General features: G+C 62.1%; 58 protein-coding genes, 1 tRNA gene and 1 riboswitch (1 of these 60 only partly in view). Of the genes, 30 read left to right on the top strand and 29 right to left on the bottom strand.

Features of this window, described 5'->3' with window-relative positions:
- Window positions 1–118, top strand: the 3' portion of a protein-coding gene (locus ACX82Z_RS21770; RefSeq protein WP_459591170.1) for a YqaA family protein. Its footprint begins 464 nt before the window's first position; 118 of the gene's 582 nt are visible here — the last part of the coding sequence; its start codon lies beyond the left edge, outside the window; its stop codon occupies window positions 116–118.
- 12 nt (window positions 119–130) lie between these two features.
- Entirely contained in the window at window positions 131–637 is a 507-nt protein-coding gene (locus ACX82Z_RS21765; protein WP_459591169.1) for a disulfide bond formation protein B, read from the top strand.
- Window positions 638–699: 62 nt separating this feature from the next.
- Here ACX82Z_RS21765 and ACX82Z_RS21760 read toward each other — a convergent pair whose 3' ends face one another.
- A complete protein-coding gene (locus ACX82Z_RS21760) occupies window positions 700–1257 on the bottom strand; it encodes an HNH endonuclease (protein ID WP_459591168.1) in 558 nt (185 codons plus the stop codon).
- Between the two features lie 90 nt (window positions 1258–1347).
- A complete protein-coding gene (locus ACX82Z_RS21755; RefSeq protein ID WP_459591167.1) occupies window positions 1348–2028 on the bottom strand; it encodes a DNA-3-methyladenine glycosylase family protein in 681 nt (226 codons plus the stop codon).
- Between the two features lie 72 nt (window positions 2029–2100).
- Here ACX82Z_RS21755 and gluQRS point away from each other — a divergent pair, with 72 nt between their 5' ends.
- Window positions 2101–2976 (top strand): tRNA glutamyl-Q(34) synthetase GluQRS, encoded by an 876-nt coding sequence (gluQRS, locus tag ACX82Z_RS21750; RefSeq protein WP_459591166.1) that lies wholly within the window; start codon window positions 2101–2103, stop codon window positions 2974–2976.
- Here the strand turns inward: gluQRS and ACX82Z_RS21745 are convergent.
- The gene (locus ACX82Z_RS21745) at window positions 2973–3263 is read right to left on the bottom strand and encodes a hypothetical protein (protein WP_459591165.1); all 291 of its coding nucleotides are present in this window, start codon (window positions 3261–3263) and stop codon (window positions 2973–2975) included. The two genes, gluQRS and ACX82Z_RS21745, sit on opposite strands and share 4 nt — an antisense overlap.
- 143 nt (window positions 3264–3406) lie before the next feature.
- Here ACX82Z_RS21745 and ACX82Z_RS21740 point away from each other — a divergent pair, with 143 nt between their 5' ends.
- Complete coding sequence (locus ACX82Z_RS21740; RefSeq protein ID WP_459591164.1) at window positions 3407–4300, top strand: DMT family transporter; 894 nt, start codon at window positions 3407–3409, stop codon at window positions 4298–4300.
- On the opposite strand, the gene ACX82Z_RS21735 is transcribed toward ACX82Z_RS21740, so the two are convergent.
- Window positions 4267–5121, bottom strand: coding sequence for a YihY/virulence factor BrkB family protein (locus tag ACX82Z_RS21735; protein WP_459591163.1), 855 nt, complete (start codon window positions 5119–5121; stop codon window positions 4267–4269). The genes ACX82Z_RS21740 and ACX82Z_RS21735 overlap by 34 nt on opposite strands.
- A gap of 254 nt (window positions 5122–5375) precedes the next feature.
- Here ACX82Z_RS21735 and ACX82Z_RS21730 point away from each other — a divergent pair, with 254 nt between their 5' ends.
- The 12 genes from ACX82Z_RS21730 to ACX82Z_RS21675 all read left to right on the top strand — a co-directional run bounded on the left by ACX82Z_RS21730 (window position 5376) and on the right by ACX82Z_RS21675 (window position 16399).
- Window positions 5376–5576, top strand: a complete 201-nt coding sequence (locus ACX82Z_RS21730) for a twin transmembrane helix small protein (protein ID WP_459591162.1) — start codon at window positions 5376–5378, stop codon at window positions 5574–5576.
- Window positions 5577–5578: 2 nt separating this feature from the next.
- Window positions 5579–6160: a cob(I)yrinic acid a,c-diamide adenosyltransferase gene (locus ACX82Z_RS21725; protein WP_459591161.1), complete on the top strand. Its 582-nt coding sequence runs from the start codon at window positions 5579–5581 to the stop codon at window positions 6158–6160.
- Window positions 6160–6930 carry a rhomboid family intramembrane serine protease gene (locus ACX82Z_RS21720; protein WP_459591160.1) on the top strand — a complete coding sequence of 257 codons (771 nt, stop codon included), beginning with the start codon at window positions 6160–6162 and terminating at the stop codon, window positions 6928–6930. The genes ACX82Z_RS21725 and ACX82Z_RS21720 overlap by 1 nt, the downstream gene beginning before the upstream one ends.
- A gap of 184 nt (window positions 6931–7114) precedes the next feature.
- Window positions 7115–7861, top strand: coding sequence for an electron transfer flavoprotein subunit beta/FixA family protein (locus ACX82Z_RS21715; RefSeq protein ID WP_459591159.1), 747 nt, complete (start codon window positions 7115–7117; stop codon window positions 7859–7861).
- Between the two features lie 24 nt (window positions 7862–7885).
- Entirely contained in the window at window positions 7886–8815 is a 930-nt protein-coding gene (locus tag ACX82Z_RS21710) for an electron transfer flavoprotein subunit alpha/FixB family protein (protein WP_459591158.1), read from the top strand.
- Window positions 8816–8943: 128 nt separating this feature from the next.
- Complete coding sequence (locus tag ACX82Z_RS21705) at window positions 8944–9825, top strand: 3-hydroxybutyryl-CoA dehydrogenase (protein ID WP_459591157.1); 882 nt, start codon at window positions 8944–8946, stop codon at window positions 9823–9825.
- Between the two features lie 138 nt (window positions 9826–9963).
- Window positions 9964–10776 (top strand): outer membrane protein, encoded by an 813-nt coding sequence (locus ACX82Z_RS21700; RefSeq protein ID WP_459591156.1) that lies wholly within the window; start codon window positions 9964–9966, stop codon window positions 10774–10776.
- 305 nt (window positions 10777–11081) lie between these two features.
- Window positions 11082–12284 (top strand): ABC transporter substrate-binding protein, encoded by a 1203-nt coding sequence (locus tag ACX82Z_RS21695; RefSeq protein WP_459591155.1) that lies wholly within the window; start codon window positions 11082–11084, stop codon window positions 12282–12284.
- 296 nt (window positions 12285–12580) lie between these two features.
- A complete protein-coding gene (locus ACX82Z_RS21690; RefSeq protein WP_459591154.1) occupies window positions 12581–13378 on the top strand; it encodes an ABC transporter ATP-binding protein in 798 nt (265 codons plus the stop codon).
- Entirely contained in the window at window positions 13375–14079 is a 705-nt protein-coding gene (locus ACX82Z_RS21685) for an ABC transporter ATP-binding protein (RefSeq protein ID WP_459591153.1), read from the top strand. Before ACX82Z_RS21690 ends, ACX82Z_RS21685 begins: the two co-directional genes overlap by 4 nt.
- 2 nt (window positions 14080–14081) lie before the next feature.
- Entirely contained in the window at window positions 14082–15083 is a 1002-nt protein-coding gene (locus tag ACX82Z_RS21680; RefSeq protein ID WP_459591152.1) for a branched-chain amino acid ABC transporter permease, read from the top strand.
- Window positions 15080–16399 carry a branched-chain amino acid ABC transporter permease gene (locus tag ACX82Z_RS21675; protein ID WP_459591151.1) on the top strand — a complete coding sequence of 440 codons (1320 nt, stop codon included), beginning with the start codon at window positions 15080–15082 and terminating at the stop codon, window positions 16397–16399. The genes ACX82Z_RS21680 and ACX82Z_RS21675 overlap by 4 nt, the downstream gene beginning before the upstream one ends.
- Before the next feature lie 95 nt (window positions 16400–16494).
- Here the strand turns inward: ACX82Z_RS21675 and tlpA are convergent, their stop codons facing one another.
- Entirely contained in the window at window positions 16495–17169 is a 675-nt protein-coding gene (gene tlpA, locus ACX82Z_RS21670; RefSeq protein ID WP_459591150.1) for a thiol:disulfide interchange protein TlpA, read from the bottom strand.
- Window positions 17170–17199: 30 nt separating this feature from the next.
- Here tlpA and argH point away from each other — a divergent pair, with 30 nt between their 5' ends.
- The 4 genes from argH to ACX82Z_RS21650 all read left to right on the top strand — a co-directional run bounded on the left by argH (window position 17200) and on the right by ACX82Z_RS21650 (window position 22765).
- Window positions 17200–18621, top strand: coding sequence for an argininosuccinate lyase (gene argH, locus ACX82Z_RS21665; protein WP_459591149.1), 1422 nt, complete (start codon window positions 17200–17202; stop codon window positions 18619–18621).
- 37 nt (window positions 18622–18658) lie between these two features.
- Complete coding sequence (locus tag ACX82Z_RS21660; protein WP_459591148.1) at window positions 18659–18871, top strand: hypothetical protein; 213 nt, start codon at window positions 18659–18661, stop codon at window positions 18869–18871.
- A gap of 12 nt (window positions 18872–18883) precedes the next feature.
- Entirely contained in the window at window positions 18884–20152 is a 1269-nt protein-coding gene (gene lysA / locus ACX82Z_RS21655; protein WP_459591147.1) for a diaminopimelate decarboxylase, read from the top strand.
- An 87-nt stretch (window positions 20153–20239) separates the two neighbouring features.
- The gene (locus ACX82Z_RS21650) at window positions 20240–22765 is read left to right on the top strand and encodes a TIGR02302 family protein (protein ID WP_459591146.1); all 2526 of its coding nucleotides are present in this window, start codon (window positions 20240–20242) and stop codon (window positions 22763–22765) included.
- A gap of 4 nt (window positions 22766–22769) precedes the next feature.
- Here the strand turns inward: ACX82Z_RS21650 and ACX82Z_RS21645 are convergent, their stop codons facing one another.
- The 3 genes from ACX82Z_RS21645 to ACX82Z_RS21635 are packed head-to-tail and all read right to left on the bottom strand — an operon-like array spanning window position 22770 to window position 24237.
- A complete protein-coding gene (locus ACX82Z_RS21645) occupies window positions 22770–23135 on the bottom strand; it encodes a response regulator (RefSeq protein ID WP_459591145.1) in 366 nt (121 codons plus the stop codon).
- Complete coding sequence (gene hpt, locus ACX82Z_RS21640; protein WP_459591144.1) at window positions 23132–23677, bottom strand: hypoxanthine phosphoribosyltransferase; 546 nt, start codon at window positions 23675–23677, stop codon at window positions 23132–23134. The genes ACX82Z_RS21645 and hpt overlap by 4 nt, the downstream gene beginning before the upstream one ends.
- Window positions 23677–24237: a hypothetical protein gene (locus ACX82Z_RS21635; RefSeq protein ID WP_459591143.1), complete on the bottom strand. Its 561-nt coding sequence runs from the start codon at window positions 24235–24237 to the stop codon at window positions 23677–23679. Before ACX82Z_RS21635 ends, hpt begins: the two co-directional genes overlap by 1 nt.
- Before the next feature lie 160 nt (window positions 24238–24397).
- Between ACX82Z_RS21635 and ftsE the strand changes: the two genes are divergently transcribed.
- The 4 genes from ftsE (at window position 24398) to ACX82Z_RS21615 (ending at window position 27700) form a co-directional block, all read left to right on the top strand.
- On the top strand, window positions 24398–25057 hold the full coding sequence (gene ftsE, locus ACX82Z_RS21630) for a cell division ATP-binding protein FtsE (RefSeq protein WP_459911940.1): 660 nt from the start codon (window positions 24398–24400) through the stop codon (window positions 25055–25057).
- Window positions 25050–26012, top strand: coding sequence for a cell division protein FtsX (locus ACX82Z_RS21625; protein WP_459591142.1), 963 nt, complete (start codon window positions 25050–25052; stop codon window positions 26010–26012). The genes ftsE and ACX82Z_RS21625 overlap by 8 nt, the downstream gene beginning before the upstream one ends.
- Before the next feature lie 111 nt (window positions 26013–26123).
- A complete protein-coding gene (locus tag ACX82Z_RS21620) occupies window positions 26124–26825 on the top strand; it encodes a YdcF family protein (RefSeq protein WP_459591141.1) in 702 nt (233 codons plus the stop codon).
- A 74-nt stretch (window positions 26826–26899) separates the two neighbouring features.
- Window positions 26900–27700, top strand: coding sequence for a lysophospholipid acyltransferase family protein (locus ACX82Z_RS21615; protein ID WP_459591140.1), 801 nt, complete (start codon window positions 26900–26902; stop codon window positions 27698–27700).
- On the opposite strand, the gene ACX82Z_RS21610 is transcribed toward ACX82Z_RS21615, so the two are convergent.
- Entirely contained in the window at window positions 27693–28208 is a 516-nt protein-coding gene (locus ACX82Z_RS21610) for a gamma-glutamylcyclotransferase (RefSeq protein WP_459591139.1), read from the bottom strand. The genes ACX82Z_RS21615 and ACX82Z_RS21610 overlap by 8 nt on opposite strands.
- A 62-nt stretch (window positions 28209–28270) precedes the next feature.
- Here ACX82Z_RS21610 and ACX82Z_RS21605 point away from each other — a divergent pair, with 62 nt between their 5' ends.
- Complete coding sequence (locus tag ACX82Z_RS21605; RefSeq protein WP_459591138.1) at window positions 28271–29266, top strand: DUF2125 domain-containing protein; 996 nt, start codon at window positions 28271–28273, stop codon at window positions 29264–29266.
- Here ACX82Z_RS21605 and ACX82Z_RS21600 read toward each other — a convergent pair.
- Both ACX82Z_RS21600 and hisC read right to left on the bottom strand, forming a co-directional pair.
- Window positions 29263–30195, bottom strand: a complete 933-nt coding sequence (locus ACX82Z_RS21600; RefSeq protein ID WP_459591137.1) for a prephenate/arogenate dehydrogenase family protein — start codon at window positions 30193–30195, stop codon at window positions 29263–29265. The two genes, ACX82Z_RS21605 and ACX82Z_RS21600, sit on opposite strands and share 4 nt — an antisense overlap.
- Window position 30196: 1 nt before the next feature.
- Window positions 30197–31294, bottom strand: a complete 1098-nt coding sequence (gene hisC, locus ACX82Z_RS21595) for a histidinol-phosphate transaminase (protein WP_459591136.1) — start codon at window positions 31292–31294, stop codon at window positions 30197–30199.
- An 85-nt stretch (window positions 31295–31379) separates the two neighbouring features.
- Window positions 31380–31457, top strand: a riboswitch (SAM riboswitch).
- Between the two features lie 52 nt (window positions 31458–31509).
- On the opposite strand from hisC, the gene ACX82Z_RS21590 reads away from it, so the two are divergent.
- Window positions 31510–32442 (top strand): homoserine O-succinyltransferase, encoded by a 933-nt coding sequence (locus ACX82Z_RS21590; RefSeq protein WP_459591135.1) that lies wholly within the window; start codon window positions 31510–31512, stop codon window positions 32440–32442.
- A 43-nt stretch (window positions 32443–32485) separates the two neighbouring features.
- Here the strand turns inward: ACX82Z_RS21590 and ACX82Z_RS21585 are convergent, their stop codons facing one another.
- The 4 genes from ACX82Z_RS21585 to ACX82Z_RS21570 form a co-directional block, all read right to left on the bottom strand.
- Window positions 32486–32722, bottom strand: coding sequence for a sulfurtransferase TusA family protein (locus tag ACX82Z_RS21585; RefSeq protein ID WP_459591134.1), 237 nt, complete (start codon window positions 32720–32722; stop codon window positions 32486–32488).
- 7 nt (window positions 32723–32729) lie between these two features.
- Complete coding sequence (locus ACX82Z_RS21580) at window positions 32730–33917, bottom strand: L,D-transpeptidase family protein (protein ID WP_459591133.1); 1188 nt, start codon at window positions 33915–33917, stop codon at window positions 32730–32732.
- A 139-nt stretch (window positions 33918–34056) separates the two neighbouring features.
- On the bottom strand, window positions 34057–35010 hold the full coding sequence (locus ACX82Z_RS21575; RefSeq protein ID WP_459591132.1) for an acetyl-CoA carboxylase carboxyltransferase subunit alpha: 954 nt from the start codon (window positions 35008–35010) through the stop codon (window positions 34057–34059).
- Window positions 35011–35096: 86 nt separating this feature from the next.
- Window positions 35097–36020, bottom strand: a complete 924-nt coding sequence (locus ACX82Z_RS21570) for a site-specific tyrosine recombinase XerD (RefSeq protein WP_459591131.1) — start codon at window positions 36018–36020, stop codon at window positions 35097–35099.
- Between the two features lie 96 nt (window positions 36021–36116).
- Here ACX82Z_RS21570 and ACX82Z_RS21565 point away from each other — a divergent pair, with 96 nt between their 5' ends.
- Together ACX82Z_RS21565 and ACX82Z_RS21560 are read left to right on the top strand one after the other, a co-directional pair.
- Window positions 36117–36443: a hypothetical protein gene (locus ACX82Z_RS21565; RefSeq protein ID WP_459591130.1), complete on the top strand. Its 327-nt coding sequence runs from the start codon at window positions 36117–36119 to the stop codon at window positions 36441–36443.
- Window positions 36444–36516: 73 nt separating this feature from the next.
- Entirely contained in the window at window positions 36517–36774 is a 258-nt protein-coding gene (locus tag ACX82Z_RS21560; RefSeq protein ID WP_459591129.1) for a glycine zipper domain-containing protein, read from the top strand.
- Between the two features lie 54 nt (window positions 36775–36828).
- Here ACX82Z_RS21560 and ACX82Z_RS21555 read toward each other — a convergent pair whose 3' ends face one another.
- From ACX82Z_RS21555 to xylF, 3 genes are all read right to left on the bottom strand, one after another.
- Window positions 36829–37614 (bottom strand): ATP-binding cassette domain-containing protein, encoded by a 786-nt coding sequence (locus ACX82Z_RS21555; protein WP_459591128.1) that lies wholly within the window; start codon window positions 37612–37614, stop codon window positions 36829–36831.
- An 11-nt stretch (window positions 37615–37625) separates the two neighbouring features.
- On the bottom strand, window positions 37626–38939 hold the full coding sequence (locus ACX82Z_RS21550) for a sugar ABC transporter permease (protein WP_459591127.1): 1314 nt from the start codon (window positions 38937–38939) through the stop codon (window positions 37626–37628).
- Window positions 38940–39040: 101 nt separating this feature from the next.
- The gene (gene xylF / locus ACX82Z_RS21545) at window positions 39041–40084 is read right to left on the bottom strand and encodes a D-xylose ABC transporter substrate-binding protein (RefSeq protein ID WP_459591126.1); all 1044 of its coding nucleotides are present in this window, start codon (window positions 40082–40084) and stop codon (window positions 39041–39043) included.
- A gap of 147 nt (window positions 40085–40231) precedes the next feature.
- Between xylF and ACX82Z_RS21540 the strand changes: the two genes are divergently transcribed.
- Window positions 40232–41470 (top strand): ROK family transcriptional regulator, encoded by a 1239-nt coding sequence (locus ACX82Z_RS21540; protein ID WP_459591125.1) that lies wholly within the window; start codon window positions 40232–40234, stop codon window positions 41468–41470.
- 23 nt (window positions 41471–41493) lie between these two features.
- Here the strand turns inward: ACX82Z_RS21540 and phoB are convergent, their stop codons facing one another.
- From phoB to ACX82Z_RS21485, 11 genes are all read right to left on the bottom strand, one after another.
- Entirely contained in the window at window positions 41494–42180 is a 687-nt protein-coding gene (gene phoB / locus ACX82Z_RS21535) for a phosphate regulon transcriptional regulator PhoB (protein WP_459911938.1), read from the bottom strand.
- Window positions 42180–42887, bottom strand: coding sequence for a phosphate signaling complex protein PhoU (gene phoU / locus ACX82Z_RS21530; protein WP_459591124.1), 708 nt, complete (start codon window positions 42885–42887; stop codon window positions 42180–42182). Before phoU ends, phoB begins: the two co-directional genes overlap by 1 nt.
- A gap of 23 nt (window positions 42888–42910) precedes the next feature.
- Window positions 42911–43723: a phosphate ABC transporter ATP-binding protein PstB gene (gene pstB / locus ACX82Z_RS21525; protein WP_459911937.1), complete on the bottom strand. Its 813-nt coding sequence runs from the start codon at window positions 43721–43723 to the stop codon at window positions 42911–42913.
- Between the two features lie 35 nt (window positions 43724–43758).
- Window positions 43759–45126 (bottom strand): phosphate ABC transporter permease PstA, encoded by a 1368-nt coding sequence (pstA, locus tag ACX82Z_RS21520; RefSeq protein ID WP_459591123.1) that lies wholly within the window; start codon window positions 45124–45126, stop codon window positions 43759–43761.
- 2 nt (window positions 45127–45128) lie between these two features.
- Window positions 45129–46499 (bottom strand): phosphate ABC transporter permease subunit PstC, encoded by a 1371-nt coding sequence (gene pstC / locus ACX82Z_RS21515; RefSeq protein ID WP_459591122.1) that lies wholly within the window; start codon window positions 46497–46499, stop codon window positions 45129–45131.
- Window positions 46500–46691: 192 nt separating this feature from the next.
- The gene (locus ACX82Z_RS21510; protein ID WP_459591121.1) at window positions 46692–47729 is read right to left on the bottom strand and encodes a substrate-binding domain-containing protein; all 1038 of its coding nucleotides are present in this window, start codon (window positions 47727–47729) and stop codon (window positions 46692–46694) included.
- 158 nt (window positions 47730–47887) lie between these two features.
- Window positions 47888–50395: a response regulator gene (locus ACX82Z_RS21505; RefSeq protein WP_459911935.1), complete on the bottom strand. Its 2508-nt coding sequence runs from the start codon at window positions 50393–50395 to the stop codon at window positions 47888–47890.
- 159 nt (window positions 50396–50554) lie between these two features.
- Window positions 50555–52765, bottom strand: a complete 2211-nt coding sequence (locus ACX82Z_RS21500; protein WP_459591120.1) for a TonB-dependent hemoglobin/transferrin/lactoferrin family receptor — start codon at window positions 52763–52765, stop codon at window positions 50555–50557.
- A gap of 232 nt (window positions 52766–52997) precedes the next feature.
- A complete protein-coding gene (locus ACX82Z_RS21495; protein ID WP_459591119.1) occupies window positions 52998–53372 on the bottom strand; it encodes a SecDF P1 head subdomain-containing protein in 375 nt (124 codons plus the stop codon).
- 146 nt (window positions 53373–53518) lie between these two features.
- Window positions 53519–53593, bottom strand: a tRNA-Glu gene (locus ACX82Z_RS21490).
- Between the two features lie 77 nt (window positions 53594–53670).
- Window positions 53671–54060, bottom strand: a complete 390-nt coding sequence (locus tag ACX82Z_RS21485; protein WP_459591118.1) for a fimbrial protein — start codon at window positions 54058–54060, stop codon at window positions 53671–53673.
- A 27-nt stretch (window positions 54061–54087) separates the two neighbouring features.
- On the opposite strand from ACX82Z_RS21485, the gene ACX82Z_RS21480 reads away from it, so the two are divergent.
- A complete protein-coding gene (locus tag ACX82Z_RS21480) occupies window positions 54088–55128 on the top strand; it encodes an RluA family pseudouridine synthase (protein ID WP_459591117.1) in 1041 nt (346 codons plus the stop codon).
- The last annotated feature ends 39 nt before the right edge of the window (window positions 55129–55167 follow it).

The following is a 55167-nucleotide window of genomic DNA, read 5'->3' as shown; positions in this document are numbered from 1 at the left end:
TCTCTACCGGATCGGCGAGCCCATCCGCCTGTTCATAGAAAAACATCTCGGCCTTCTTTTCACGGCATTCATGGTATTGCTGATCGGTGGCTTCGTCGCCATCCGCTACATGTTCTAGGGCATCACTCCCATGTCTCTCACCGCTCCCGTCGGCCGGCTTCAACATCTCGCGCTGGCCTTTCTGGCCGTGGCCATGATTGTCACGGTCGGCACCGCGCTCGGCTTCCAGCATCTGGCCGGCTACATTCCGTGCAAATTATGCATCGAACAGCGCACACCGTATTATATCGGTGTCCCGGTGATGCTCACCGGCCTTGCCATATCCTTTACGAAAGCACCCGCTGTTCTGGTGCGCCTGATCATCCTCGCTGGCGCGCTTTTGATGACGTGGAGCCTTTATCTGGCAATCTTTCATGCGGGCGTCGAATGGAGCTGGTGGCCGGGGCCGACCGATTGCGGCGTCGCCGTCATGCCCTCGACGGGCGGGAACCTGCTCGATGCGCTCGACAGCGTCGTCCCGCCCTCATGCGATCAGGCGGCCGGTCGGTTCCTTGGCTTGTCATTCGCCGGCTGGAACGCAATTGCGAGCTTCGTTCTCGCGATCGTCGGCTATGTAGCGGCGTTCAGAAAAGTCTGACAGCGACACCCGAAAATTCGTTTGAGCGAGTCGAAAATGGCGGCCACTCCGGCGGATTTCTCTCAAGGTTCGAGTTCGACATCCCAGTAGAGATAATCCATCCAGCTTTCATGCAGATAGTTGGGCGGAAAGAGCCGGCCGTTATTGTGAAGGTCGTGGACGGTCGGCTGATAGGGCTTTTGCTGCGGCCACATCTTCGCTTCGCGCGGCAGCATACCGCCCTTTTTGAGATTGCAGGGGGAACATGCAGCGACCACGTTTTCCCATGTCGTCGCTCCGCCGCAGCGGCGCGGCGTGACGTGGTCGAAGGTCAGGTCTTCATGCGTTCCGCAATACTGGCACTGGAAACGATCGCGCAGGAACACGTTGAAGCGCGTGAAGGCAGGATGGCGCGAGGGCTTCACATAGCTTTTCAGGCAGACCACGCTCGGCAGCTTCATGGAGAAGGTTGGCGAGGAAACGGCGTGTTCGTATTCGGCGACGATATTGACGCGTTCGAGGAAAACCGCCTTGATCGCATCCTGCCAGGACCAGAGCGACAAAGGGTAATAGCTGAGCGGGCGATAGTCCGCATTCAGCACGAGAGCAGGCAAGCCATCCGGCGAGACGGCAACCGTCAAGACTTCACCTCCATGAGTCGGCAGCGATCACGGACACAATCTACGCCTGTCGTGACAGCGATGTGAAGCGGCTTGTTGACGCGGCGTCAATTATCCCGTCTTCGTTTCATTTTCAGCATCTTGCGGCGTCAGTACCGCCTCCGCGCTGCGGCCCATCGTGGCGTGGTGATAAGCCCAGAAGAGGCGCGCGGCGACGCCCCGCCAAGGCGACCACAATTCGGCGATCTCGTGCAGATCCTTTTCGCCCGGGCGCTTGTCCATGGCAAACGCACGGCCGACCGCGTTCTGCAACGCCACGTCCTTGACCGGAAAGATGTCCGGATGGCCGGCGGAAAACAGAAGGTAGATCTGCGCCGTCCAGGGACCGATGCCGTGAAGCTGCGTCATCTGCGCGATCGCCTCGTCGGCCTCGAGCAGGCAAAGCGCGTCGAGATCGACCGTGCGTCTTTCGAGCGCCGCCGCCAGCGACAGGATCGTCTTTTGCTTGGGACGCGATATACCGGCCGCCCGCAGCATATCCTCGCCGCCGGTCAAAATGGCCGCCGGTGCGATCGGATCGGCGAGCGCGGTGAGTTTGCGCATCATCGACTGTGCCGAGGCACGCGAAACCTGCTGTGAGACGACGATGGAAACGAGGCTTGCAAAACCTGGTTCGCTTCGGCGCAGCGGCACCTCGACGGCCGTTTCGATCACGGTGGCCAACCGTGGATCGGCAACGGCGAGGGCCGCCAGCCCTTCGGAAATGTCTTCCAGCGTTTCGATCCGGCGCATCCGCTTTGTCCTTGTTCATGACGCTCGTCCAGCGTAGCAATCGGGCGAGCCCTCCCGCAACGACGATCGCCAATGTCCCGTCCCGTCTTTCGCTTTGCGCCGAGCCCGAACGGGCCGCTTCATCTCGGTCACGCCTATTCGGCGCTTTTGAACCACGACCTAGCGCGCGAGGCTGGCGGGCGCTTCCTGTTGCGCATCGAGGACATCGACCGCGACCGTTGCCGCCCCGAATTCGAGCGCGCGATCCGCGACGATCTCGAATGGCTCGGGCTGGAATGGGAAGAACCGGTGCGTCGGCAATCCGACCATTTCGCCGATTACCGAGCCGCGCTCGAGCGGCTGATCGACGACGACCTCGTCTATCCCGCTTTCCTGTCGCGCGGCGACGTGCGCGACTTCATCGCCGACGAGGCGGCACGCGACGTTTCATGGCCACGCGATCCGGACGGCGCACCTCTTTATCCGGTTATCGAGCGAAAACTTTCAAAGCGGGAACGCGTGGCCCGAATGAACGCCGGCGCGCCCTTCGCATGGCGGATCGACGTGGACGCCGCGCTGGAGCGCGTCGGCTTTCAGCTTGACTGGATAGAGGACGGAGCCGGGCCGGATGGCGAAACCGGCACCATCGTGGCCGATCCGAAAGCGTGGGGCGACTTCGTCGTTGCGCGGCGCGACATCCCGACAAGCTACCAACTGTCGGTGGTCGTCGACGACGCGCTTCAGGGCATCACGCATGTGGTGCGCGGGCGAGACCTCTTTCATGCGACGGCGGGACAGCGCCTGTTGCAGGAACTTCTCGGCCTTCCCGTTCCGGTCTATCTCCATCACGAGCTGATTTTGGGCGACGACGGACGCAAACTCTCGAAGAGCCGGGGCGATACGGGCTTGTCGGAACTGCGCCATGCGGGGCTGAAGCCCCATGATATTCGCCGGATGGTCGGTCTCTAAAGAAGCCGCGTGGCGATGGCCTTCAGCCCCGCAAGAGCTATGATCGCGGCGCATGCCCCGGCCGTCCCATAGACGATGCCAAGCCTGAGGTCATGGAAGATTTGGCCGAAATGGTTGAAGACCGCGATGGTGAGGAAAAAGCCCGCAGTCAGCACGATCGCATTGCCGACCGCGCCGAACCCATCTTCGCCGACCACTGCGTCGAGCAGAAGTCCAAGCGCAAATGACAAGATGACGACGGACGCGACCGCCAGCGCCATCCAGATAAAACTCAGGTTCATAAGCATGCGATACCCCGTCCTTGTCAGGTCAAGGATGCGCTCCGTCTGCATTCACCCGCATCTGAAACGAAATCTGCACTTCAATTCTTTCGATTTGCTTGCGCAGGCGTCTCCAATTAGATCGCCTGCATTCGTTGGGAAAGACATCAATGCCCGCCTTGAGCCGTTTCGTCCCGTTTGCGTTCGTATTGTTATGGTCGACCGGCTTCATCGGCGCACGCTATGCGATGCCGTGGGCGGAGCCATTCGCCTTCCTGTCGGCGCGCTTCATCTTGACGATCCTTTGCCTCGGACTGCTTCTGGCAGCCATTTCGTGGCGGCCGATGGGGCCAGTCCAGGCAGCGCATGCCGTCATGGCGGGCGCGCTGATCCATGGTGTCTATCTCGGCGGCGTCTTCTGGGCGATCTCGCATGGGATGCCGGCCGGCTTAGCCGCGCTCGTCGTCGGGCTTCAGCCGCTCGCAACATCAGTGCTCGCGATGATGTTTCTTGGCGAAAGGCCCACAGTGAGGCTTTGGGTGGGCATGGCGCTCGGTCTTGCCGGCGTCGCGGTCGTGCTTGCGCCCAGGCTCGGATCGCTGGGCGGCGTGACGGCTGCGACGCTCGCATCCTGCACCGTTTCCATGCTTGCCATCAGCGCCGGAACGGTATGGCAAAAGCGCTTCGTTGCGAGCGGTGATCTCGTCGTCGGCACGATCTGGCAATATGTCGGAGGAACGGTACTCGTGCTGGCCGCGACATTCGCTTTCGAGACGCAGACCTACGAACTGACCGGCGAACTCGTCTTCGCCATGGCCTGGCTGGTACTCGTCCTGTCGCTGGGCGCGATTTTTCTGCTGATGTATCTGATACGCGAAGGCGAGGTCGCCCGCGTATCGTCGCTCTTTTTCCTGGTGCCATCCTTCACTGCGGTGATCGCCTGGGCGCTGTTCGGTGAGGAGATGAACCTCGTTCAGATGAGCGGCATGGCCGTGACCATGATCGGCGTGGCGATCGCCACGCGCAAAAGTCAGCCCGGCACGCGGGCGCGCGCCTCGAAATAGCGCTTCATCGCCGCGTTCAATTCACCGCCCATGATGAAGATCACCGAGACGATATAAAGGAAGACCAGCGCGATCATGATCGAGGCAAGACCGGCATAGGTCGATGCATAGGACGAAAATTGCGACAGATAGCTCGCAAAGAGCGTCGAGCCGACGATCCAGCCGATCAGCGTGAAGATCATGCCCGGAACGATGTCGCGAAACCGGCGGCGTCCGTCCGGCAGCCAGAAATGGACGGCGGCCAGACCTATGACGATGACGAGCGAAGCGACGATGAAACGCCAAAGCGTAATCGTTCCCGTATAGGGCTCGAGCCAAGGTGCGTTGCGCTGGGCGATACCGGCGATGAGCGGCGCGACGACCAGCAAGGCCGAGACGACGACGAAGCCCACCGTCGCGATGAAGACGAAGGCGAGGCTTTGGATGCGCAGCGTGACGATCGATCGCGTTTCGGTCACGCGATAGGCGCGGTTGAGCGAAACGCGCAGCGCCTCGATCCCGTTCGAAGCGAAGAACGCGGCGATGACGACACCGATGGTCAGGAAATCGCCGCGCGGCACGGTCAGGACGTTCGTCACCTCATGCGCGATGGGCCCGGCGATCTCGTCGGGCCAGGTATCGAAAACGAGGTGGACCGCTGTGTCCGCAAAGGCCTGGGCCCCGAGGAAACTCGCAAGCGACGTCGCGAAAATAAGAAACGGAAACAGCGCGAGCAGGGACGACAGGGCCAGGTGGCTCGCCATCGCCCAGCCATCGTCATTGTTGAAATGTCCGAGCGCATCGTAGAGCACCCGTTTGGTCGCGACTATTTGTCGGATCATCGGTGGTCCTGCAGATATATCGGCCAATTCTGCCTCGGAGCGCTTATGCCACATAGGGTCAAGCTACGTTTCCCGCCAGCTTTCGGTTTCAATTTACAGCTTTGTCCTTTCCCGAAACTCAACGGGTGAGGCAATCGGCCGCCGCCACTGGAAGATTGCGTGGGTGCGGTCCATAATACATCAAGGCACCTCGTCCAATCCTTATCGGCTGCTTCCCGGCCACGGCGGCGGCAATCCTCGTATCGGAAATATCGATGTCCACCGCTTTCAACGTCATCGCCGTTCTCTTCATGGTCGCGGTCGCCTTCGTGCTCATACGCGGGCTGATCAACATGATGCGGGGCGGTTCCGGCAACACGTCGAACAAGCTGATGCAGGCGCGCGTCGTCCTCCAGTTTTTCGCTTTGGTTTTCGTGCTTCTGGCGCTTTATTTCTCCCGCCAGGGGGGCGGCTGACATTGGTCATTCTAAATCGTATCTACACGCGCACCGGCGATGACGGCACGACGGCGCTGGGCAGCGGCGAGCGCCGCCCCAAATACGATCTGCGCGTTTCGGCCTATGGCACCGTCGACGAGGCGAATGCCTGTATCGGAATGGCGCGGCTTCACACAGCTTCCACCCACGGCGATATCGACGCGATGCTGGGGCGCATCCAGAACGACCTGTTCGATCTCGGCGCCGATCTGGCGACCCCGGACACGGGCGAGGAACTGTCTTACGAACCCTTGCGCATCGTCGCCTCGCAGGTCGCCCGCATCGAGGCCGACATCGATATCCTGAACAAGCGGCTGACGCCGCTTCGCACCTTCGTCCTGCCGGGCGGCTCGCCTGCCGCCGCCGCGCTGCATCTCGCCCGCACCGTCGCGCGCCGCGCCGAACGGCTGATGGTGGAACTGTCGCGCATCGAAGGTGAAATCGTCAGCGCAGAGGCGATCCGCTACATCAACCGCGCGTCCGATCTTCTGTTCGTGGCTGCACGCGCCGTCAACGACGAAGGGCGCGCCGACCTGCTTTGGGTGCCCGGTCAAAATCGCTGATGTTCATCCCTCTTCACGACGCCAATCATCTTAGACATATCAAGAAGCAATACGTCACGATCGGGCTGATCGCGGCCAATGTGATCGTCTATCTCATGACGGCGGCGGGCGGATGGCAGGCGGCGCAGGCAGCCGCTTTTTCCTATGGCTACATTCCGTCCGTGGCATTCGATTACGCCGAACTGCCGGCGGAGCTGGAAGCGGTTCCGGGCATCGCCACCTACCTCACCTACGCGTTTCTTCACGGCGACATCTTCCATCTGGGCGGCAACATGCTGTTCCTGTGGGTCTTCGGCGACAATGTCGAAGACGCGATGGGGCATGTGAAGTTTCTACTGTTTTATCTCGCTTGCGCGGTCGCGGGTGCATTGCTGCACGGCCTTGCCGCACCAATGTCCGAGGTACCGCTGATCGGCGCGTCGGGTGCGGTTGCCGGCATCGTCGCCGCCTATCTGCTGCTTCATCCGCGCGTGAAAATCTGGATACTGGCCTTCGCCCGCATTCCGTTGCGCATCCCGGCGTGGATCGCGCTCGTTCTGTGGATCGGCTTTCAGTTCGTGATGTTCGCGATAGCCGGCGAGAACCAGATCTCATGGGCGGCGCATATCGGCGGCATCGTCGCCGGCGCGGTATTGATTACGATCATGAAGCGTCCGGACGTCCCTCTTTTCGACCGGAACATCGTTACGCCCGCTGCCGTCGTGACGGACAGTTCGGCGCAGCATATCGCCAACGCATCGAATCGACGACGCGGCCCCTGGGAACGGTGAAATTTCAACCGTTTCGACGCACATCACCCGTATTGACGCCTATTCTGGCAGCAACTAGGGTCCGCCGCGATTGGTCCGGGACCGCGCCTGACGGCTCACCGCCCCGGAATGTCGATTTCAGACATGCAACGCGGAAAAGCTTTGCTAGCTTGACCGCTCGCAGCAAGGGAAAGGTTTCGCACGCATGAAGGTTCTGGTCCCCGTCAAGCGGGTTGTGGATTACAACGTCAAGATCCGCGTCAAGGCGGACGGTTCTGGCGTCGACCTCGCCAACGTCAAGATGTCGATGAACCCGTTCGACGAGATTGCCGTCGAGGAGGCGATCCGCCTCAAGGAAGCCGGCAAGGTCGAGGAGATCGTGGTGGTCTCGATCGGACCTCAGCAGGCGCAGGAGACGATCCGCACGGCGCTCGCGATGGGCGCAGACCGCGGCATCCTCGTCAAGGTCGACGAGACGACCGAACCGCTGACCGTCGCCAAGATCCTTAAGGGTGTGGTCGATGAGGAAAAGCCGGAACTCGTGATCCTCGGCAAGCAGGCGATCGACGACGACGCCAACCAGACCGGCCAGATGCTGGCGGCGCTGCTCGGCTGGAGCCAGGGCACCTTCGCCTCGAAGGTCGAGCTTGCCGACGGCTCGGCCAAGGTCACGCGCGAGGTCGATGGCGGCCTCCAGACCATCGACCTGAAGCTGCCCGCGATCGTGACGACCGACCTTCGTTTGAACCAGCCGCGCTACGCTTCGCTGCCGAACATCATGAAGGCCAAGAAGAAGCCACTTGACGAAAAGTCCGCCGGCGATTTCGGCGTCGAGGTGTCGCAGCGTCTCAAGGTGCTGAAGACCGAGGAGCCAGCCGGCCGCAAGGCGGGCGTCAAGGTCAAGGACGTGGCGGAGCTCGTCTCCAGCCTGAAGTCCGCAGGCGTCATCTGAAGCTAGAGGGATAGGAGAAACGACATGGCTATTCTTCTGATTGCCGAACACGACAATGCAACGCTTTCCGACCAGACCGCCAAGGCGCTGTCGGCCGCAACGAAAATCGGCTCCGATGTCGATGTTCTGGTCGCCGGCAAGGGCGCGCAGGCCGCCGCCGACGCTGCGGCCAAGCTCGCCGGCGTCCGCAAGGTGCTGCTGGCCGAGGCCGACGAACTGGCTGAGCGCCTCGCAGAGCCGCTGGCGGCATTGATCGTCAAGCTGGCCGACGGCTACGACACGATCATCGCGCCCGCCACGACCATGGCCAAGAATGTCCTTCCGCGCGTCGCGGCCCTCCTCGACGTGATGCAGATTTCCGACATCGTCGAAGTCGTCTCGGCCGACACGTTCAAGCGTCCGATCTATGCCGGCAACGCGATCCAGACGGTGCAATCGTCCGACCCGAAGCGGGTCATCACCGTTCGCACGGCCTCGTTCCAGGGCGCCGGCGAGGGCGGGGCGGCCTCGGTCGAAAGCGTCTCGGCCGCCGACAATCCGGGCCTGTCGACCTTCGTCGAGAACCGGATCGCCGAATCCGACCGTCCCGAATTGACTTCGGCGAAGATCATCGTTTCGGGCGGACGCGCGCTCGGCTCGAAGGAGAAGTTCGAGGAAGTCATGCTGCCGATCGCCGACAAGCTCGGTGCGGCCGTCGGCGCTTCGCGTGCGGCCGTCGATGCCGGCTACGCGCCGAACGACTGGCAGGTCGGCCAGACCGGCAAGGTCGTCGCGCCCGATCTCTACATCGCGGCAGGCATTTCCGGCGCGATCCAGCATCTGGCCGGCATGAAGGATTCCAAGGTCATCGTTGCCATCAACAAGGATGAGGAAGCCCCGATCTTCCAGGTCGCGGATTACGGCCTGGTCGGTGACCTTTTCACCGTCCTGCCGGAACTCGAAAAAGCGCTTTGAGCCGCTGATCGCGAATTGTTGCAAATGAAGAAGGGCGGGGCTGGACGAACCAGTCCCGCCCTTCTACTTTGCATCGCAACATAAAAAGACGCCCGGCAGCGGGCGCACTCGACGGGATCGCGAGAACGATGGCAGCAACGATCAAGACGATCGGCGTGATCGGCGCCGGACAGATGGGCGGCGGCATTGCGCATGTTGCCGCCATGGCGGGCTACAACGTCAAACTTTACGACGTTTCGTCCGATCGGATCGAATCCGGCATCGCCACGATCAGCGGCAACCTCGCCCGGCAGGTCTCGTCCGGCAAGCTGGAAGATGGGGTCCGTCAAAAAGCGCTCGCGGCGATTTCACCGGCGACCGAGATGCAAGACCTCGCCGACGCGGACCTCGTCATCGAGGCTGCCAGTGAAGACGAGACGATCAAGCGCAAGATCTATGCGCAGCTTTGCCCGCTTCTGAACCCGGAAGCGATCTTGGCGAGCAATACCTCGTCGATCTCGATCACGCGCCTTGCCGCACAGACCGACCGGCCCGAGCGCTTCATCGGCATCCATTTCATGAACCCGGTCCCGGTCATGAAGCTGGTCGAGTTGGTTCGCGGCATCGCGACCGAGGACTCCACCTTCGAGAGCGCGCGCGACTTCATCAGCAGCCTCGACAAGACGATCACGGTGGCGGAGGATTTTCCCGCCTTCATCGTCAACCGCATTCTTCTGCCGATGATCAACGAAGCGATCTATACGCTCTATGAAGGGGTCGGCTCGGTCGAGGCGATCGATACGGCCATGAAGCTCGGCGCCAACCATCCGATGGGACCGCTTCAGCTTGCCGACTTCATTGGTCTCGATACCTGCCTGTCGATCATGCAGGTTCTGTATGACGGGCTGGCGGATTCGAAATACCGCCCCTGCCCGCTCCTGGTAAAATATGTCGAAGCCGGCTGGCTCGGACGCAAGTCCGGGAGAGGTTTTTACGACTATCGCGGCGAGCATCCGGTCCCGACACGCTAGAATTAGACAACTCTAAATTGTGACATTTGGGCAACCTCGCCCATTTTCAGTCACGATCACGTCTTAGTTTACTCTTGTTTGCGCAACTTTCTGACATGCTCTCCGTTGCTGCGTCGTCTCATCTGGAGGGAGTATTCAATGAAGCGCATTATTATCCTGGCGGGCATTGCCTCGCTAGCTGCAAGCACTGCGATGGCGGCTGACGTCGTCTATCAGGAACCGGCTCCGATAGCGATGGACGTCGTCTCGGGCGTTAGCTGGGAAGGTTTCTACGCCGGTATTCAGGCCGGTTACGGGTTTGGATCGGCTGGCGATGTTTCGATCTCGCCATTTACGTTTGGCCCGCTCATCACTGCCTTCACGCCGGCTGGCGCGGTGCCGGGATCGAGCGTCGCACGCGGAAACAGCTTCTCCGACGGGTTCGTCGGCGGTGCACATATCGGTTACGATTGGCAGCGCGGCAATATCGTCTTCGGCGGTGTGCTCGACGTCAACTACACCGATGTCGACAGCGTCGAGAGCGTCTTCTCGCGTAGCCCGGCGGAGTACACTTTCGCTCGCGACTTGAACTACCTCGCCACGTTGCGTGCCCGCGTCGGCTATGCATTCGCCGACAATCGCTGGCTCGCTTATGCGACCGGCGGCCTAGCCTATGGTGATTTCGATATCGACTATATCCAGGGCGCGGCATCGCCCGCCTCGTTCACCACGAGCGGAGATACGGACGGCTTCGGCTATACGGTCGGCGGCGGCGTGGAAACGATGCTCACCGACAATCTGTCGTTCGGCATCGAATACCTCTACACGCGCCTGAACAACGACTTTCAGGCCAATCTGACGGGCGGCCCCTTCGGCGGTCCGGGAAGCGCGAACCCGGCTGCGGGTACGACGCTTGAACCTTCCGACTTCGACTATCACACGGTCACGGCCAAGATTTCGTATCGGTTCTGATCGTCAAAAACGCCAAGAGAAAAGCCGGCTTCCAGCCGGCTTTTTTTTCGCCGCGATCCCGGATCGGCCATTGCCGGGACACTACGAAAGCTGCTTTTCCGACCGCCGCAAATAAAGATTGCGTTCAACGCACCGGCAATTTTGTCCAGAGCGGTCCATCTTCTTGTTAAGCCAGTCGTGAAATGCCGATTTGCGAGGCTTTACAAACGCAAGGCGAGGTTGGAATATCGCGCCCAATCCGGGCTCGATACAGATCCGGGCGAACTTCAGACTCAGGAACACTCTCCAAAGGGAGGCATTTGAATATGTCCAATTTCCGCAACCTCTTCGCCGCCTCGGTGGCCGGCGCTGCGCTGCTCGCCGCAGGTGCCGCATCCGCGCAGGAAGAGATCAATGTCGGCATCATCCTCGGCTTCACCGGCCCGCTCGAAAGCATCACGCCCGCAATGGCGGCCGGTGCCGAACTGGCATTTTCGGAAGTCAATGAAAGCGGCCTCTTGCTCGACGGCTCGACGCTAAACCCGATCCGCGCCGACTCCACCTGCATCGACAACGCCGCCGCGACAGCCGCCGGCGAGCGTCTCGTGACCACCGACAACGTCGCCGCGATCATGGGTGCCGATTGCTCGGGCGTCACGATCGGTCTCGTCAACGCCGTCGCCGTACCGAACGGCCTCGTGATGATCTCGCCTTCGGCGACATCGCCGGCGCTCTCCACCATCGAGGACAACGACTACTTCTTCCGCACCGCGCCGTCCGACGCGCGTCAGGGCGAAGTCCTCACGGAAGTGCTGGGCGACAACGACATCACGTCGGTTGCCGTGTCCTATACGAACAACGACTACGGCAAGGGCTTCTCGGATTCGTTCGTCGCAGCCTTCGAGGCTGCCGGCGGCACGGTGACGATCGCCGCTCCGCACGATGACGGCAAGGGCGATTATTCGGCGGAAGTCGGCGCACTCGCAGCCGCCGGCGGCGACATGCTCGTCGTCCTCGGCTACGTCGACCAAGGCGGTGTCGGCATCATCCGTTCGGCCGTTGACACCGGCGCGTTCGACCGCTTCGCACTGGGCGACGGCATGTATGGCCAGAGCCTGATCGATGTGATCGGCGACGATCTCGAAGGCACGATCGGCGTCGTGCCGGGTGCCGAGGGCGAAGGCTCGGACCTCTTCGCGGGTCTTGCCGAAGCTGCCGGTTTCGACCCGACGAGCTCCTACACCGGTGAAAGCTACGACGCCGGCGCTCTCATTGCGCTCGCCATGCAGAAGGCCGGTTCGGCCGACCGCACCGCGATCCGTGATGCGGTTCTCGAAGTCGCCAACGGACCGGGCGAGCCGATCCTGCCGGGCGAACTCGCCAAGGGCCTCCAGATTCTCGCCGATGGCGGCGACATCGACTATGTCGGCGTGACCAATGTCGAACTGATCGGTCCCGGTGAAGCTGCCGGCTCCTACCGCGAGTACATCATCGAGAACGGCGAATTCAAGACAGTCGGCTATCGCTGATTTTCTGCAGATCGAGTAAGATTATGGCCCGGCGACGACCTCGCCGGGCCATTTTCGTTCAAAATCGTCGCAGTCACGAGACTGTTTGAACCGCGCACTCGACTTTTGAGTTTTCAATCGCTATTGGCGCTCCCACGAATTGCGGGGCGTCAGGCCGTAGCCTTGCATATCCGGCGTGGGGGAGCGTCAGACACCGTTGCGAAGCCAGTGCGCGAATGCGCGCAACAGGCCCGCTTGCGGATTGAACGCACCTCGCAATGGCACAATCAAGAAAAACCGCGGCCAAGGGGAATTGCATGATCAGAGTGGACGATCTGCATATGCATTTTGGAGGCATCAAGGCGGTCGATGGCGCAAGCATCGAGATCGCCAAGGGCTCCATCACAGGTCTCATCGGCCCGAACGGCGCCGGCAAGACGACGCTTTTCAACGTCATCGCGGGCCATTACAGGCCGACATCTGGCAAGGTCTGGCTCGATGGGCAGGACATTACCGGCATGGCTCCGCACGAGCTGTTCCATATGGGGCTCCTGCGCACCTTCCAGATCGCGCATGAATTCTCGACGCTGACCGTGCGCGAGAACCTGATGATGGTGCCGCCGTCCCAGCCGGGTGAAATGCTCGTCGACGTGTGGCTGCGGCCCTCTAAGGTCAGGGAGCGCGAGGCGGATGTGCGCAAGCGCGCGGACGAGGTCATCGAATTCCTCGAAATCAGCCACGTCGCGGACGAGCTCGCCGGCAATTTGTCCGGCGGCCAGAAGAAGCTGCTCGAACTTGGCCGCACCATGATGGTCGACGCCAAGATCGTCTTCCTCGACGAGGTCGGCGCGGGCGTCAACCGCACGCTCTTGAACACGCTCGGCGACGCCATCCTGCGCCTCAACAAGGAACGCGGCTACACGTTCTGCATGATCGAGCACGACATGGATTTCATCGGCCGCCTTTGCGATCCCGTCATCGTCATGGCCGAAGGCCATGTGCTTGCCGAAGGATCGGCCGAAGAGGTCAAGGCCAACGAGCAGGTCATCGAAGCTTATCTGGGAACGGGCCTCAAGAACCGTCCCGCGCGCGCCAGGAAGGAAGCCGTCCAATGAGCTTCCTCATCGGTGAGAACATGACCGGCGGCTATGGCGGCGCCGACATTCTCCATTCCTGCACCATCGCCGTCGAAAAGGGCGAGATCGCGGTCATCGTCGGCCCGAACGGCGCCGGCAAATCGACAGCCATGAAGGCGATGTTCGGCATGCTGGGCTTGCGCGAAGGTCAGGTGCGCCTCGGCGAGAAGGACATTACGACCCTGTCGCCGCAGGACAGGGTCAAGGCCGGAATGGGCTTCGTTCCGCAGACCTCGAACGTCTTCGTGACGATGAGCGTCCAGGAAAACCTGGAAATGGGCGCCTATATCCGCAACGACGATTTCTCGGACACGATGGCGCAGATTTTCGACCTGTTCCCGATCCTGAAGGAAAAGCGCAAGCAGCCCGCCGGCGAATTGTCCGGTGGCCAGCGCCAGCAGGTCGCCGTCGGCCGCGCATTGATGACGCAGCCTTCCGTGTTGATGCTCGACGAGCCGACCGCAGGTGTCTCGCCCATCGTCATGGACGAATTGTTCGACCGCATCCTCGACGTCGCCGCCACCGGCATCGCCGTCCTGATGGTCGAGCAGAACGCACGTCAGGCGCTCGCGATCGCCGATCGCGGATACGTCCTCGTTCAGGGCCGCAACCGGTTCACCGACACCGGCGAGGCGCTTCTCGCAAATCCCGAGGTTCGCGCCTCGTTCCTGGGAGGTTGACGATGGATTTCCTCAATGCCCTCGTCATGTTCGCCAATTTCGTGTTCCTGCCGGGTCTGGCCTATGGTGCGCAGCTCGCGCTCGGTGCGCTCGGCATCACGCTCGTTTTCGGCATTCTTCGCTTTTCCAATTTCAGCCATGGCGACCTGATGGCCTTCGGCACCATGATCACCATTCTGGTGACGTGGTGGCTGATTGGCGCCGGCGTAACGCTCGGGCCGTTGCCGACGGCGCTTCTGGCGCTTCCCATCGGCATAGTCGGCGCGATCCTGATGGCGCTCCTCATCGACCGGCTCGTGTTCCGCTTTTACCGGCGGCAGAAATCGGCCTCCATCGTGCTCGTGATGGCTTCGGTCGGCGTGATGTTCATCCTGAACGGCATCGTGCGTCTGATCATTGGGCCGAACGACCAGCGCTTCGCCGATGGCGAGCGTTTCCTCATCACCGTTCGTGAGTTTCGCGAATGGACGGGCCTTGCCGAAGGTCTGGCGATCCGCCTGCCGGTCGCGATCACGGTTGTCGTCGCCATCGTCGTCGTCGTCGCGCTCTTCTGGTTCCTCAACTATTCGCGCACCGGCAAAGCCATGCGCGCCTATTCAGACAATGAGGATCTGGCGCTTTTGTCGGGCATCAACCCCGACAAAGTCGTGCGGGTGACGTGGATCATCGCGGCCGCGCTCGCGACCATCGCCGGCGTGCTCTACGGTCTCGACAAGAGCTTCCGTCCCTTCACCTATTTCCAGCTTCTTTTGCCGATGTTCGCGGCTGCAATTGTCGGCGGCATCGGACAGCCGATCGGCGCAATTGCAGGCGGTTTCGTCGTCGCCTTCTCGGAGGTAACGCTGACCTACGCCTATAAGCGTGTGCTCGAATATATGGGCTTCCAGCCCGAAGGGCTCGTGCAGCTTCTGTCCACCGAATACAAGTTCGCGATCTCCTTCGTCATTCTGGTGATCGTCCTCCTCATCCGGCCGACCGGCATATTCCGCGGGAGAGTGCTGTGAGCAATCGCAACCGCATCATCGTTCTTTACAGCGCCATGGCGGCGCTGCTCCTGATCGTCGGCGTCTTCCAGAGCTGGACGCTCGCCGTCACGATCCTCAATTTGTGCCTGATCTCCGCGATCATGGCGCTGGGCGTGAATATCCAGTGGGGCTATGCCGGTCTTTTCAATGTCGGCATCATGGGCTTTGCGGCCCTAGGCGGCCTTGCAGGCATCATCGTCGCCATGCCGCCTGTGCCCGGCGCGTGGTCGGCCGGCGGCGTCGGTATCGGGCTGACGGCGATCGCGCTTCTCGGCACGATCGGGCTGGTCGTGCTTGTGCGCTCGCGCATTCGTGGCAAGCGTGGCAATGTCGCCGCAATCCTCATCGCGGCGGTGGGCTATTTCGTGATCCGCCATTTCTTCGATCCGGCGGTTGCCGCGATCGAAGGCTATGACGCGGCGCGAACCGGCTATCTCGGCGGCCTCGGCCTTCCCATCGTGCTGTCATGGCTCGTCGGCGGCCTGTTTGCGGCTGGCGCGGCATGGATCGTCGGCAAGGTCGCGCTCGGCCTTCGCGCCGACTATCTGGCGATCGCCACGCTCGGCATTTCCGAGATCATCATCGCCATCATGCGCAACGAGGAATGGCTGACGCGCGGCGTCAAGAACGTCGCCGGCCTGCCCCGCCCCGTCGCCTACGAAATCCAGTTGCAGCAGCAGCCCTGGTTCCTCGACCTCGCCGCGACGCTGAACATGCACCCGACCTTCGCGTCGGCGCTTTATGTGCGCCTGTCCTATGCGATCCTGTTCGCGATCGTGCTGGTCATCGTCATGTTCCTCGCCGAGCGGGCGTTGAACTCGCCATGGGGTCGCATGATGCGCGCCATTAGGGACAATCGCGACGCCGCCGCCGCCATGGGCAAGAACGTCACCAAGCGCCATTTGCAGGTCTTCGTCCTCGGCTCCGCCGTCGTCGGTGTCGCCGGCGCGATGCTGACCACGCTCGACGGCCAGTTTACGCCCGGCCAGTATCAGCCGCTACGCTTCACCTTCCTGATCTGGGTGATGGTCATCGTCGGCGGCTCCGGCAACAACTGGGGCGCGGTGCTGGGCGGGTTCCTGATCTGGTTCGTCTGGGTCGAGGCAGAACCCGTCGGCGGCTGGGTGATGTCGGTTTTGACTTCCCCGCTCGACCCGTCAAACCCCGTGCGCCAACAACTCGTCGACGCCGCGCCCTATATGCGGCCGCTGATGATGGGCTTGATCCTGCTCCTATGCCTGCGCTTCGCGCCGAGAGGGCTGATCCCCGAGCGCATCTCACGCGCCAAGCACTGAACCGAAAAAGGGCGGCCATGAGCCGCCCTTTTTTATTCACGTCCATCGATTTGAAGCGCAGCGAGCAGGCCGTCCGGGGCCGAATATCGACGATTCTAGAGAGCTGCTTCGATCAACGCCTTGGCATCCTCGCTGGCCCATTCGGCGGGACCGTTCATATGCCCCAGCAGGCATCCGTCGCTGTCGACCAGAAGCGTAACCGGCAGGCCAAGCGCCAGATTGCGGCGACGCAGATCGTTGAAAAGGCCGAGCGTGTTGTCACGGTAATAGCCGAGCGAGGCGACACCGATCTCATCGAGAAACGCCTTCGGCTTCTCGTCATCGCCCGTATCGACATTGACGGCGACGACTTCGAACGTCTCGCCGCCCATCTCGTCCTGCAATTCGTTGAGCGCCGGCATTTCCTCACGGCACGGCGCGCACCACGTCGCCCACAGATTGACGAGCGTCACCTTGCCGATATCGCCAAGCTGCATCGCCTGCCCCTGCGGATCGTTGAAGGCGAGATCGCCGACAAGGCGCGGCGGATCGGCCGGCAGCATGGCGGCGACCTCGCCCCGGATCAGCGGATCGAGCGCGGCGACCTTTTCGGTCTTTGCTTCGCATGCGGCAGCGGCCTGTGGATCGACGGCAGCCGTCGCCGGTGCCGTCTCGTTATTGCCAGACGACCCACCCATCACGTATACGCCGAGCGCACCGGCCAGAACGCCGGCGACGGCCGCGATCCCGATCAGCCGGCCCGTCGGAAGGTTCGATTTTTGATTAGCCATGATCTGTCTCCGGAAACGCGGAATATCACGATGAGCGAAAAGAAGGCCAGCAACCAGATGTGGGGCGGACGATTTGCCTCGGGTCCAGCCGCAATCATGGAGGCGATCAACGCCTCCATCGGCTTCGACAGGAAGCTTTACGCGCAGGACATTCGCGGATCGCTCGCGCAGGCCGAGATGCTGGCAAAGCAAGGCATCATTTCGACAGAGGACCGCGACAAGATCGTCGGCGGCCTGAACCAGATCAAGGACGAGATCGAGGCCGGCACGTTCGAGTTCTCCGCGCGGCTCGAAGACATCCACATGAATGTCGAGGCGCGGCTTGCAGACCTGATCGGACCCGCTGCCGGACGTCTTCACACGGCCCGCTCGCGCAACGATCAGGTGGCGCTGGATTTTCGCCTCTGGGTGAAGGAGGAGTTGCAGCGCACGGAAGCGGCGCTTGCAGCGCTGATCGAGGCGTTTCTGACGCGCGCGGAGGAACATGCCGCCACCGTCATGCCGGGCTTCACGCATCTTCAGACGGCGCAGCCCGTCACCTTCGGCCATCATTGCATGGCTTATGTCGAGATGTTCGGCCGTGACCTTTCGCGCGTGCGTGACGCGATCGAACGGATGGACGAATCCCCGCTCGGTGCGGCGGCGCTCGCCGGTACGGGCTTTCCGATCGACAGGCAGATGACGGCGACGGCGCTCGGCTTTCGCGAGCCGACCCGCAATTCCATCGACACGGTGTCGGATCGCGACTTCGCGCTTGAATTCTTGTCGACCGCCTCGATCTGCGCCACGCATTTGTCCCGGCTCGCCGAGGAAATCGTCATCTGGTCGACGCCGCAATTCGGCTTCGTGCGCCTGTCCGATCAGTATTCGACCGGCTCTTCCATCATGCCGCAGAAGAAAAACCCCGACGCTGCCGAACTCATCCGCGCCAAGACCGGCCGCATCAACGGCCACATGATCGCGCTTTTGACGGTCATGAAGGGTCTGCCGCTGGCCTATTCGAAGGACATGCAGGAAGACAAGGAAGCCGTCTTCGACGCGGCTGAAACGCTCGACCTGATGATCGCAGCCATGACAGGCATGATCTCCGACATGACGGTCCAGACCGCCGCGATGAAGAAAGCGGCCGGTTCGGGCTATTCCACCGCGACCGACCTTGCCGACTGGCTGGTGCGCGAAGCAGGCATGCCGTTCCGCGAAGCGCATCACGTCACCGGCCGCGCCGTCGCGCTGGCCGAAGAGCGGAAAGTGACGCTCGACCGCCTCACGCTCGATGAATTGAAAGCGATCGACGAGCGCGTGACGAACGATATTTTCTCGGTCTTGTCCGTGCAGGCGTCGGTCAAGAGCCGCACCTCGTTTGGCGGCACCGCGCCGCAGGAAGTGCGCCGTCAGATTCGCTACTGGAGAAAGCGGCTGAAACAGGATGCGGCGCGCGCCAAAAGTCGCTAAACACGAACTCATCTTTGCATCGATCCGGACGAGGCTCATGGCATCTGGCAGGTTTATCGCGTCGCTCGCACTCGTAATGGCGGTTGCAATAGCCGTTTCGGCCTGCGGCCGCCGTCCCGGCTCGCTCGACACGCCCTATCAGGCGGCTGTCGACGCCCGGCAGGAAGCGGCAGACAACAATCAGCCGCTGCCGCCCGAGCCGACGCCGCCAGTCCGGGACCGGCCGTTCATCCTCGACGGCCTTCTTTAGAGAAATCCGGCTGTGAACCATTTCGAATACAGGAACGGCGTTCTGCACGCCGAGGATGTGTCGGTGCTCGACATCGCGGCAGAGGTCGGCACGCCGTTCTACTGCTATTCCACCGCGACATTGACGCGGCATTATCAAGTCTTCGCGGACGCCTTCGCCGATATGGACGCGCTCGTCTGTTACGCGATGAAGGCCAACTCCAATCAGGCCGTTCTGACCACGCTAGCAAAGCTCGGCGCAGGCGCGGACGTGGTCTCTGAAGGCGAACTGCGCCGCGCGCTCGCCGCCGGTATCCCGCCCGAGCGGATCGTCTTTTCCGGCGTCGGCAAAACCGCGCGCGAGATGGATTTCGCGCTTGAGGCGAACATCCACTGCTTCAATGTCGAATCCGAACCAGAACTCGAGCTTTTGTCCGAGCGTGCGCTGGCAGCCGGCAGGACAGCGCCGGTCTCCCTGCGCATCAATCCGGACGTCGATGCGAAGACCCACGCCAAGATTTCGACCGGCAAGGCCGAGAACAAGTTCGGCATCGCCTGGAAGCGCGCTCGCGCCGCCTATGCCCGCGCCGCCGAGCTTCCGGGGCTTAAAATCGTCGGCATCGACACGCATATCGGCAGCCAGATTACCGAGTTGCAGCCATTCGACGACGCCATCGCGCTGCTGATCGACCTCGTTGCCCAGTTGAAGGCCGACGGCCATGCCATCAGCCATGTCGATATCGGCGGCGGGCTTGGCATTCCCTATCATTTCGACAACCAGCCGCCGCCACTGCCGGACGCCTACGCCGAGACCGTGCGCCGCAGGCTGAAGCCGCTTGGCCTGAAAGTCATTTTCGAACCCGGCCGTCTGATCGCGGGAAATGCCGGTATTCTCGTCAGCCAAGTCATCTATGTGAAGGAAGGCGAGGCAAAGAACTTTCTGATCGTTGATGCCGCAATGAACGATCTCGTCCGCCCGACGCTTTACGACGCGTTCCACGAAATCCATCCTGTCGTGGAGCCAGCGATGGATGCTGCGCGCATGAATGTCGATATCGTCGGCCCTGTTTGCGAAACGGGCGACTATCTCGGTCAGGATCGCGATCTGCCTGCGATGAAATCCGGCGACCTGATCTACGTCGCGACGGCCGGTGCCTATGGCGCGGTGCAGGCCGGTACCTACAATACGCGGCTGCTCGTGCCTGAAGTGCTGGTATCGGGCGACCGCTTCCATGTCGTGCGCGCACGGCCGAGCTATGACGATCTGATCGGCCTTGATTCGGTGCCGGGCTGGCTCGAATAACGCGCACGTTTCACGATTTGGTGGGCGGCCTCGCCTTCGCCGCGTTTCTTGGTATCCTTGCCGCCAAAGCGAGGACGCGCACGGCCGATGGCATTTGACCTCAAACGACTGAGCGAACTGTTCGATCCGAACCGGGCGGTGGGCCTGCGCCGGACGCGGTTCGCGACCCGTGCGACCATCGTCACGGAGCGCCTCTGGCCGCTGGTCCTGCCGCTTTTGACCGTGATCAGTCTGTTCGTCAGCCTTTCATGGCTTGGCGTTTTCCGCCTGATGCCGGACTGGCCACGTCTCGCCCTCGTCGCATTTTTCGCGATCGCCGCGCTTGCCGCCCTGTGGCCGTTGCGCGGGTTTCGACGGCCGTCGGCACAGGAAATCGACCGCCGCATCGAGCACACCAATGCGTTGCGCCACGCGCCCTTGCGCAGTCAGGACGATCAGCTTTCCGACGCGGACGACCCGTTCGCCGCCGCTCTCTGGGCCGAACATCGCAAGCGTCTGGCGGCCAAACTGAAGGGTCTGCACGGCGAACTTCCCCGCGCCCGCATTCCCGAGCGCGACCCTTGGGCGCTGCGGGCTGTCGCGCCGCTTTTGCTGGTCGTCGCCTTCGCCTATTCGCTGGGTCCGGGCGGCGGCTCGCTGGTGGATGGTTTTCGCGCCGCCGCCGGTCCCCAATCCATACCGCCGCGCATCGACGCGTGGGTCACGCCGCCCGCCTATACCGGGCAGGCACCCGTCTACCTCACGGCAGATGCCAATCGCGACCAGTCCATGTTCACCGTGCCGCAAGGGTCTGCTGTCTCGGTCCGCGTCATGGGCGGTTCCGGCGACGAGCAACTGCGCTTCCTTGATGCGCACACGGCCGACGAGACCGTTTTCGAACCCGAGAACGTGGCGGACACGACGCCGCGGCGCGGCACGACCACGGCAGCAAGCCAGTTTTCCGGAACGCTCGATGCCGATGGCCTCCTGTCGCTCGGTCATGGCGGCCAGGTTGACGACATCGCGACATGGTCGTTCACAGTCACGCCCGATGAGGAACCGCAAATCAGCCTGATCGGTGAGCCCGAACAGGCCACCAACGGCACGTTGCAACTCAATTACGAGGTCGAGGACGATTACGGCGTGGCGTCGGCGCGCGCGATCTTCGAGCCGGCCGATCCTGAAGAAGACGCCCGCCCGCTCTATGAAGCGCCCGAAATGCGCCTGACCCTGCCGCGCCGCCGGGGCGAGGACAACGCCGCGCGCACCTCGCGCGACCTGACCGACCATCCGTGGGCGGGGACGACTGTCGATCTGGCACTTGAGGCCGAGGACGGTGCGGCGCAAACCGGGCGCAGCGAGACGATGCGTTTCACATTGCCCGAACGCCCGTTCCGCAATCCGCTCGCGCTGGCGCTGATCGAACAGCGCCAGTTGCTGGCGCTCGATGCCAACGCCAGACGCCGGGTGCTCGACCTGATAGATGCGATCACGCTTCGCCCGGAGGATACGATCCCGGAACTGACGCACTATCTCGGCATCATGTCCGCCCGCGCGCGCCTCGATGAGGCGACGTCCGACGACCAGTTGCGCGGCGTCGTCGACTATCTTTGGGAAATCGCGGTCACGATCGAGGATGGCGCGCTGAGCGACGCGGAGCGGCGTCTGCGCATGGCGCAGGAAGCGTTGCAGCAGGCGCTGGAGGACGGCGCATCGGACGAGGAAATCGCCGACCTGATGGCCGAATTGCGCGAGGCGATGAACGAATTCCTACGCGAACTTGCCGAACGGGCGACGGAAAACCCGCAGAACGCCATGCCGATGCCGGATGGTATGCAGCAGCTCACCGAGAGCGACCTCGACCGCATGATGGACCAGATCGAAAATCTCGCCCGGTCCGGTGCGCGCGACGAGGCGCAGGAACTGCTCTCGCAGTTGCAGGACATGATGAACAATCTTCAGGCCGGCAACCAGCAACAGCAACAGGGTGGCGGTGAACAAAGCGAGATGAACCAGCAGCTCAACCAGCTCGGCGAACTCATGCGCCGCCAGCAGGAGCTGATGAACGAGACCTTCCGCATGCAGCAGGGCGAACAGGGCGAGCCCGGACAGGGTGGCCAGATGTCGCCGGAGGATTTCGCCGACGCCATGCAACAATTGCAGGAAGGTCAGGGCCAGCTTCAGCAGGACCTTCAGGCGATGATGGAGGCGCTCGAAGGAATGGGTATGCAACCGGGCGAAGGCTTCGGCGAATCGGGCGAGGCGATGGGACGTGCCGGCGAGGCGCTTGGCGAAAGCGAAGGCGAGCGCGCCGTCGGCGAGCAGGGACAGGCACTTGAAGCGTTGCGGCGCGGCGCGCAGGACATGATGCAGCAAATGCAGCAGGCGATGGAAGGCGAAGGCAACGGCCAGCAGCCGGGCGGGCGCAGCGGCCAGACCGTGGACCGGGACCCGCTCGGCCGCCCGCGCGCCACGACCGGGCCGGATTTCGGCGAGCGCGAAAATCAGGTTCCCGACGAGATCGACGTCCAGCGCGCGCGACGAATACTTGACTCGATCCGCGAGCGGCTTGGCAACGCGCTTAGCCCCGAGCTTGAACGCGACTATCTGGAGCGTCTGCTGGAGATGCGCTAAACCTTCAGTGCATCAACGCCTTTGAAACCGCCAAGCGAATGTCTGCCAGCGTAAACGGCTTGTCGACGACGTCCAGCACCACGCGTTCCAGATCGCTCGCGCGTTCGCGCTGATCGGCATAGCCGGTCATCAGAAGAATGCGCAGTGCCGGAAAGCTTGCCTTGGCTTCCTTCGCCATCTCGATCCCGTCCATCGCCGGCATGCGGATATCGGACAGAACGAGATCGTAAGCCCCTGCCTCGCGAGTCAGGATTTCAAGCCCCTCCATGCCGTCTTCGGCGATCTCGACTTGATGCCCGTCGACCATCAAGGCGCGCGCGGTGAAGGCGCGGACCGAGGCATCATCCTCGACGACCAGAATGCGTTTCATTGCGCATCTCCTTTGACCACGCCGACGAAGGGCAACTCGCGAAAAGCGTGCGCGACATCCATTCCATAACCGACGACGAAATAATCTGGACATTCGAAGCCGGTGAAATCGGCGTCGAGATCGGTCTGGCGACGCATCGTCTTGTCGAGAAGTACGGCGATTGAAACGCTTTTCGCGCCGCGCGACATCATCAGTTCGCGCGTGAATTTCAGCGTCTTGCCCGATTCGAGGATGTCGTCGATCAAAAGGACGTCGCGACCGGCAACCTCGTTGTCAATGTCGCGCAGCACCTTCACCTCGCCGCTGGTCGTGCCCGCGCCATAGCTGGAGATGAAGATGAATTCGACCTCTGGCGACAGTCCGGTGTCGTGCATCGCGCGGATGAGATCGGCTGCGAAGACGAACGAGCCCTTGAGGATCGAGATGACCAGAAGGTCCTCATAGTCCCGCTCGGCGATTTCCTTGGCGAGTTCCAGATTGCGCCGGGCGATCGCCGACGCCGAATACAGAACTTCGATATCCTTGCCGCGAACGACGGGCATTAGGGGTTTCCTTCCTGAAATGTGATCGATACGGCGGCAACGCCGTTTGGAGGGGCATCGAGACGGCTGGAAAACGGGTAGACCCCGTCCGCCTCCAGCGCGGATTCGTTCGTTCCCAGATAATAGCGGACCGTCGAACCGTCTACCTCGCTGACGGCGATGACGAGCGAGGGCACGGTCAGAGCCGTGCTGCCGCGATTGCGCACCGCGCCTTCGACGACGAGATGGGCGCTTCCCTCTCGCCTGTCGATGCGGCTCGTCACATCCTCGATCCGAAGCGTCTGGGAAGGTGTGTCGCGCATGGTTCTTGCCAACGGCTCGAGCACGAGGCGATGACCGCCGGCGATCCAGAAGACCAGAAACGCGGCAAGCAGGCAGGTCGACCAGAAAAGCAAAGGCCCGGCCTTGCGCCGTGCAGGCACCGGTTCTTCGTCGCGCGTATAGTACGTCTGCTCTTCGACGACGCGTTCGGCACACACCGGTCGTGTAGCGCGCGTGCTTTTCTCCGCAGGGATGAGTTCCCCTGAGACAAGTCGGTCGTGATCGGAAACGCCCTGCATGGCGATGAGACTGCTCCAGCCGGTACTTCGTTTCGACCTACCCGCAAATCGTTAAGGCTTCGCTTGCCGGGCAAGCTTAACGCTCCATTAACCATGCGGGACCCAAGGTTCTGGCCTCGCCTGCCTCGTGCGCAGTTTGATTCCGGTGAAGGTCGGTGCGGTGATCCAGTTCGAAAATGTCGGCTTGCGCTACGGGATGGGCACGGAAGTGCTTCGCGACGTGTCGTTCCATGTGCCGGCGCGTTCCTTCCAGTTTCTGACCGGCCCGTCCGGCGCGGGCAAGACGACGCTCTTGCGGCTATTGTTCATGTCGCTGAAGCCGACGCGCGGCCTCATCACTGTTTTCGGCAAGGATCGCGCGCGCATCTCGCCGCGCGAACTGCCGGCCATGCGCCGGCGCATCGGCGTCGTGTTTCAGGATTTCCGTCTGCTCGATCACATGACCACCTATGAGAACGTCGCGTTGCCCCTGCGCGTACGCGGCCGCGACGAAGCGAGCTACAAGCAGGACGTGATCGAACTTTTGAAATGGGTCGGGCTGGGGGAACGCATGCACGTTCTGCCGCCGGTCCTTTCCGGCGGCGAAAAGCAGCGTGCCGCCATTGCCCGCGCGCTGATCGAGCAACCCGACATGCTTCTCGCCGACGAGCCGACCGGCAATGTCGATCCGCCGCTGGCGCGACGCCTCCTGCGGCTTTTCATGGAATTGAACCGTCTGGGAACGGCAGTGGTGATCGCCACGCACGATCTCGCCTTGATGGATCAGGTAGACGCACGGCGCATGGTTCTGACCGGTGGCAGGCTCGACATCTATGACTGACATCGTTCAAACCGCTGCCTTTCTGCCGGCGCGCCGCACCAAACGCACCCGTCCGCCTATCGTGCCCGCGCAAAACGTCGCCGGCACGGCGCTCGTCGTCGTCATCGCGATCATGACGTTCCTCTCCTGCCTGACACTCGGCGCGGTCACGCTGGTGCGCGATGCGTCGAGCGCCTGGCAGACGGAAATTTCGCGAGAGGCGACGATCCAGATCAAGCCGGCGGACGGCGTGGACATGGAAGCCTCGCTGATCGAGGCCCAGCGCATGGCGTCCGGCTTTGCTGGCGTGCGCGTCGCCTCGATTGTCGACGAGGCGGCAACCGCACGCCTGCTCGAACCGTGGCTTGGAACAGGGCTCGACCTCGACGAACTGCCGGTGCCGCGCCTGATCGTCGTCACCATCGATCCGCTCGCCCCGCCCGATTTCGAAACCATGCGTGCCATGCTCGCCAGCGAGGTGCCGGGCGCATCCCTCGACGATCACCGCACATGGGCCGACCGTCTCGTGGCGATGGCCAGCACGACCGTTGCGATCGGTCTGTCCGTCCTTTGCCTGATGCTTGCCGCGACCGTGCTGACCGTCGTTTTCGCCACGCGTGGCGCGATGGACGGAAACGGCCACATCATCGAAGTCCTCCATTTCGTCGGAGCCGAGGCCCGCTTCATCGCGGGCGAGTTCCGCCGTCACTTTTTGCTCACTGGCCTGAAGGGCGCGGCGATCGGCGGCGCGGCAGCGATCGTCGTCTTCATCGGCTTTTCGATCTGGTCGTCGGCCAATCTCGCGACACCGGAGGGCGATCAGGCCGCCGCCCTGTTCGGCAACTTCGCCATCGGCCCGACGGGCTATCTCGGCGTGGCGCTGGTCGCCGCAACGGTCACCGTTTTGACCGGCGCGACGACGCATCTGACCGTTTCCGGCTATCTTTCGGAGCTGGACGGTCGACAAAACGCATGACGGCCGGGGTTTCGGTGGAAATCTTTTGTGTGTTCGCGCGTTTCGAGGCACTACCTTGGAGCAGATTCGCCGCGTAACGATACGGGGCGTAAAACTTTGGTGCTGAAGAACATGCGAGGACGCAGCGCGTATGATTTGGAGCGCGTGGGCGGAAGGCGAAGCCTGCCGGCTCTTGCGCGCGTCTCGATCATCGTTGCGCTTTGCCTGGGTTTCGTATTCGCAGGCGGATTTCTGGTTTTCGCGACCCATGTCGGACGGCTGCAGACACCGGCGGACCCAGGCGACGCCGATGCCATCATCGTCCTGACGGGAGGCGTGGCGCGTCTCGACGCCGCCATGCAGCTTTTGCAGGAAGGGCGCGGCAAACGACTTCTGATTTCCGGCGTGAACCCGGTTGCGCGCCCCCTCGACATCCAGCGCGCGACGGGCGCCGACGAAGACCTCTTTTCCTGCTGCGTCGATATCGACCGCGACGCGACGAACACGATCGGCAACGCGGCAGAGAGCGCAAAATGGCTCGAACAGAACGCGTTTCGAAGCGCGATCGTCGTCACCAACAACTACCACATGCCGCGCAGCCTGCTCGAAATGGGCCATGCGCTGCAAAACGCGCGGCTGACGCCCTATCCGGTGGTCACCAATCGTCTCGATGGCGGGCAGTGGCTGGGAAGTCGCAGCGCGCTGCGCGTCCTTTTTACCGAGTACACGAAATACCTCGCGGCACTGGCGCGAACGACAATCATGCAGCCGCGCGACGGCAACCCCGCATCGGTCGTCGTGGAGGCCGGCGCGAGCCGCCCGGCGGAGCCCTGAAAGTTCGGCGCAGCATTTGCCTTTGCAGCATCATCGTGTAACCAGCGACGGCTGAAACAGAACGAGCCCGCCCGATGCTGCAAATCCGTTCGCTCGCCTTCAACGTCGCTTTTTATGCGAGCCTCATCCTCCAGATGCTGGTCTGGACACCGGTCTACTTTTTCCTTCCGCGTCATCTGGCATGGTTCGTCCCGCGCACATGGTCGCGCTCCAGCCTTTGGCTGATGAAGGTGATCGCCGGAACGGATCACAATATCGAGGGCGTCGAGAATCTGCCGGACGGCGGTTACATCCTCGCGCCCAAGCACCAGTCGTTCTGGGATACGATCTCGTTCTTTCCCTATATGCCGGACCCGGTTTACATCCTCAAAAGGGAGCTGACCTGGATACCCTTCTTCGGCTGGTACATCGGCAAGATGAAGATGATCCCGATCCATCGCGGCAGCCGCTCCAAGGCGCTGCGGCAGGCGGTCAAGATCGCGCGCGAGCGCATGGCCGAGGGACGACAGCTCATCGTCTATCCGGAAGGCACGCGCCGTCCGCCCGGCGCCGAACCAGCCTACAAATACGGCATCGCCGAGCTTTACGCGCAGTTGAACGTGCCTGTGGTGCCCGTCGCCCATGTCGCGGGCCTGTATTGGCCACGCCGCAAGTTCCTGCGTTATCCCGGCACCATCCACGCCAAGTTCCTGCCGGCCATCGAACCGGGGCTCGACAAGGAAGTGTTTCTTGAACGCCTCGTGCGCGAAACCGAAGCGGCCTGCGACGAGCTTCTGGTCGAGGTCGCGCGCGATCCGAAAGGACCGCCCCTCCCCCCCACGGCGCTTGACCGGCTGAAGGCGCTGGGCGTCGAGCCTGTGGCGCGCTCTAGCTGATCTTTCGCGCCACGCTTTCGAGCCAGTGGTCGCGAATGCCGAGCGCATCCAGATGCGCAACCGTATTGAGAACGTATTCCTCGTTCGGACCCGACTTTCCAACCGCGCCATGGACGGCGAGCGCGGCATGCTCGGCGTCGAGCCCGCCCGCATATTGCGGATGGCTGCGGTCGACGACATAGGTTAGCGCCTCGACCACCGCGCCACTCTCAAGTCGGATCGGCAGCCGGCGCTCGTGATAGACGTTGGTGACCAGTTCGCGTTCGCGCAGATAGGCCGTGACCTCGTCGCACAGCGCGTCTGGCACGCGAAACGCCATGCCGATGCACGAGCCGCCCCGGTCGAGCCCGAGAACGAGGCCCGGCCGCTCGGCCGTACCGCGATGGACATGCGAGCGCACGCACAGCGCGCGCCGATAGCCGTGAAGCCGCGCGCGATGCGTCTCCGTATGTGCAAAGCCCGGCCGCCACATCAGCGAGCCATAGCCAAAGACCCAAAAATCGCCCATATCGCCTTGGAACTGTTGGTCGCCGGGCAAGCCGGCCGGAACTGGGTAGCGAGGCAGGCGGCATGGCGTCAAGACAATCCGGCGGAACGAGTTATGTTCGCCGCTTCGTGTTTTTGCTGGTTGCCATCATCGTCGTGATCGCCGGCTACACCTATGGATGGAACTACGCCGCAGATCGGCTTGTTACGGAGGCCAACACGCGCGTCGCCGCGCTCAATCAGAGCGGCCGGCGAGCGAACTGCGAAAATGCCGAGGCGCGCGGCTATCCGTTCCGGATCGGCCTTTTCTGCCGCTCGGTCATGTATATCGACGCTCCGGCGGGCATAGCCGTTCGCGCCGGAGCCATGCGCACGGCCGCGCAGGTCTATCAGCCGAACCGCATCGTCGGCGAACTGGACAGCCCTGCCATCGTCGAGTTTCCGAGCCTCAATGCCCAGGAAGTGACGTGGGAAACGCTGCAGTCCTCGACACGTCTGACGGGACGGCGACCGGACATCCTGTCGATCGTGGCAACGAAGGTCGCGATCGGCCCCGATTCGGCTCCCTCGGGAGAGCGCCCCGCAATGTCAGCCGACAGCGCCGAGTTTCACATGCGCCCGGCCGGTGACGGCCGCGATTTCGCATGGCGCTTCGAGCGCCTGTCGCTCGACCCGCGCCTTCTCGGCGACGGCACGCTGCCTTTGCTGAGCGGTGAGGCGGATGTGAATTTCCCCGTCGATCCATCCGCAGCGCTGTCCGCCGGGCGGGTCCGCGGGCTCGGCGCGACGATCAACTCGATCGTGCTGCGAACCGCCGGAAACGAGACCGCGGCGCGGATCACTGGGCCGGTTTCCGTCGACGAAGCGGGTCTGATCGACGCACAACTGACGATGACGCTTGAAAATCCGCAGGTCTTCGCGCGCATCCTCAGCGAATTCTTCCCCGGCGCGCGCGATCAGATTCGTCTTGCTTTCATGGGCGTTGCCGCGCTCGGCGACACGCCATCTTTGCCGGTGCGTATCGACAAGGGCACCGTCTCGATCGGCTTCTTCCGTCTCGGAAATATCCCGCCGCTCTAGTCGCCTTTGGGCTTTGCGACCTGACGGCCGAAATCGGGCGCGTCGATCTCCTGGCCCGCATCGATGATCGAGCGGCGGATATGCCGCGTGCGGGTGAACAGATCGAACAGCTTGTCGCCGTCACCCCAGCGGATCGCCCGCTGGAGCGAGGCGAGGTCCTCGGAAAACCGCGCAAGCATTTCGAGGATCGCGTCCTTGTTGTGCAGGCACACATCCCGCCACATGGTCGGATCGGATGCCGCCAGACGCGTGAAATCGCGAAAACCGGACGCCGAATATTTGATCACTTCGCTTTCGGTCACCGATTCCAGATCGTCCGCCGTCCCGACGATGTTGTAGGCGATGATGTGCGGAAGATGGGAGACAATGGCCAGAACCATGTCGTGATGCTGCGGGTCCATCGTGTCGATGTTCGAGCCGCAGGCCCGCCAGAAATCGGCAAGCTTTTCCACTTCGGCGGGATCGTTGCCCTCGAGCGGCGTCAGGATGCACCAGCGATTGGCGAAAAGCTCGGCAAAGCCGGCGTCGGGGCCGGACTTTTCGGTTCCGGCCAGCGGATGGCCAGGGATGAAATGGACGCCGGCGGGAATGTGCGGCGCCATCTGGGCGATCACCGACGCCTTGGTCGAGCCGACATCGGTGACGATCGCTCCGGGCTTCAGCGTATCCCTGATCGTCAGTGCAACCGCTTCGGACGCACCGACCGGCACCGAAACGATGACCAGATCGGCGTTCTTCACTGCCTCGGCGGCGTCCGCCACGTAGCTGTCGCCAAGTTCGAGTTCCTCGGCGCGTTTCAGCGTCTCGGCGCTGCGCGTGGAGATGACGAGATGGCCTGCGAGCCCCTCGCGACGAATGATCCGCGCCAGCGACGAGCCGATGAGGCCGATGCCGATAAGCGTGATACGGTCGAAATGCGGTTTGGTCACGTCAGGTCTTCATGAATTCGGTCAGGGCGGCGACCACGCCGCGATTGGCCTCTTCGGAGCCGATCGTCATGCGCAGCGCGTTCGGAAAGCCGTAGCCGGTTACCCGGCGCAAGATGTAGCCGCGCTCGGTCAGATACTGATCTGCTGCGTCAGCCGAACGGCCGTTTTCAGGGAAATGGATCAGCACGAAATTGCCGACGCTGGGTGTGACCCGCAGGCCGATCTTCGTCAGTTCGTCGGCGACCCAGGGCAGCCATGCCTCGTTATAGGCGACGGCTTCCTCAACGTGGTTGCGGTCGCGGATCGCCGCTGCGCCGGCCGCGATGGCGAGCGCGTTGACGTTGAAGGGACCACGCACGCGATTGACCGCATCGATGATCGCCGCAGGCGCATACATCCAGCCGATGCGAAGCGCAGCAAGGCCGTGAATCTTGGAAAAGGTGCGCGTCATGACGACGTTCTGCGAGGCGGCGACCAGTTCCACACCGGATTCATAGTCGTTGCGGCGAACATATTCGGCATAGGCCGCGTCGAGCACCAGAAGCACGTTCTTCGGCAGTTCGGAATGCAGGCGGCGCACTTCTTCGAAGGGCAGATAGGTGCCGGTCGGATTGTTCGGATTGGCGAGGAACACGATCCTCGTGCGAGGGGTGACGGCGGCGAGAATCGCGTCGACGTCGGCGCGCTCGTCCTTTTCCTTCACCACCACCGGCACGCCGCCGGACGCCAGGATCTGGATGCGGTAGACGAGGAAACCGTGCTCGGTGAAAATGCCCTCGTCGCCGGCCGTCAGATAGGTCTGCGCCAGAAGGCCGAGCAGTTCGTCGGACCCGTTGGAGCACAAAATGTTCTGCGGGTTGAGGCCATGTACCTCGGCAATGGCGTTTCGCAATTCGCTGGCCGAGCCGTCCGGGTAAAGTTCGGCTTGCGACAACATCTGCGCCGCCGCGTCGAGCGCGTCGGGCGAAGCGCCGAGCGGCGTTTCGTTGGACGACAGCTTGTGGATCTTGCCCTTCGACGCATCGCCATGCTTGCCCGGCACATAGGCGGCGATATCCATCACACCGGGGCGGGGCTGCGGGCGAAGCGTGTCGGTCATGGTCGATTGTCCACGTTTGGGAAGGCGGCTTTCCTCTACCAAGCTTTGCGATTGACGCAAAGGGCGCGCGTGCCTAAAAGCTTCGCTGAAGATCCGTGGTGATTTGGCCGGTCGGCTTGCAGCCACGTTAAACAAGTAGCTAAAGGGCCGCTCGCAATAGTCCGTTGGGGCCGGCCGCGATTTCGCCGCCGGTCTTTTTCGTTCTGGAGTGCGCCATGCCGATCAAGATTCCCGACCAGCTTCCTGCCCGCGACATCCTCGTGCGCGAGGGCGTATCGGTAATGGACGAGCAGACGGCGCTCCGGCAGGATATCCGACCGTTGCAGATCGGCCTTCTCAATTTGATGCCGAACAAGATCCGAACCGAAACGCAGTTCGCGCGACTGATCGGCGCGACGCCGCTCCAGATCGAATTGACGCTGGTGCGCATCGGCAATCACAAGGCCCGGAACACGTCCGAAGACCACCTGATTTCCTTCTACCAGACATGGGAAGAGGTGCGTGAGCGGCAGTTCGACGGCTTCATCATCACAGGCGCGCCGATAGAGTTGCTGCCCTTCGAGGAGGTCGGCTACTGGCAGGAACTGACACAAATTCTCGACTGGACGACGACCAACGTTCATTCGCCGTTCTTCGTCTGCTGGGGCGCGATGGCTGCCGCCTGGCATTTTCACCAACTCCCCAAATATCCGCTCGACGAAAAGGCGTTCGGCGTCTTCCGCCATCGCAACAACGCCCCGGCATCGCCTTATCTCACGGGCGTTTCTGACGATTTCGCCGTGCCGGTATCACGCTGGACGGAGGTGCGCTCGGCCGATATCCGGCCAGATTCCGGTCTTGAACTTCTCATGGAATCGGATGCGACCGGGCCTTGCATGCTGGCGGAAAAGACCGGCAACCGGCTCTATATGTTCAACCACATCGAATATGATTCCACGTCGCTCAAGGAAGAATACGACCGCGACGTCGCCGCCGGCGTGAAGACGCAATTACCGCACGCCTATTATCCTGACGACGACCCTGCGCGCGCGCCTCTCAACCGCTGGCGCTCGCACGCCCATCTTCTGTTCGGCAACTGGATCAACCAGGTCTACCAGACCACCGCCTACCAGCTCGAAGATATCGGCAAGAACCCGCCCGCGCGGTAGGCTGAAGTTCGCCTGTCGCGCACGGCCATGAAGGATGCAGTCGTCACGACGCCGGTCGGCTGAGCTTTTCGATGACGAACCGATGCCCGCCTTCGACAGCCTCGCTCGACACGAGGCGGTGACCGTCTTCCGCACAAAACGCCGGAACGTCGACGCTCGCCAGCGGGTCCGTCGTCTCGATGGTCAGCGTGTCGCCCGGCTTCATCGCCTGAAGACGCTTGCGCGTCTTTAGCACCGGAAGGGGGCAGTTCAGCCCCCGAAGGTCGTAGATTTCACTCAAGCAGGCCTCAGTTGCCGAAAAGGCTCATGAGGCGGCCAAGGCGCGAAGGCTGTTCGGCCGGCTGCGCGATGACCGGCGCTGCGGCCTCGACCGCTTCCGCGGCCGTCTCTGCAGGTTGCGGAGCAGCGGCTGGCTGTGGCGCGGCGGCCGGTGCTGCCGGCTGTGCCGGACGCGTAACGGACGCCGTCGTCACCGCAGGGCGCTCACTCGGCGCACGCGTGGAAACCATGACGCCGGACTGCTCGAAATTCGGCGGTTCGCGGCTGACGCGTTCGCCGCGTGCCCGCTTGCGCGACCAGTCGGCGACGAGAGCGGCCTCCTTGACGCCGCCAATCGAGGCGGCTGGCTTGGAGGCCGAGGAGAGCGCCGAGGTGAAAGCGGCATCGAACGTCGACTGGTAGGTCTTGTAGGCCGTTTGCAAAGCTTCGGGCTGCGTGGCTGCCGGGCATGCCCCGGTCGGCGAGAAGGATCGCCCGTCGGCGGTAAACTGGTTGAAGACGTAGCGACGCTCGCACACATCAACTTTCGGCGGCACTTTGGTGATCTCGAAGTGGTCGTAACCTTCCTTGAGCATGGTCCAATACGCGTAGTTCGCATCGCTCTTGTAGCGCGCCATGTTCTGCGCGGTCATGCGGAAGGGAAACGCCTGAAGCTGGAACGCCTGCTGTCCGCCCTTGAAGGCATCGCGCGCGAAAGCGTAAATCTGCTCGACGCCCTCGTCCGTCATCGAATAGCAGCCCGACGAGGAACAGCCGCCATGCACCATCAGATGCTGGCCGGTGCGACCATGGGCGCGGTCATAGGCGTTCGGAAAGCCGATATTGAACGACAGATGATGGCTCGAATTCGGGTTCATCTGGTGCGCCGCAACCGTGTAGAACCCTTCGGGCGCCTGCCGGTCACCTTCGGTGAATTTCGGACCGAGCTTGCCCGAATACGTGCAGATTTCGTAGGTCTGGACAAGATCGTAGCGACCGTTGTCCTTCTGCTTCCAGACTTCGAGAACCGATTCTTCCTTGAAGAGGCGAACCATGATCGGGGATGTCGTCGCCATCCCCTTCGTCTTCATCGTCTGGACGATCTTGGCGGGAAGCTGCTTTTCGGCCTTCGGCGCGATATCTTCGAGGGACGCGTTGCAGCCCGCCAGCATGGTTGCGGCGGCAAGGACGGCGACATGGACAAGGCGAAGATTCATGGTCGTGGACGGCTCTCGTTCATCCCCCAGGGACGATTCATGGCGCGAACCGTCCCGTAAAACCCGACGATAGACTGGTTAACCTTGAAAAACCCTTACCACAATAGAAAATTTACGCGGCCCTGACGCAAAGGCAGGATCAGGCGAGGCTGCGACCGATCGCGAGGAACTTTTCGCGGCGGTGTTCGCGATAGTCCATATTGGCGCTTTTCAGTTCCTCAAAGCCGCGTGCAATCTGCTCGCCTGCCGCCTCGATGACGTTTTCGCGCCCGCGATGCGCGCCGCCGAGCGGCTCGGCGATGATCCCGTCGATGATCTTCAGATCGAGCAGGTCCTGCGCGGTGATCTTCATATTCGTCGCCGCATCCTTGGCGCGAGTCGAATCGTGCCACAGGATCGAGGCGGCACCCTCCGGCGAAATTACCGAATAGATCGAGTGCTCCAGCATATAGACCTTGTTGGCGACGGCGATCGCGATCGCGCCGCCCGAACCGCCCTCGCCGATGACGACCGAGACGCTCGGAACCTTCATCGACAGACATTGCGAGGTGGAACGCGCAATGGCCTCGGCCTGTCCGCGCTCTTCGGCGCCGATGCCCGGATAGGCTCCGGCCGTATCAACGAGCGTGACCATCGGCACGTCATAGCGGTCGGCAAGTTCCATGATGCGCACGGCCTTGCGGTAGCCTTCCGGGCGGGCCATGCCGAAATTGTGCTTCAGGCGCGTCTTGGTATCCGCGCCTTTTTCCTGGCCGAGCACCGCGACAGGCTGACCGCGAAAGCGCGCGAACCCGCCGATGATCGCGTTATCCTCGCCGAAATTCCGGTCACCGGCCAGCGGAGTGAAATCGGTGAAGAGACCGGAAATGTAATCGACGCAGTGCGGACGGTCTGGATGGCGGGCGACCTGCGCCTTTTGCCACGGCGTCAACTGGCGATAGGTGTCGCGCAACGCCTCGCGCGAACGCTTTTCCAGACGCACGATCTCGTCGCCGACATCCACCGACTCGCCACTGTCAGCAAGTTTCCTGAGTTCCAGAATCTTACCTTCGAGGTCTGCAACGGGCTTTTCGAAGTCGAGATAATTATACATGGACTCTCTGGCTTATCGGCGAGGATCGGCGAGCGGGCGTGACGGCCAACGCTTGATGATGCGGGCTTCACATAGCGGTCGGGGCGTTAATCGGCAAGCGGATGGTGATTCGAAACAAGTTCGCTAAGCGTCTTGTCGAGGACATGCGTATAGATTTGCGTTGTCGAAATGTCGGCATGGCCCAGCAATTGCTGGACCGCGCGCAAGTCCGCCCCGTTTTGCAAAAGGTGGCTCGCAAATGCGTGGCGCAGCACGTGTGGTGACAGGTCGGCGGCCTTGATGCCTACGCGCGTGCCGAGCGCTTTGAGATCGCGCGCCAGCACCTGCCGGGCGACATGGCCCTCCCGCGAGCGGGCGGGAAACAGAAACCTGCTTTCGGCCCACGCCGGATCGGCGTTGCGCAGTTGGACCCACGCATCGAGCGCGTCGCGTGCTTCTTCGGACAACGGCACAAGCCTGTCCTTGCCGCCCTTGCCACGAACGGTGAAGAATCGCTCGCGCCGTGAGGCGACCGTCAACGGCAGTTTCACCAGTTCGGAAACGCGCAGGCCCGTCGCGTACAGCAATTCTGCCATCGCGCGCAGTCTGAGGCATCCGGCGCGGACGCCACCGGCGAGTTCGGGCTGGTCGGCTTCAAGCGCGGCCCGTGCCAAAAGACGCTCGACAACCGATTCGCCCATGCTTTTGGGCAATGCACGCGCCTTACGCGGCCCGTCGACCGTCACGGTGGGATCGTCGCCACGCAGCCCCTCCGCATAGAGAAACTTGTAGAACTGGCGCAGCGCCGACAAACGGCGCGCCTGCGAGGACGCGCTGAAGCCGCGAACCGACAAATCTTCGAGATAATCGCGCAGGTCCGCCGGTGTGGCGGGCGCAACGCCACTGCGGCGCGCCAGGAAAAGCTGTGCGTCGTCAAGGTCGCGCCGATACGCGGCGAGCGTGTTGTCGCTCGCACCGCGTTCCGTGCCCATCATTTCCAGAAAGGATTCGATCCTCAAAGCGCTCGTCATCCGGCCAAACTTGCGCAGGATTCCTTATCGTTTGATGAAGCACTCGGGAACCAACTTCACGTTCCATCCGTTTGTCGGCGTCAAGGGAACGTGGATATGGAACACATCGCTGCCATTCTTCTGATGATCGGATGCTCGGGCGATCTCGCAAAATGCGAGGAAATCGCAGTACCGACTTTCGCATACGAGACAATGGAAGATTGCAATTCGGACCTTTCTTCGGTGCGATCCGCCGCCGAGGGAACATATCCGAAGATGTTTGCCGAATGCCTTTCCGTCGATCCCATGCTGGTCGAGGCAGATGCCGAGCTGGTTTGGGACATCGAGGACGGCAAGCTGGTCGCGTCTCTTGAGCCAATGGTAGAACCGGATATGGCGGTTGCCATGTCGCGCGGCGAAACTGTTACGACACGTTGGGAATAAATGACTTGATTATCAAACCGCATGCACTTCATTTACCCGCAGAAGGGCATGCCCATCCTACTGGAGGTTGTAAATGAAGAAGACAATTTTGGCCTTGGCCGCAACCATGATGATCGCAGCAGGCTGCACGACCGCCGAGCAGACCGCAGTTGGCGGCGCGGCGATCGGCGCAGGCGTTGGCGCAATTGCAACCGGCGATGTCGGCGGCGCAGCGGTTGGTGGCTTGATCGGCGGCACCGCCGGTTACCTCGTCGGCCGTTCGCAGCAGCGTCAGGGCTGGTGCGTCTATCGCGACCGCCGCACGGGCGAGCGTTACGAAGCACGCTGCTGATCGGGCAGATTGCCAATTGAAAAGGGGCGCTCCGGCGCCCCTTTTTCGTATGTGTCAAGCGGCGATTTTCAGCGCGCCCGGACCGGGTATCGCACCGGGTGGACATTTGCCCAAAATGATCATTCCGAGCACCTCGTCCTGGCTGACGTCCTGCGTACGCGCCGTTCCGACGACCTGCCCGTTCTTCATCACGACGACGCGATCCGCCAGATCGAACACGTCGTGAATGTCATGGCTGATCAGGAAAATGCCGATCCCGTCATTCTTCAACTGCAAGACGAGTTCGGATACCTGCGCGGTTTCCTGCGGCCCGAGCGCGGCGGTCGGCTCATCCATGATGAGGATGCGGGCGTTGAAATGGATTGCACGGGCGATGGCGACCGACTGACGCTGCCCGCCCGACAGCTTCATCACCGGTTCCTTGAACCGCTGGAAACGCGGATTGAGCCGTCCCATCACCTTTCGCGTTTCAGATTCCATCGCGACGTCGTCGAGCGTGCCCCATGGCGTACGCAGTTCGCGCCCGAGAAAGAGGTTGGCGGCGGCATCGACATTGTCGGCAAGCGCAAGCGTCTGGTAGATCGTCTCGATGCCGTATCGCTTGGCGTCGCGCGGATTGGCGATATCGACTTCTTCGCCATTGACGCGGATCGTTCCCGCATCGCGCCTATAGGCTCCCGACAGAATCTTGATCAGCGTCGACTTGCCCGCGCCATTGTGCCCCAGAAGCGCGACGACTTCGCCGGGGTAAAGGTCAATGCTCGCATCGTCGACGGCATGGATGCCGCCGAACGAGATCGATATATTGTTCATTTCGACGAGTGGAGTGCGGTTTTCCATCTTCGTTCTCCTCAACCCACGCGGCGACGGTAGATCGTATCGAGCCACACGGCGACGACCAGCACCGCGCCGACGACGATGTTCTGAAGCGGTGAATCGACACCGAGAAGGATCATGCCGGTGGCGAGCGACTGCATGAGCACCGCGCCGATCATCGCACCCGCGATCGTGCCGACACCGCCCGAAAGCGACGTGCCGCCGATGACGGCTGCCGCGATGACCAGAAGCTCGTCGAGCGTGCCTTGCGCGTTCGTCGCCGCATTGAGACGTGCTGTAGAGATACAGGCGCCGATCGCCGCCAACCCGCCCATCAGCATGAAAATCTTCATGGTGATCCAGCGGGTATTGATGCCGGCAAGCGCCGCTGCTTCCGGGTTCCCGCCGATGGCGAAGACGTAGCGGCCGAAGCGCGTACGTGTCGCAAGGAATGTCATCGCAATACCGACCGCAATCGCGATCAGCACGGGAATGGCGATACCATGCGCGATGAAGAGGCCGCCTTCGGGGATTTCGATATTGTTGGCCTGCGCATAGCGGTTCACGATGCCGGCCGGCCACGGATAGGAATTGGCGACATAGACGGCGCCGAGGATCAGGAAACAGGCGACCCCGGCCAGAAACGCTTCCGCCCAGATCGGACGAAGCGGAAACTTGAAGCGCCGTCGCTGTTTGCGCGCGTTCCAGATGAAAAAGAGAACCGCTGCGCAGGCGATAAGACCGACCACCCAACTCCACGTCGCACCGATCGCACCTTCCGCGCCGCCGCCCAGAAGCCGGAATGTCGGGTCCATGGGCGCGACGGTCTGGCCGCTCGTCACCCACCATGCCGCTCCGCGCCATACGAGCAGTCCGCCAAGCGTCACGATGAAGGCCGGCACCTGCATATAGGCGATGATGTAGCCGTGCAGCGCGCCGATCACGACGCCGGCGACGAGCCCAATCAAAATAGCCAGAATCCAGAGCGCGGGATGATTGAAGCCGAGATATTGCGGCAGATAGACGACCTGTGCCACGCCCATGATCATGCCGGTGACGCCGAGGATCGAGCCGACGGAAAGGTCGATGTTGCGCGTGACGATGACAAGGACCATGCCCGTCGCCATGACGGCGACCGAGGCGGACTGGACGGACAAGTTCCAAAGATTTCGCGGCGTCAGAAAAAGCCCGCCGGACAGGACGTGGAAAATCGCCCAGATCACCGCCAATGCGCCCAGCATGCCGAGCATGCGCACATCGAGTTCGGTGGCTTTCAGGAAGCGGGCGACCGAGCCAAGCTCGGATGCACGGGCCGTTTCGACGGGCGTGGGGGATGTCGTATCCGACATCGGCTCCTCCATGGCAGGCGCTGAACGCGCTCCGCATCGCAATTTATGGATACGCCGCGGCTTTCGTCAAACCGCGGCGCATTGCATCGCAAGTCCGGACCTTACTCGCAGGCCGCGACCGAGCCGGCCGAAACGCCCTGGCACACGACGTCCTTGGTTACCCAACCAGCATCGATGATGACATCGAGATTGTCCTGCGTGATGGCGACCGGCGTCAGGAACACGGCGTTCATCTGGGTGCCGTTCGGACCATCCGACCATTGCACGACGTTTTCGATGTCGGTCATCGCCGCGCCGCCGGCCAGTTCATTGGCGATTTCCGCCGCCGACTTGCCGAGGTCGCGCGAATCCTTCCAGATCGACACGGTCTGCGTGCCGAGCGCGATGCGGTTGAGCGCTGCATGATCCGCGTCCTGCCCGGAAACGGGAACCGAGCCGGCGAGGCCCTGTGCGTCGAGCGCGGCGATCGCCCCGCCAGCCGTTCCGTCATTGGAGGCGACGACGGCGGCAACCTCGTTGTTACTCTGCGTCAGGAACTGTTCCATGTTGCGCTGGGCGTTGGCCGGCAGCCAGCCATCCGTATAGGCTTCGCCCACATTGGTGATCGCGCCAGAATCGATGGCGTCCTTGAGAACCTCCATCTGCCCTTCGAAGAGGAAGTCCGCGTTCGGATCGGCGGACGAGCCCTTGATGAAAACGTAATTGCCTTCGGGCTGCACGTCGAATACGGCCTGCGCCTGCATGCGGCCGACTTCCTTATTGTCGAAGGTCAGGTAAAAGGCGTCCGGATTTTCGATCAGGCGGTCGTAGCCGACGACCGGAATGCCTTCGTCCACTGCGTTCTGAACGGCAGGCCCGATGGCGGAGGAATCCTGCGCAAGAATGATGAGCGCGTTCGCACCCTGGCTGATGAGCGACTCGACATCGGTGAGTTGCTTGGCGGCCGAGGATTGGGCATCGGCCGATATATATCGATTGCCGGCGGCTTCGATGGCTTCTCTCATCGCCGCTTCGTCTGTCTTCCAGCGCTCTTCCTGAAAGTTCGACCAGGAAACGCCGATGACAAGTCCTTCGGCTTTCGCTGCGGTTGCAAGCGTCATGGAAAGCGCGACACCCGCCAGAAGGGCGGTTGTGAAAGTCTTCATGATGTTCCTCCCTGCGCCGTGAACGGCGCCTCCTCAGTTGGGGAGGCTCTTTTTTTCGAGCCTCGAAAAAAAGAATGACTCACCATTTCCGACGTGTCAATATCCTTTGAAAGGTGCATCAAGACGCCTTCAGGAGGAATCGTTTCGATGACAATGGGCGTACGCCACGACGATCTGCGCAAGCGCAACCGCGCCCTTGTGATTGCAGCCGTTCGCCGGGACGGACAGCCTTCCCGCACCGAACTTGCGACCCGCACCGGGCTCAGCCATTCGACGATTTCCGCCATCGCCTCCGACCTGATCGCCGAAGGCGTTCTGCGGCAGGCAAAGGGCTCGGGCGGGGAACTGGTTCGGCGCGGGCGTCCGCAGGTCTCGCTGGAACTGGAACCTCGCGCGGGAACGGTGCTCGCGGTCGTTCTGCTTCTCAACACGCTTTCGGCGAGCGTGATCGACTATGCGGGCCGCACCGTGTGCGAGCGACATGAACGCCTGTCGACGCTGACGGCGTCCCGCGAGGAATTGATCGAGGCCGTATCCACGATCATCAAGGGCGTGCTTGGCGACGCCGCGCGCGATCCATCGGAAATCATGCGCATGACGATGGCCATTCAGGGCATCATCGATTCGGGCGGGCGGACGCTCTTGTGGACACCGATTACGCCGCATAGCGGCATCGCCTTCGCCGATTTCATCGAAACCAGGTTCGGCTTCCCCGTCACCGTGCAGAACGACTGCAACATGATCGCGCTTGCGCTGCGGGCCCGCGAGCCGGAACGGTATCGGGACAATTTCGTGACGATCCTCCTGTCGAACGGCATCGGCATGGGTCTTGTTCTGCGCGGCGAGCTTTTCACCGGCGCCTATTCGTCGGGCGGGGAATTCGGCCACATGGTCTACAAGCCGCACGGGGCCTTGTGCAGATGCGGCCGCCATGGCTGCGTCGAGGCTTATGCGGGAAACTATGCGATCCTTCGCGCATCGAAAGGCCAGGAGGACGAGTGCGAACCCGATGCGGATGTCGATCGCGAGACCATGTTGCAGCTTGCAGGCGAGGCACGGCAAAAAGACGGCCCGGCGCGCGAGGCCTTCATGCGGGCGGGCGAAGCGCTGGGATATGGGCTTGGGTCTCTCTTCGCGCTGATCGACCCTGCTCCCGTTGCGGTCGTGGGGCCGGGAACGCACGCTTTCGACATCATGGAACCGGCGATCCGCGAGGCGATCGCACAGACTGCTGGCGGCCAGCACGACGCGGTGATCTCGTTCGATCTGGAAGCCGACGAAATGCCGCTGATACGGGAGGGTTGCGCACGCAAGGCGCTTGAGGCCGTAGACAACGAGCTGTTCGCGCCGGGCTACGTCAACGCCATGCAGGAAACGGCAGGGTAGAGCAGCTTCCGGCCTGAAACAGGTCAGCTTTCGTTGATCGAATAGCCTGCGCCGCGGATCGTGCGGATCACGTCCGGCGCTCCGTTCGGATTGATCGCCTTGCGCAGGCGGCCGACATGAACGTCGACCGTTCGCTCGTCGATATAGTTCGTCTCACCCCAGACACTGTCGAGCAGATGCCCGCGCGAGAATACGCGGCCGGGATGCTGCATCAGGAATTCGAGCAGCCGGAATTCGGTCGGCCCCAGATGAACTTCATGCGGGCCGCGATAGGTGCGATGCGCTTCGCGGTCGAGCACGATGTCGCCGACCTTGAGCACACTTGAAAGCACTTCCGGCTTTGCCCGGCGCAAAAGCGCGCGCACGCGGGCGACGAATTCGGGCGTCGAGAACGGCTTGACCAGATAGTCGTCCGCGCCGGTCGAAAGCCCTCTCACCCGGTCGCTCTCTTCGCCGCGCGCCGTCAGCATGATGATCGGCAAGCGCTCCGTCTCGGGTCGCATCCGCAGCCGGCGGCAAAGTTCGATGCCGGAAACCGCCGGCACCATCCAGTCGAGAACGAGAAGATCGGGCACCGTTTCCTGAAGCCGGATTTCGGCGTCGTCCCCGCGCATGATCGTCTCGACCTGATAACCTTCGGCTTCGAGATTATAGCGGATAAGAACGCCCAGCGCCTCCTCGTCCTCCACCACCATGATCTTCGGTGCCATCATCGCGGATCACCCGAGATCGATGTCTCGTCGAGCTTGGGGCGATGGACCGGCAATTGCTTGCCGACCATCATGTAATAGGCGTTTTCGGCGATATTCGTCGCGTGGTCGCCGATGCGCTCCAGATTCTTGGCGCAGAACAGAAGATGCGTGCAGGGCGTGATGTTGCGCGGGTCTTCCATCATGTAGGTCAGAAGTTCGCGAAAGACGGCCGTGTAATGAACGTCGATATGCTCGTCGTCCGCCCGCAGATCGACAAGCACGTCGGCGTTGCGCCCGACATAGTTTTCAATGACGCCAGCCAGTTGCGCGCGCACCAGCCCGGCCATCGTATCGATGGAATGGGACAACTTGCGCTGCATGACGCCCGAACCGACCGCGTTGACGCGCTTTGCGATGTTCTTCGCAAGATCGCCGATACGCTCGAGATCGCTCGCCATGCGGATAGCGGCGACCACAGCACGCAGATCCTGCGCCATCGGCTGACGCTTGGCGATCAGCGTGATGGCCCGTTCGTCGATCTGGCGCTGTCGGTCGTCCATCGACATATCGTCGGATATGACGCGCTGGGCGAGCGCGACATCGTTGTCGAGCAGCGATTTCGTCGCCGCAGACACCATGCTTTGCGCCAGATCGCCCATTTCGCGGATCAGCCGGTCGATCTCGCCGAGTTCCTCGTCGAAGGAGGCTACGATATGTCCACCCATGGTCCTGCCCTCTCCCCGTCCGGTCAGCCGAAGCGGCCGGTGACGTAGTCCTGCGTGCGCTTGTCGTTCGGCGCGGTGAAGATCGCTTCCGTCGGCCCTTCCTCGACGAGCAGGCCCAGATGGAAGAACGCCGTGCGCTGCGACACGCGAGCCGCCTGCTGCATCGAGTGCGTCACGATCGCGATCGTGTAATTGGCGCGCAACTCGTCGATCAGTTCCTCGATCTTGGCGGTCGCGATCGGATCGAGCGCGGAGCACGGCTCGTCCATCAGGATCACTTCCGGCGAGACCGCGATGGCGCGCGCGATGCACAGGCGCTGCTGCTGGCCGCCCGAAAGTCCCGTGCCCGGCTCGTGCAGACGGTCCTTCACCTCCTCGAAGAGGCTCGCCTTCTTCAGGCTGGTGACGACGATTTCTTCCAGTTCGCTTTTGTTGGAAGCAAGGCCGTGGATTTTTGGACCGTACGCGACATTCTCGAAGATCGACTTCGGGAACGGGTTCGGTTTCTGGAACACCATGCCGACGCGGGCGCGCAGTTCCACCACGTCGATCTTCGGATCGTAGACGTCCTGCCCGTCGAGCTTGATGTCGCCTTCGACGCGACAACCCTCGATCGTGTCGTTCATGCGGTTGAGGCAGCGAAGGAAGGTCGACTTGCCGCAACCCGAAGGACCGATGAACGCGATGACGGAGCGGTCGGGCACGTTGACTGAGACGTCGAACAGCGCCTGCTTCTGTCCGTAGAAGACATTGACGTTCTGCGCCGTCACGCGCGCTTTTGCAGCTTTCTGGTTCCTGGAAGCGTTGGCGGCGTCGACGATGGCACCGGAAGACATGTTCATGTCGGTGTTCTCCGATTTGGCGATGTTGGTCATTTGCGGCGCTCCAGTCGGCTGCGAAGGAAGATGGCGATCGCATTCAGGCTGATCATGAGCGCCAGAAGCACGATAATTGCGGCCGATGTGCGCGCCTCGAAGAAATTGCGGTTCTCGTTACCCTGCCAAAGATAGATCTGGACCGGCAGGGCGGTGGACTGGTCGAAAGGCGAACCGGGGATGGAGGCGACGAAAGCGTTCATGCCGATGAGAAGCAGCGGTGCGGTCTCTCCCAGCGCCTGCGCCACACCGATGATCGTGGCGGTCAGGATGCCCGGATAGGTAACGGGCAGAACGTGGTGGAAGACGGTCTGCGTCTTCGACGCGCCGAGACCGAGCGCGGCCTGCCTCAGCGACGGCGGCACGGCGCGCAACGCCGAGCGTGTCGCGATGATGATGGTGGGCAGCGTCATCAGCGTCAAAACGAGACCGCCGACGATGGGTGCGGAAAGCGGCAGGCGGAAATAATTGATGAAGACCGCCGCGCCCAGAAGGCCGAACACGATGGATGGCACCGCCGCCAGATTGTTGATGTTGACCTCGATGACGTCGGTCAGGCGGTTCTTCGGGGCGAACTCTTCCAGATAGATCGCGCTGGCGACGCCGATCGGCACGGCGAGCACGATCACCACCAGCATCATGTAGAGCGAACCCATGAACGCGCCGGCAAGACCGGCGCTGGCCGGTGCCGAACGCGAATCCGTATTGGTGAAGATGTGCCAGGCGAACGCCATGCGGATATGGCCATCGGCGTAAAGCTCGTCGGCGAGCGCGCGCGCGTCGGCCGGCAATTGCTGGCGAGCGTCCGGCAGATCGCGGTCGATATTGCCCTTAAGCCAGTTGTCGGCGTTGGCCGAGGCGAGCAGTTGCATGTCGACGGTTCGGCCGAGCAATGTCGGGTTGGCCATGAACGCGTCGCGCAGCTTGAAGCGCTCGGCGCTGTCGATCAGCGATTGCAGGTCGCGCGCGCTGATTTCGGAATCCGGCACGAGGCTGCGCACGGCTTCCTCGACGACACGGTTCCAGTTGAGAAGCGTCACGTCACGCTGCCAGCGAAGGTCTGCCGCCCGCAGGTCGGCAAGCGACTGCCCCTGCTCGCGCGCGGGCCTCGGGCCGACATCGATCAGTTCCTCGGAAAAGGTGACCGGCACCGTGAAAGTCGCCTGCTGAAACGCCGGCAGGCCCTTCGAAAGGATCATCACGAACAGGACGGCGACGAAGGTCAGTGCCGCAGCAATGGCAAGAATGCCGTAGAAGCGGAAACGCTTTTCGCGGGCGTGGCGCTTTCCAAGACCCTCTCGGATGCGCTTGAGCCGGGCTGCTGAACCGTCCATCGGGGAGGTGTTCTGGCTGAGATCGGTCATGGCTATTCGTACTGCTCCCGGAAGCGGCGGACGATGTAGAGGGCGGCCATGTTGAGGAACAGGGTCATCACGAAAAGGGTGAGACCCAGCGCGAAGGCGACGAGCGACTGCGGAGAGGCGAAATCCTGATCGCCTGTCAACTGGTTGACGATGGTGACCGTAACGGTGGAAATCGGCTCGCCCGGATTGGCACGCAGGAACGGGCTGTTACCGGCCGCAAGAACGACGATCATCGTTTCGCCGATAGCCCGGCTGACGGCGAGAAGGAACGCGCCGACGATGCCGGGAAGCGCTGCGGGCAGCACTACGCGCTTGATCGTTTCGGACTTGGTCGCGCCGAGCCCGACCGAGCCGTCGATCATCGCACGCGGCACCTGCCGCAGGATGTCATCGGAGAGCGAGGAGATGAAGGGGATGATCATGATCCCCATGACGATGCCGGCTGTCAGCGCGGAGGTGGCGCGAATATCGACGCCGATCGATGCGCCGAAAGACGCGAGGGCGGGACCAACCGTGACGAGCGCGAAAAAACCGTAGACGATAGTGGGAATGCCGGCGAGGATTTCGATCATCGGCTTGACGAAGGAACGCACGCGCGGCTTTGCGTATTGCGACAGGTAGATCGCCGTCATCAGGCCGATTGGCAGCGCCACGAACATGGCGATGCCGGCGACCATGATCGTGCCCCACAGGAGCGGCAAAATGCCATACTGACCGCTGCCCGCACCCGTCGTGGAAAAGCGTGGGTTCCAGACGGTGCCGAAGAAGAAGTCGATCGGGCTGACGAAGGTGAAGAAGCGCGCCGCCTCGAAAACCAGCGACAGGACGATGCCGAGCGTCGTCAGGATCGCGACGCCGGAGCAGGCCAAAAGCAGATAGGAAACCAGCCGCTCGACCTCGTTTCGAGCCCGAAGCCGGGTCGCTATACGTCGACGGGCGAAATAGAGCGATACGCCCGCAAAGGCGGCCGCGGCAGCCAGTACAGTCGCGGACGCGATCAGCTGGAAGCGACGCAGAGCCTCGCCAGCTGCTGCCTCAAAAGGCTGGACCTCGCCCGCCACACCGAAGCCTGAGGCGATGGCGTAGACGCGCTGGATCGTCGTCTGCAGCGCCCCGCCGCCCTGATCGACGAGCTCGGCCGGCAGGTTTGCGAGGATGAAGGCACGGGAGGCGGAGGTGCCGAAAAGTGCCCACAGCCCCAGGATGAGAAGGGCCGGTGCGATCGTCCATATGGCGACCAGCGAACCGTGATAGGCGGGGCGGGAGTGCAGGCGGCCTTCGGGCGTCGCCAGCCTGCGGCTCAATGACCAACCCTGCTGGTAGGCAAGGCTGAGGACGGCCAGAAGAAGAAGCGCCACCATCCAGCTATTCATGTCGAAGTCTCCGCTTGATCCGCGAATTCCCTTGGAGCGCCGTGCGTCTTTTCAGACGCACAAAGGACGCTCTAACATTTTAATTGAGCATCGGATTGCTCCGAAAACCGGATTCCACTTTTCGGTCCGATGCTCAAGCAGCAGAAGGCCCGATCGACGACGGGCCTTCTGCCTTGTCCCAAGCCCTTCGGCTTAGAGCTGGTCGGCGGTGATCGCCTCACGGGCGTCGAAGTTCGCCTGAACTTCAGCCGTTTCCTCGGCCGGAGCCGGGATCAGGCCGGCAGCCTCGAGCGCACCGCCTTCGCCGGCCATCTGGTCGGACAGGAAGAACGCGACATACTCTTCAAGACCCGGAACGACGCCGATGTGCTCGCCCTTGACGTAGAAGAAGAGCGGACGCGAAACCGGGTATTCACCGGCAGCGATGGTTTCAAGCGAAGGCTCGACGCCGGAGATCGTGGCGACCTTCAGCGTGTCGCGGTTCTGGTCGTAGAAGGACAGGCCGAACACGCCCATCGTATCCGCGTTCGACTGAAGGCGCGCAAGCGTCTCCGTATAGTCGCCGGCGATTTCGATCACGACGTCCTGGCGCAGCGTGGTGCAGGCCGCTTCCATCGCTTCGTCTTCCATTTCCGGCAGGCCGGCTTCTTCGCAGCCTGCGGTCAGAACGCGCTCTTCGAAGACTTCGCGGGTGCCGTGGTTGGAAGCCGGGATAGCCATGGAGATCGGCTGGTTCGGCAGCGACTCGTCAACCTCGTTCCAGGTCGTGTACGGGTTGGCGACCATTTCGCCATCGACCGGAACCTGAGCGGCGATCGCCTTGAAGATGTGAACCGGCTCAAGAGCGAAGTCTTCCTTGTCGGCTGAAACGGCGAAGACAATGCCGTCATAGCCGATCTGGACTTCGAGAACTTCGTTCACGCCGGCTGCGTTGCAAGCTTCGACTTCGCCGGCGCGGATGCGACGCGAAGAATTGGCGATGTCGATCGTGTTGTCGCCCGTACCCTGGCAGAACTGGCGAAGACCACCGCCCGAACCGCCCGAGCCAACGACTGGCGTGTTGAATTCGGGGAATGCGTTGCCGAATTCCTCGGCGACGATCGAAGCGAACGGAAGGACCGTCGACGAACCGGCGATCTGGATGGTGTCACGCGACTGTGCAGTCGCGGCGCCGGCCGAAGCGGCGATGGCGAGCGCAGCGGCGGATGCTGCGAAAAGGAACTTGTTCATGGAGCCTACCCCTGTTCAGAAATCTCTTCTGCTGCCGCCGTGTCGGCGACGTGAGTGGCAATACCGGCCCTATGTAACAGTTAAATGACAGTTCGATGTCAGTCTCGCGAACACGCGTCCAACTACGAAAAGAACGTGAATTTTACGCGCACAAATCCTTATTCGGCTTCCATGTTGCGGGACGCTGCCTCATCGCCCAGCCACGCTTCGATCTTTTCGGCGAGCATCCTCGGACTGATCGGCTTTGCCAGATAATCGTCCATCCCTGCTTCAAGGCACCGATCGCGATCGCCCTTGAGCGCGTGCGCCGTCACGCCGATGATGGGCACCGACACCTCGCCGGTATCCATTTCGCGGATCCGGCGGGTGGTTTCGAGGCCGTCCATGACGGGCATGGAGACGTCCATCACGATCAGCCTCGCCCCGCTTTGCTTGTAGCGTTCGAGCGCCAGCTTGCCATTCTCGACGATCTCGAATGTCAGCCCGATCTCCTCAAGTATCTGACGAAAGACGAGCTGATTGACCTCGTTGTCCTCGGCAACGAGCACGTCGATACCAAGCTTCTGCGTCTCAGGCTCCGGCGTTTCAGCGCAAGATTTTACCTGTTTTGCGGGTCTCGCCGATCGCAGCGGCACGACGACGCCCGCAGTCTCCGCACGGTGGCGCTGGATCGTATCGACCAACGTTTTCAAAAGAACCGCCGAGCGCGCCGGCTTGATGAGTTGCGCCTCGATACCCAGTTCGCGACCGGGTGCACCCGTTACCGCCTGGTCGACCGAACTCAAAAGCAGGATCGGCGTCTTTGCTATATCCCCATCCTGCCGGATGATGCGCGCGGCATCGACGCCCGTCATTTCGGGCATCTGGTAGTCCAGGATGACGCAATCGACCGTTATGCCCCGGCGCGCTGCTTCCTTGAGGACTGAAATGCCTTCCATTGCGTTTTCGGCTGCGCAGGCGTCGAACTGCCATCCCTGCATCTGTTCGAGCAGGATTTCCCGGTTGATCGGGTTGTCATCGATGACGAGGACGCGCGCCCCGCGCACGTCAAGAGCCGGCGAGCGTTGCGCGACCTGTTCGTCCGCATGGGCCAGGTCGATGGAGAACCAGAAGCGCGACCCCTTGTCGATTTCGCTTTCGACCTCGATCCGCCCGCCCATCAGGCCGACGAGCCGCGACGATATCGCAAGCCCGAGGCCGGTTCCTTCATGCCTGCGGGTGGAGGACGCGTCGACCTGGCTGAATTTCTCGAAGACGAGCGCGAGTTTGTCAGCGGGGATGCCCATGCCGGTATCCGTCACCGAAATAGTGAGGCGCGTTTCCTTCTCATAAACGACGCCATCGACGTCGACGAGGACATGACCCGCCTCCGTGAACTTGACGGCGTTGCCCATGAGATTGGTGATGATCTGCCGGATGCGCCCACCATCGCCGATGAAGCGGCGCTTCAGCCCGGGAGCGAACCGGACGATCATCTCCAGATCCTTTTCCTTGGCGCGCGTTGAGACGAGCGTGGCCACGTCCTCGATCGCTTCGGCCAGATCGAACGGCGCCGGGTCGAGCACGAGTTGACCCGCATCGATCTTGGAGAAGTCCAGAATGTCGTTAATGATCGTCAAAAGCGCATTGCCGGATTTGACGATGATGTCGGCAAAGGTTTTTTGCTTGGCGTCGAGATCGGTCTTCCACAGAAGCTCCGCCATGCCGAGCACGCCGTTCATGGGCGTGCGGATTTCATGGCTCATATTGGCCAGAAATTCGGATTTCGCCCGGTCGGCGAGTTCGGCCCTTCGCTGCGCCTCGACCATCTCGGCTTCGCGCCGCTTCATGACGGTGATGTCGAAATAGGAGACGAGCCGCTTGCCGTCCGAGAGCGGCGTCACCGAATAGATCATCGTGCAGCCGTCGGCGCGCGTGAATTCGCGCGGCGGCACGTCACCGGAAGCAATCGTTCCGAGCCTTTCGGACACGTAGGTTTCCCAATCGGCGTCGCCGATATCGTAGATACCCTTGCGCCGGCTCACTTCCATCATTTCGCGGGCATGGGTTCCCACCGGAATATCGCTCGGGTCGAGCCGCCAGATGCGATAATACGCCTCGTTGATGATCTCGGTGTTGAGGTCGCGATCGAGCACGACCACGCCGAGATCCATCGTGTCGAGCGTACGCTTCAGGTCGTCGTAGAGCCCTTTTGCACGGTCGCGCGTCACGGCCAGTTCACGCTCGCGGGCCCTCGCTTCGGTCACGTCGGTGCAGATGATAAGCGTGCCGGCCCCGTCGATATGGATTTCGCGGTGGATGACATGCCGCCCGTCCCTGAACGCAAGCGGCATCTCGAAGCTGGGACCATGGCTCCGGTCGAGAATCTTGCGCTTCAGCCGGGCCGGATCGAGATCACCGGTCTCCCAGACGTCATGCCCGATAAGCACATCGACGAGATCGCTGAAAAAAGCGCCTGGCCGGATCAGTTCGGCGACGGGTTCGTACATCGCCACCATGGCACCATTGAAATCGACGACCCGCCCCTCCGGATCACAATAGCAATATGCGTCGGTGACATGCGTCTGTCCGACTAACCGCCGCGCCGAGACTTGACCGCGATCCGACAATCCGCTGTCAAAAATTTCCGTATCCCGCCCGACGGCATCCGCCGGAAGTACATTCATTTCCAAGATCAAGTCCCCCGCGACCCGATGGATGCGGGGACATTGCCCGATGTGTACTTAACGAGGCCCTAAAAAAGTAAACATGTGTTGTAATTTGTCAGATAGCCCGGCAGTTGGGTTGACTGCCGGGCTATCAAGCGCACGCCTTAAGTCGGGAGGTCAGAATTCCTTGGCGAGCGATACCTTGAAGAAGCGTCCCGGCTCGGAGAAATAAGCCTGGTTGACAGACGTGATGCCCGTCGTCGAGCGCAGGTTGATGGCGTCGTAATATTCCTTGTCGAAAAGGTTGTAGACGCCGCCGCGTATGGTGAAACCTTCCAGCTTTTCGGGCTTCCACCAGGCGGTCACGTCGACGATGCCGTAGCCGGGCGCCTTGTAGGTGGCGTCGGAATTATCGGAAACGCCGCTGACACCGATGAAGGTCAGGTCCGTGCCCCACGTCTCGGCCGAATAGCCGACGGTTGCGACGCCCTTGAACGGTGCGACCGAGCCGAGATATTCGCCGGTCTCCAGATTTTCGCCCCGTGCGAAGGCAATGGAGCCGAGCACGTGGAATCCGTTGTCGAACCTCTTGTGGATCGCCGCTTCGACGCCGGAGATGCGGACCCGATCAAGGTTCTGATATTCCGTGATACCGAACGGATAGGTCGGATCGAATCCCGGGACGGCGACGGCCTCGATGAAATTTTTGTATCGATTGTGGAAAAGGCTCGCCCGTGCACCGAAATCCTCGTCGCCGAAGCGAACACCGACCTCGATGCCCTGGCTGGTTTCCGATTCCAGTTCGTCATTGCCGCGTCGCAGATAGGTGCCCGGTCCGCCGAAGGTTGAATAGAGCTCGCCAGATGTCGGCGCACGGAAGCCCATAGCCCACTGGCCGTAAAGCTCGATGGTGTCCGATGGACGATAAGCCAGACCGAGTTTCGGAGAAAAGGCCGAATCGCTGAAAGCGTCCGGCAGTTCCGGCCGGGCAGGATTGTTCAGGAACGCGTCGGTCGCCTGCGGATCACGATCGACCCAGTCGAACCGGGCGCCGGGGGTCAGGAAGAAGCCGCTATTGCCGAAACCGATCTCGTCATCGAGGAATACGCCGAACTTGCGCCCTTCGACTTTGGGTTCGTCGGCCTGATTGGTGTGCAGGAAGTTGCAGTCGAATGTATAGGCGACGGAACAATTGTCGAAGCCTGACGAATACTGCTCGGACGTGGAGCCCGAAATGTCGAGGCCCATCGTCAGGCGGTGCGAAAGACTACCAGAAACGATGGTCTTCTCGCCCGAGCCGATGAATCCAATCGTCGTTTCGTCATAGGTGTTCAAACGCCCGATCGGACCGACGACCGTGTTCGACCGGTATCCATCATATCCGGTACCACGCTGCTGATCGATCCAGTAGAGCGAGGCGGCCGCGAAATCGACGAAACCGCCACCGTCATAGCGATAGTCGAGCGAAACCCGGTCTCGTGCGCCCGTTTCCAGCGTTGTATAGTCGCCAGGACGATAATTTCCCATCAACGACTGGCTCGTACGAGCGTCGGTGTCGCGATCCCGGCGGAAGGTTTCTGCCGTCAGGCCTATCGTGTGGCCGCCTTCCAGATCATGGCGCAACTTGAACAGCAAATTGTGCTGATCGTAATCGGACGGGTTCGGCAATGTACGGGTCGCCGTTCCATAGCTGTCGACCGATCCCATGTTTTCGCGCTCGTGGCCGCGCTTGTAGGCACCCTGCAACAGGACAGACGTATTGCCCGAGCGAGCCGCGACCGCCGCGTTCGGGGTGAAACTGTCGTCCGAACCGTCATAGGTGAGGCCCGTGATCGCGCCCCAGCTGCGCCCTTCGCGGATAAGATCATCGGGCTCGAGCGTGCGCAGGCCAAGAACGCCGCCAAGCGCGCCACCACCTGCACGGCTCGAATCCGAGCCACGCACGATGTCGACACCTGCGAGCGACGAAAATTCGAAAAGATCGATACCGCCCGATGCACCGCGCGTCGTGTCGTTGAGATACGGAACCGGAATGCCATCGATAGTGGTCAGAACGCGCGGTCCTTCCAGACCGCGAATGTTCACCGCTCCGGTCGTGCGGTTGAAATTGACGCCCGGCTCGAGGCTGCGGCCGAGATCTTCGATCGACGTGATCTGTCGATCCGCGATTTCCTCGCGCGTTGCGGTCGAGGCAAGCGGTGTATCGGCGGCGGCGCCCGGAACGGTCTCGGTCTGCCCGCCGCGAACGATGATCTCGCGCAAGATGGAGTAGCCCTCGGCCGTCTCATCGGCTTCGGTTGGCGTTTGCGCCCAGGCCGACGAGACCACGGCCGGCGTGAAAATGGTGGACCAAGCAAGAAGAACGGCAAGTCTGCGACGCGACGCCATGGCACTCTCTCAAAATATGTTTCGAGGATTGGCTGCCGGCGAATTCGCGGTGGCTACATGGCGACATGACCTGTCTGATCGGTCTTACGCCCTGAGATGGCCATAATTTAACAGGAGTAAAACAGTCAAGTTAAAAAGTGTCGCAATTCGCGAGCTTGAGAGACAGTGTCGCCGCAAAAGCACGTTGTGATGCGATTTTCCTGAGATGGAAGCTACAGGCGGATGCCGGGCATCAGTCCCGCGACTCGACCGAGATCGGCACATCGCCGCGCGCAAGGTTCACGCCCAGCTCGGTCGCCTCCTCCGCCGTAAAACTTCCGCTGATCTGCAGCTCGCCGCCGGTAATCGGCTCATTGATTGTCGGCGAAACCATGATTTCATCTCCGACGTAAAAGTCCGCTATTTTCCCAACGCTCGCCGCGGTGAAGTCTGCGAAAGCCTGCCTGCTTTCTTCATCCAGAGTGATAGAGATTATGGGCTGGGTCGTTTGGGGATCGAACGCCTGCTGGGCGTTTGCCACGGTCAGCTCCAGCCGCTCGGCAAAGGCAGGCGATAAAGCGATGGCGGTGAACGCAAGTGCGGCGAGAACGCGACGATGAAGCATCATTGGTCTTTCCTGTTGATGGGATCAACGAACTTAATGCGCATCAACGGCAAGTCACGCCCAAGCCCCATTTCGCACGGCAAAACTCACCTTGCGCGCGAAAGCGCGGCGTTACAAAGCGCAACGAAATCAACTGCTTGAAAATTGAGTGGTACTCCCAAGGGGAATCGAACCCCTGTTTCCGCCGTGAGAGGGCGGCGTCCTGACCGCTAGACGATGGGAGCAGCAGGTCGGCATATAGCGGCGATCGAGGTGGAACGCAACTGTCGTTCGGGACCTTTTCGCGCGATAAAGATGGCGTTTATTCTGCGACGATTGCGAACCGGGCGATGATGCGCGCAGCATCGATATCGTAGACGACGATCTCGCGGTTCCCCGCCGTTTCAGCCAGCATCGTCAGGCGCGAGCCAGCGAGCGACTGCGACAGTATCTGCGCATCCGCCGGCAGAGCGATTTCGCCTCTGATGAGGGTGCCCTCCGGCGGTATGGCCAGCCCCGGCCCTGCTGATGCCGTGTCCGGTTCGTTCGTCGAGACGGAGCGGTAGACAAGCGCGCCCACCACCGCCATAAGGGCGAGGAACAGGATGCCCAGATTGATGACGACGAAGCGCATCAGCTTGGCGCGCACCTTTTCGACGGCCGGATCGAGAGGTTCGTCCTGGTCCGGTTGCTGCGCCGCGCGCTCAGTCATAGTCAAAATCCATTGGTCGTTGCCGAAATGAGCGCCCCTGATAGCGAAGCCGTCGCCGGTTTGAAAGTCTTCCATGCCGGGGACGATGCCGCAGGCATGCGGCTCGACCAGTGGCTGGCGGCGCAAACCAGCCCCGATCTGTCCCGCAGCCGCATTCAGGCGCTTATCCGCGCCGGCGAAGTGCGTGTGGACGGCACGGCCGTCACGGAACCGAAGGCGAAGCTTGTAGCCGGTGCAACGGTCGAGATCGGCATGCCGGAACCGGAGCCGGCCGAACCGCAGGCCGAAGCCATCGATCTCGCGGTTCTATACGAAGACGACGATTTGATCGTCATCGACAAGCCTGCCGGCCTCGTCGTCCATCCCGGTGCCGGCAACTGGACCGGAACGCTCGTCAATGCGCTGATCCATCATTGCGGCGCCTCGTTGTCCGGCATCGGCGGCGTCAGGCGGCCCGGCATCGTCCACCGCCTCGACAAGGACACGAGCGGCGTTCTCGTCGTCGCCAAGAACGATTTTTCCCATCGCGCTCTGTCGGACGCCTTCGCGGACCACGGACGCACGGGCGACCTCGAACGCGCTTATCACGCTATCGTCTGGGGAGCGCCGCCGCGTCCCGCCGGTACGATCGAGGCGGCGCTTGGACGGTCGGGATCGGACCGGACGAAACGCGCGGTGGTTTCCGAGGGTCGAGGCGATGCCCGGCATGCCGTTACGCACTACGAAACGCTGGAAAAATACGGCGCACGCTCAGACGCAACGGCCACCGCCTCGCTCGTGGAATGCCGGCTGGAAACCGGACGTACGCACCAGATCCGTGTCCATATGGCGCATATCGGCCATCCGCTCGTCGGCGACCAGACCTATGGTCGTGCGTTTTTAACGAAGGCCAACAAACTGCCTGACGACGTGCGCCCGGTCGTTGCCGGGTTTTCACGTCAGGCTTTGCATGCGCGCTTGCTGCAGTTCCGACATCCCCGGAACGAGGAACTGTTACGTTTCGAAGCGCCCTATCCAGCCGACTTCACGGAACTGTTAACGGCGTTCGCTCGTTTGCCTCTGGAATGACGAAATCCTGAGTGAGAATGTTCACTTAAGAGAGACGCT

This window comes from Aliihoeflea sp. PC F10.4, from assembly GCF_054612275.1.
This window is presented reverse-complemented; position numbering and strand designations above follow the sequence as displayed.

Coding starts and splice junctions, on each gene's coding strand:
- ACX82Z_RS21765 (WP_459591169.1), top strand. CDS start 131: ATGTCTCTCACCGCTCCCGTCGGCCGGCTTCAACATCTCGCGCTGGCC.
- ACX82Z_RS21755 (WP_459591167.1), bottom strand. CDS start 2,028: ATGCGCCGGATCGAAACGCTGGAAGACATTTCCGAAGGGCTGGCGGCC.
- gluQRS (WP_459591166.1), top strand. CDS start 2,101: ATGTCCCGTCCCGTCTTTCGCTTTGCGCCGAGCCCGAACGGGCCGCTT.
- ACX82Z_RS21745 (WP_459591165.1), bottom strand. CDS start 3,263: ATGCTTATGAACCTGAGTTTTATCTGGATGGCGCTGGCGGTCGCGTCC.
- ACX82Z_RS21740 (WP_459591164.1), top strand. CDS start 3,407: ATGCCCGCCTTGAGCCGTTTCGTCCCGTTTGCGTTCGTATTGTTATGG.
- ACX82Z_RS21735 (WP_459591163.1), bottom strand. CDS start 5,121: ATGATCCGACAAATAGTCGCGACCAAACGGGTGCTCTACGATGCGCTC.
- ACX82Z_RS21730 (WP_459591162.1), top strand. CDS start 5,376: ATGTCCACCGCTTTCAACGTCATCGCCGTTCTCTTCATGGTCGCGGTC.
- ACX82Z_RS21720 (WP_459591160.1), top strand. CDS start 6,160: ATGTTCATCCCTCTTCACGACGCCAATCATCTTAGACATATCAAGAAG.
- ACX82Z_RS21715 (WP_459591159.1), top strand. CDS start 7,115: ATGAAGGTTCTGGTCCCCGTCAAGCGGGTTGTGGATTACAACGTCAAG.
- ACX82Z_RS21710 (WP_459591158.1), top strand. CDS start 7,886: ATGGCTATTCTTCTGATTGCCGAACACGACAATGCAACGCTTTCCGAC.
- ACX82Z_RS21705 (WP_459591157.1), top strand. CDS start 8,944: ATGGCAGCAACGATCAAGACGATCGGCGTGATCGGCGCCGGACAGATG.
- ACX82Z_RS21700 (WP_459591156.1), top strand. CDS start 9,964: ATGAAGCGCATTATTATCCTGGCGGGCATTGCCTCGCTAGCTGCAAGC.
- ACX82Z_RS21695 (WP_459591155.1), top strand. CDS start 11,082: ATGTCCAATTTCCGCAACCTCTTCGCCGCCTCGGTGGCCGGCGCTGCG.
- ACX82Z_RS21690 (WP_459591154.1), top strand. CDS start 12,581: ATGATCAGAGTGGACGATCTGCATATGCATTTTGGAGGCATCAAGGCG.
- ACX82Z_RS21685 (WP_459591153.1), top strand. CDS start 13,375: ATGAGCTTCCTCATCGGTGAGAACATGACCGGCGGCTATGGCGGCGCC.
- ACX82Z_RS21680 (WP_459591152.1), top strand. CDS start 14,082: ATGGATTTCCTCAATGCCCTCGTCATGTTCGCCAATTTCGTGTTCCTG.
- tlpA (WP_459591150.1), bottom strand. CDS start 17,169: ATGGCTAATCAAAAATCGAACCTTCCGACGGGCCGGCTGATCGGGATC.
- argH (WP_459591149.1), top strand. CDS start 17,200: ATGAGCGAAAAGAAGGCCAGCAACCAGATGTGGGGCGGACGATTTGCC.
- ACX82Z_RS21660 (WP_459591148.1), top strand. CDS start 18,659: ATGGCATCTGGCAGGTTTATCGCGTCGCTCGCACTCGTAATGGCGGTT.
- ACX82Z_RS21650 (WP_459591146.1), top strand. CDS start 20,240: ATGGCATTTGACCTCAAACGACTGAGCGAACTGTTCGATCCGAACCGG.
- ACX82Z_RS21645 (WP_459591145.1), bottom strand. CDS start 23,135: ATGAAACGCATTCTGGTCGTCGAGGATGATGCCTCGGTCCGCGCCTTC.
- hpt (WP_459591144.1), bottom strand. CDS start 23,677: ATGCCCGTCGTTCGCGGCAAGGATATCGAAGTTCTGTATTCGGCGTCG.
- ACX82Z_RS21635 (WP_459591143.1), bottom strand. CDS start 24,237: ATGCAGGGCGTTTCCGATCACGACCGACTTGTCTCAGGGGAACTCATC.
- ACX82Z_RS21625 (WP_459591142.1), top strand. CDS start 25,050: ATGACTGACATCGTTCAAACCGCTGCCTTTCTGCCGGCGCGCCGCACC.
- ACX82Z_RS21620 (WP_459591141.1), top strand. CDS start 26,124: ATGCGAGGACGCAGCGCGTATGATTTGGAGCGCGTGGGCGGAAGGCGA.
- ACX82Z_RS21615 (WP_459591140.1), top strand. CDS start 26,900: ATGCTGCAAATCCGTTCGCTCGCCTTCAACGTCGCTTTTTATGCGAGC.
- ACX82Z_RS21610 (WP_459591139.1), bottom strand. CDS start 28,208: ATGGGCGATTTTTGGGTCTTTGGCTATGGCTCGCTGATGTGGCGGCCG.
- ACX82Z_RS21605 (WP_459591138.1), top strand. CDS start 28,271: ATGGCGTCAAGACAATCCGGCGGAACGAGTTATGTTCGCCGCTTCGTG.
- hisC (WP_459591136.1), bottom strand. CDS start 31,294: ATGACCGACACGCTTCGCCCGCAGCCCCGCCCCGGTGTGATGGATATC.
- ACX82Z_RS21590 (WP_459591135.1), top strand. CDS start 31,510: ATGCCGATCAAGATTCCCGACCAGCTTCCTGCCCGCGACATCCTCGTG.
- ACX82Z_RS21580 (WP_459591133.1), bottom strand. CDS start 33,917: ATGAATCTTCGCCTTGTCCATGTCGCCGTCCTTGCCGCCGCAACCATG.
- ACX82Z_RS21575 (WP_459591132.1), bottom strand. CDS start 35,010: ATGTATAATTATCTCGACTTCGAAAAGCCCGTTGCAGACCTCGAAGGT.
- ACX82Z_RS21570 (WP_459591131.1), bottom strand. CDS start 36,020: ATGACGAGCGCTTTGAGGATCGAATCCTTTCTGGAAATGATGGGCACG.
- ACX82Z_RS21565 (WP_459591130.1), top strand. CDS start 36,117: ATGGAACACATCGCTGCCATTCTTCTGATGATCGGATGCTCGGGCGAT.
- ACX82Z_RS21560 (WP_459591129.1), top strand. CDS start 36,517: ATGAAGAAGACAATTTTGGCCTTGGCCGCAACCATGATGATCGCAGCA.
- ACX82Z_RS21555 (WP_459591128.1), bottom strand. CDS start 37,614: ATGGAAAACCGCACTCCACTCGTCGAAATGAACAATATATCGATCTCG.
- ACX82Z_RS21550 (WP_459591127.1), bottom strand. CDS start 38,939: ATGTCGGATACGACATCCCCCACGCCCGTCGAAACGGCCCGTGCATCC.
- xylF (WP_459591126.1), bottom strand. CDS start 40,084: ATGAAGACTTTCACAACCGCCCTTCTGGCGGGTGTCGCGCTTTCCATG.
- ACX82Z_RS21540 (WP_459591125.1), top strand. CDS start 40,232: ATGACAATGGGCGTACGCCACGACGATCTGCGCAAGCGCAACCGCGCC.
- phoB (WP_459911938.1), bottom strand. CDS start 42,180: ATGGCACCGAAGATCATGGTGGTGGAGGACGAGGAGGCGCTGGGCGTT.
- phoU (WP_459591124.1), bottom strand. CDS start 42,887: ATGGGTGGACATATCGTAGCCTCCTTCGACGAGGAACTCGGCGAGATC.
- pstB (WP_459911937.1), bottom strand. CDS start 43,723: ATGTCTTCCGGTGCCATCGTCGACGCCGCCAACGCTTCCAGGAACCAG.
- pstA (WP_459591123.1), bottom strand. CDS start 45,126: ATGACCGATCTCAGCCAGAACACCTCCCCGATGGACGGTTCAGCAGCC.
- pstC (WP_459591122.1), bottom strand. CDS start 46,499: ATGAATAGCTGGATGGTGGCGCTTCTTCTTCTGGCCGTCCTCAGCCTT.
- ACX82Z_RS21510 (WP_459591121.1), bottom strand. CDS start 47,729: ATGAACAAGTTCCTTTTCGCAGCATCCGCCGCTGCGCTCGCCATCGCC.
- ACX82Z_RS21505 (WP_459911935.1), bottom strand. CDS start 50,395: ATGAATGTACTTCCGGCGGATGCCGTCGGGCGGGATACGGAAATTTTT.
- ACX82Z_RS21500 (WP_459591120.1), bottom strand. CDS start 52,765: ATGGCGTCGCGTCGCAGACTTGCCGTTCTTCTTGCTTGGTCCACCATT.
- ACX82Z_RS21495 (WP_459591119.1), bottom strand. CDS start 53,372: ATGATGCTTCATCGTCGCGTTCTCGCCGCACTTGCGTTCACCGCCATC.
- ACX82Z_RS21485 (WP_459591118.1), bottom strand. CDS start 54,060: ATGACTGAGCGCGCGGCGCAGCAACCGGACCAGGACGAACCTCTCGAT.
- ACX82Z_RS21480 (WP_459591117.1), top strand. CDS start 54,088: ATGAGCGCCCCTGATAGCGAAGCCGTCGCCGGTTTGAAAGTCTTCCAT.